The sequence below is a fragment of the Plantibacter sp. H53 genome (genome assembly GCF_001650455.1).
Lineage (GTDB): Bacteria > Actinomycetota > Actinomycetes > Actinomycetales > Microbacteriaceae > Plantibacter > Plantibacter flavus_A.
Genome location: NZ_LWCT01000024.1, coordinates 108,180 through 164,559, shown reverse-complemented (window position 1 = coordinate 164,559; position 56,380 = coordinate 108,180). Strand labels below are relative to the sequence as shown.

Annotated in this window: 55 protein-coding genes (2 of these 55 only partly in view); 30 read left to right on the top strand and 25 right to left on the bottom strand. The window is 69.1% G+C overall.

The window, feature by feature from the left end:
- The 8 genes in view from A4X17_RS12195 to A4X17_RS12160 are tightly spaced (at most 56 nt apart) and all read left to right on the top strand, a layout consistent with a single transcriptional unit that may run on beyond the window.
- On the top strand, positions 1-899 hold the 3' portion of the coding sequence (locus tag A4X17_RS12195) for an extracellular solute-binding protein (RefSeq protein WP_064295935.1). The gene continues 460 nt to the left of window position 1, outside the view; the window shows 899 of its 1,359 coding nt (coding positions 461-1,359); its start codon lies off the left edge, out of view; it ends in the stop codon at positions 897-899.
- Between the two features lie 49 nt (positions 900-948).
- The gene (locus A4X17_RS12190) at positions 949-1,893 is read left to right on the top strand and encodes a carbohydrate ABC transporter permease (protein WP_064295934.1); all 945 of its coding nucleotides are present in this window, start codon (positions 949-951) and stop codon (positions 1,891-1,893) included.
- A complete protein-coding gene (locus A4X17_RS12185; RefSeq protein WP_064295933.1) occupies positions 1,890-2,828 on the top strand; it encodes a carbohydrate ABC transporter permease in 939 nt (312 codons plus the stop codon). The genes A4X17_RS12190 and A4X17_RS12185 overlap by 4 nt, the downstream gene beginning before the upstream one ends.
- Entirely contained in the window at positions 2,825-3,715 is an 891-nt protein-coding gene (locus A4X17_RS12180; RefSeq protein ID WP_064295932.1) for an NAD(P)-dependent oxidoreductase, read from the top strand. The genes A4X17_RS12185 and A4X17_RS12180 overlap by 4 nt, the downstream gene beginning before the upstream one ends.
- A complete protein-coding gene (locus A4X17_RS12175) occupies positions 3,712-4,974 on the top strand; it encodes an enolase C-terminal domain-like protein (protein ID WP_064295931.1) in 1,263 nt (420 codons plus the stop codon). The genes A4X17_RS12180 and A4X17_RS12175 overlap by 4 nt, the downstream gene beginning before the upstream one ends.
- A gap of 56 nt (positions 4,975-5,030) precedes the next feature.
- Positions 5,031-6,332 (top strand): DUF4038 domain-containing protein, encoded by a 1,302-nt coding sequence (locus A4X17_RS12170; protein ID WP_064295930.1) that lies wholly within the window; start codon positions 5,031-5,033, stop codon positions 6,330-6,332.
- Entirely contained in the window at positions 6,329-7,162 is an 834-nt protein-coding gene (locus A4X17_RS12165) for a hypothetical protein (RefSeq protein WP_064295929.1), read from the top strand. The genes A4X17_RS12170 and A4X17_RS12165 overlap by 4 nt, the downstream gene beginning before the upstream one ends.
- Before the next feature lie 35 nt (positions 7,163-7,197).
- Positions 7,198-8,214, top strand: coding sequence for a LacI family DNA-binding transcriptional regulator (locus A4X17_RS12160; protein WP_064295998.1), 1,017 nt, complete (start codon positions 7,198-7,200; stop codon positions 8,212-8,214).
- 40 nt (positions 8,215-8,254) lie between these two features.
- On the opposite strand, the gene A4X17_RS12155 is transcribed toward A4X17_RS12160, so the two are convergent.
- The 3 genes from A4X17_RS12155 to A4X17_RS12145 all read right to left on the bottom strand — a co-directional run bounded on the left by A4X17_RS12155 (position 8,255) and on the right by A4X17_RS12145 (position 11,876).
- Complete coding sequence (locus A4X17_RS12155) at positions 8,255-9,913, bottom strand: extracellular solute-binding protein (RefSeq protein WP_064295928.1); 1,659 nt, start codon at positions 9,911-9,913, stop codon at positions 8,255-8,257.
- Between the two features lie 83 nt (positions 9,914-9,996).
- Positions 9,997-10,884: a carbohydrate ABC transporter permease gene (locus tag A4X17_RS12150; protein WP_064295927.1), complete on the bottom strand. Its 888-nt coding sequence runs from the start codon at positions 10,882-10,884 to the stop codon at positions 9,997-9,999.
- Positions 10,881-11,876 (bottom strand): sugar ABC transporter permease, encoded by a 996-nt coding sequence (locus A4X17_RS12145; RefSeq protein ID WP_231884373.1) that lies wholly within the window; start codon positions 11,874-11,876, stop codon positions 10,881-10,883. Before A4X17_RS12145 ends, A4X17_RS12150 begins: the two co-directional genes overlap by 4 nt.
- Before the next feature lie 141 nt (positions 11,877-12,017).
- On the opposite strand from A4X17_RS12145, the gene A4X17_RS12140 reads away from it, so the two are divergent.
- The 5 genes from A4X17_RS12140 to A4X17_RS12120 all read left to right on the top strand — a co-directional run bounded on the left by A4X17_RS12140 (position 12,018) and on the right by A4X17_RS12120 (position 20,410).
- Positions 12,018-13,109, top strand: a complete 1,092-nt coding sequence (locus tag A4X17_RS12140; RefSeq protein WP_064295926.1) for a substrate-binding domain-containing protein — start codon at positions 12,018-12,020, stop codon at positions 13,107-13,109.
- Between the two features lie 104 nt (positions 13,110-13,213).
- Complete coding sequence (locus tag A4X17_RS12135) at positions 13,214-14,242, top strand: hydroxyacid dehydrogenase (protein ID WP_064295925.1); 1,029 nt, start codon at positions 13,214-13,216, stop codon at positions 14,240-14,242.
- Positions 14,243-14,304: 62 nt separating this feature from the next.
- The gene (locus tag A4X17_RS12130; RefSeq protein ID WP_064295924.1) at positions 14,305-16,236 is read left to right on the top strand and encodes a heparinase II/III family protein; all 1,932 of its coding nucleotides are present in this window, start codon (positions 14,305-14,307) and stop codon (positions 16,234-16,236) included.
- A complete protein-coding gene (locus A4X17_RS12125; RefSeq protein ID WP_064295923.1) occupies positions 16,233-18,212 on the top strand; it encodes a DUF2264 domain-containing protein in 1,980 nt (659 codons plus the stop codon). Before A4X17_RS12130 ends, A4X17_RS12125 begins: the two co-directional genes overlap by 4 nt.
- Before the next feature lie 26 nt (positions 18,213-18,238).
- The gene (locus A4X17_RS12120; RefSeq protein WP_064295922.1) at positions 18,239-20,410 is read left to right on the top strand and encodes an alpha-galactosidase; all 2,172 of its coding nucleotides are present in this window, start codon (positions 18,239-18,241) and stop codon (positions 20,408-20,410) included.
- Here A4X17_RS12120 and A4X17_RS12115 read toward each other — a convergent pair.
- Positions 20,407-21,414 (bottom strand): glycoside hydrolase family 26 protein, encoded by a 1,008-nt coding sequence (locus A4X17_RS12115; protein ID WP_197479072.1) that lies wholly within the window; start codon positions 21,412-21,414, stop codon positions 20,407-20,409. The genes A4X17_RS12120 and A4X17_RS12115 overlap by 4 nt on opposite strands.
- A gap of 157 nt (positions 21,415-21,571) precedes the next feature.
- Here A4X17_RS12115 and A4X17_RS12110 point away from each other — a divergent pair, with 157 nt between their 5' ends.
- The 3 genes from A4X17_RS12110 to A4X17_RS12100 all read left to right on the top strand — a co-directional run bounded on the left by A4X17_RS12110 (position 21,572) and on the right by A4X17_RS12100 (position 23,650).
- Positions 21,572-22,489, top strand: coding sequence for a PhzF family phenazine biosynthesis protein (locus tag A4X17_RS12110; RefSeq protein ID WP_064295921.1), 918 nt, complete (start codon positions 21,572-21,574; stop codon positions 22,487-22,489).
- A gap of 90 nt (positions 22,490-22,579) precedes the next feature.
- Positions 22,580-23,020 (top strand): META domain-containing protein, encoded by a 441-nt coding sequence (locus A4X17_RS12105; RefSeq protein ID WP_082916141.1) that lies wholly within the window; start codon positions 22,580-22,582, stop codon positions 23,018-23,020.
- 54 nt (positions 23,021-23,074) lie between these two features.
- The gene (locus A4X17_RS12100; RefSeq protein ID WP_064295919.1) at positions 23,075-23,650 is read left to right on the top strand and encodes a leucine-rich repeat domain-containing protein; all 576 of its coding nucleotides are present in this window, start codon (positions 23,075-23,077) and stop codon (positions 23,648-23,650) included.
- A 156-nt stretch (positions 23,651-23,806) separates the two neighbouring features.
- On the opposite strand, the gene A4X17_RS12095 is transcribed toward A4X17_RS12100, so the two are convergent.
- The 4 genes from A4X17_RS12095 to A4X17_RS12080 form a co-directional block, all read right to left on the bottom strand.
- Positions 23,807-24,568, bottom strand: coding sequence for an ABC transporter ATP-binding protein (locus A4X17_RS12095; RefSeq protein WP_064295918.1), 762 nt, complete (start codon positions 24,566-24,568; stop codon positions 23,807-23,809).
- Positions 24,565-25,641, bottom strand: a complete 1,077-nt coding sequence (locus A4X17_RS12090; RefSeq protein WP_064295917.1) for an iron ABC transporter permease — start codon at positions 25,639-25,641, stop codon at positions 24,565-24,567. The genes A4X17_RS12095 and A4X17_RS12090 overlap by 4 nt, the downstream gene beginning before the upstream one ends.
- An 11-nt stretch (positions 25,642-25,652) precedes the next feature.
- A complete protein-coding gene (locus A4X17_RS12085; protein WP_064295916.1) occupies positions 25,653-26,696 on the bottom strand; it encodes an ABC transporter substrate-binding protein in 1,044 nt (347 codons plus the stop codon).
- A gap of 93 nt (positions 26,697-26,789) precedes the next feature.
- Positions 26,790-27,176, bottom strand: a complete 387-nt coding sequence (locus tag A4X17_RS12080; protein WP_139205416.1) for a hypothetical protein — start codon at positions 27,174-27,176, stop codon at positions 26,790-26,792.
- Positions 27,177-27,756: 580 nt separating this feature from the next.
- Between A4X17_RS12080 and A4X17_RS12075 the strand changes: the two genes are divergently transcribed.
- Positions 27,757-28,344 (top strand): recombinase family protein, encoded by a 588-nt coding sequence (locus A4X17_RS12075; protein WP_064295914.1) that lies wholly within the window; start codon positions 27,757-27,759, stop codon positions 28,342-28,344.
- Positions 28,345-29,263: 919 nt separating this feature from the next.
- On the opposite strand, the gene A4X17_RS12065 is transcribed toward A4X17_RS12075, so the two are convergent.
- Complete coding sequence (locus A4X17_RS12065; RefSeq protein WP_064295913.1) at positions 29,264-29,818, bottom strand: TetR/AcrR family transcriptional regulator; 555 nt, start codon at positions 29,816-29,818, stop codon at positions 29,264-29,266.
- A gap of 35 nt (positions 29,819-29,853) precedes the next feature.
- On the opposite strand from A4X17_RS12065, the gene A4X17_RS12060 reads away from it, so the two are divergent.
- The gene (locus tag A4X17_RS12060) at positions 29,854-31,089 is read left to right on the top strand and encodes an MFS transporter (RefSeq protein ID WP_369808460.1); all 1,236 of its coding nucleotides are present in this window, start codon (positions 29,854-29,856) and stop codon (positions 31,087-31,089) included.
- A gap of 98 nt (positions 31,090-31,187) precedes the next feature.
- Positions 31,188-31,814, top strand: coding sequence for a DUF1349 domain-containing protein (locus A4X17_RS12055; protein WP_064295911.1), 627 nt, complete (start codon positions 31,188-31,190; stop codon positions 31,812-31,814).
- Between the two features lie 170 nt (positions 31,815-31,984).
- On the opposite strand, the gene A4X17_RS12050 is transcribed toward A4X17_RS12055, so the two are convergent.
- Both A4X17_RS12050 and A4X17_RS12045 read right to left on the bottom strand, forming a co-directional pair.
- On the bottom strand, positions 31,985-32,857 hold the full coding sequence (locus A4X17_RS12050; RefSeq protein WP_064295910.1) for a hypothetical protein: 873 nt from the start codon (positions 32,855-32,857) through the stop codon (positions 31,985-31,987).
- Positions 32,854-33,420 carry a recombinase family protein gene (locus A4X17_RS12045; protein WP_064295909.1) on the bottom strand — a complete coding sequence of 189 codons (567 nt, stop codon included), beginning with the start codon at positions 33,418-33,420 and terminating at the stop codon, positions 32,854-32,856. The genes A4X17_RS12050 and A4X17_RS12045 overlap by 4 nt, the downstream gene beginning before the upstream one ends.
- Before the next feature lie 393 nt (positions 33,421-33,813).
- Between A4X17_RS12045 and trpS the strand changes: the two genes are divergently transcribed.
- Complete coding sequence (trpS, locus tag A4X17_RS12040) at positions 33,814-34,848, top strand: tryptophan--tRNA ligase (protein WP_064295908.1); 1,035 nt, start codon at positions 33,814-33,816, stop codon at positions 34,846-34,848.
- 63 nt (positions 34,849-34,911) lie between these two features.
- Here trpS and A4X17_RS19290 read toward each other — a convergent pair whose 3' ends face one another.
- The gene (locus tag A4X17_RS19290) at positions 34,912-35,244 is read right to left on the bottom strand and encodes a hypothetical protein (protein WP_157583480.1); all 333 of its coding nucleotides are present in this window, start codon (positions 35,242-35,244) and stop codon (positions 34,912-34,914) included.
- A 230-nt stretch (positions 35,245-35,474) separates the two neighbouring features.
- Positions 35,475-35,957 (bottom strand): hypothetical protein, encoded by a 483-nt coding sequence (locus A4X17_RS19285; RefSeq protein ID WP_157583478.1) that lies wholly within the window; start codon positions 35,955-35,957, stop codon positions 35,475-35,477.
- A 375-nt stretch (positions 35,958-36,332) separates the two neighbouring features.
- Here A4X17_RS19285 and A4X17_RS18960 point away from each other — a divergent pair, with 375 nt between their 5' ends.
- Both A4X17_RS18960 and A4X17_RS12030 read left to right on the top strand, forming a co-directional pair.
- A complete protein-coding gene (locus A4X17_RS18960; protein ID WP_082916138.1) occupies positions 36,333-36,692 on the top strand; it encodes a peptidoglycan-binding protein in 360 nt (119 codons plus the stop codon).
- Positions 36,693-36,749: 57 nt separating this feature from the next.
- Positions 36,750-37,250, top strand: coding sequence for a hypothetical protein (locus A4X17_RS12030; protein ID WP_064295906.1), 501 nt, complete (start codon positions 36,750-36,752; stop codon positions 37,248-37,250).
- Positions 37,251-37,503: 253 nt separating this feature from the next.
- Here the strand turns inward: A4X17_RS12030 and A4X17_RS12025 are convergent, their stop codons facing one another.
- The 5 genes from A4X17_RS12025 to A4X17_RS12005 all read right to left on the bottom strand — a co-directional run bounded on the left by A4X17_RS12025 (position 37,504) and on the right by A4X17_RS12005 (position 42,347).
- On the bottom strand, positions 37,504-38,166 hold the full coding sequence (locus A4X17_RS12025; protein ID WP_064295905.1) for a response regulator transcription factor: 663 nt from the start codon (positions 38,164-38,166) through the stop codon (positions 37,504-37,506).
- Positions 38,163-39,464, bottom strand: coding sequence for a sensor histidine kinase (locus tag A4X17_RS12020; protein WP_064295904.1), 1,302 nt, complete (start codon positions 39,462-39,464; stop codon positions 38,163-38,165). The genes A4X17_RS12025 and A4X17_RS12020 overlap by 4 nt, the downstream gene beginning before the upstream one ends.
- Before the next feature lie 68 nt (positions 39,465-39,532).
- Entirely contained in the window at positions 39,533-40,759 is a 1,227-nt protein-coding gene (locus A4X17_RS12015; protein ID WP_082916124.1) for a serine hydrolase, read from the bottom strand.
- 14 nt (positions 40,760-40,773) lie between these two features.
- The gene (locus tag A4X17_RS12010; RefSeq protein WP_064295903.1) at positions 40,774-41,598 is read right to left on the bottom strand and encodes a hypothetical protein; all 825 of its coding nucleotides are present in this window, start codon (positions 41,596-41,598) and stop codon (positions 40,774-40,776) included.
- Positions 41,598-42,347: an ABC transporter ATP-binding protein gene (locus A4X17_RS12005; RefSeq protein WP_064295902.1), complete on the bottom strand. Its 750-nt coding sequence runs from the start codon at positions 42,345-42,347 to the stop codon at positions 41,598-41,600. The genes A4X17_RS12010 and A4X17_RS12005 overlap by 1 nt, the downstream gene beginning before the upstream one ends.
- A gap of 99 nt (positions 42,348-42,446) precedes the next feature.
- Between A4X17_RS12005 and A4X17_RS12000 the strand changes: the two genes are divergently transcribed.
- Both A4X17_RS12000 and A4X17_RS11995 read left to right on the top strand, forming a co-directional pair.
- Positions 42,447-42,998, top strand: coding sequence for a hypothetical protein (locus A4X17_RS12000; RefSeq protein WP_064295901.1), 552 nt, complete (start codon positions 42,447-42,449; stop codon positions 42,996-42,998).
- An 81-nt stretch (positions 42,999-43,079) separates the two neighbouring features.
- Positions 43,080-43,793: an HAD family hydrolase gene (locus A4X17_RS11995; RefSeq protein ID WP_064295900.1), complete on the top strand. Its 714-nt coding sequence runs from the start codon at positions 43,080-43,082 to the stop codon at positions 43,791-43,793.
- A gap of 31 nt (positions 43,794-43,824) precedes the next feature.
- Here the strand turns inward: A4X17_RS11995 and A4X17_RS11990 are convergent, their stop codons facing one another.
- The 3 genes from A4X17_RS11990 to A4X17_RS11980 all read right to left on the bottom strand — a co-directional run bounded on the left by A4X17_RS11990 (position 43,825) and on the right by A4X17_RS11980 (position 46,400).
- Entirely contained in the window at positions 43,825-44,280 is a 456-nt protein-coding gene (locus A4X17_RS11990) for a BLUF domain-containing protein (RefSeq protein ID WP_231884372.1), read from the bottom strand.
- 108 nt (positions 44,281-44,388) lie between these two features.
- Complete coding sequence (locus A4X17_RS11985; RefSeq protein WP_064295898.1) at positions 44,389-45,660, bottom strand: HNH endonuclease signature motif containing protein; 1,272 nt, start codon at positions 45,658-45,660, stop codon at positions 44,389-44,391.
- A 179-nt stretch (positions 45,661-45,839) separates the two neighbouring features.
- A complete protein-coding gene (locus A4X17_RS11980; protein ID WP_082916123.1) occupies positions 45,840-46,400 on the bottom strand; it encodes a hypothetical protein in 561 nt (186 codons plus the stop codon).
- Between the two features lie 94 nt (positions 46,401-46,494).
- On the opposite strand from A4X17_RS11980, the gene A4X17_RS11975 reads away from it, so the two are divergent.
- Positions 46,495-47,814, top strand: coding sequence for an FAD-dependent oxidoreductase (locus A4X17_RS11975; RefSeq protein ID WP_064295897.1), 1,320 nt, complete (start codon positions 46,495-46,497; stop codon positions 47,812-47,814).
- Between the two features lie 179 nt (positions 47,815-47,993).
- On the opposite strand, the gene A4X17_RS11970 is transcribed toward A4X17_RS11975, so the two are convergent.
- Entirely contained in the window at positions 47,994-49,304 is a 1,311-nt protein-coding gene (locus A4X17_RS11970; protein WP_064295896.1) for an ABC transporter permease, read from the bottom strand.
- A complete protein-coding gene (locus tag A4X17_RS11965) occupies positions 49,301-50,008 on the bottom strand; it encodes an ABC transporter ATP-binding protein (RefSeq protein ID WP_056779793.1) in 708 nt (235 codons plus the stop codon). Before A4X17_RS11965 ends, A4X17_RS11970 begins: the two co-directional genes overlap by 4 nt.
- A gap of 166 nt (positions 50,009-50,174) precedes the next feature.
- Between A4X17_RS11965 and A4X17_RS11960 the strand changes: the two genes are divergently transcribed.
- From A4X17_RS11960 to A4X17_RS11950, 3 genes are all read left to right on the top strand, one after another.
- A complete protein-coding gene (locus tag A4X17_RS11960) occupies positions 50,175-51,410 on the top strand; it encodes a sensor histidine kinase (RefSeq protein WP_064295895.1) in 1,236 nt (411 codons plus the stop codon).
- Positions 51,407-52,084: a response regulator transcription factor gene (locus tag A4X17_RS11955; RefSeq protein ID WP_064295894.1), complete on the top strand. Its 678-nt coding sequence runs from the start codon at positions 51,407-51,409 to the stop codon at positions 52,082-52,084. Before A4X17_RS11960 ends, A4X17_RS11955 begins: the two co-directional genes overlap by 4 nt.
- Positions 52,085-52,148: 64 nt before the next feature.
- The gene (locus A4X17_RS11950; RefSeq protein WP_064295893.1) at positions 52,149-53,591 is read left to right on the top strand and encodes a sugar porter family MFS transporter; all 1,443 of its coding nucleotides are present in this window, start codon (positions 52,149-52,151) and stop codon (positions 53,589-53,591) included.
- Between the two features lie 7 nt (positions 53,592-53,598).
- On the opposite strand, the gene A4X17_RS11945 is transcribed toward A4X17_RS11950, so the two are convergent.
- Complete coding sequence (locus A4X17_RS11945; RefSeq protein WP_064295892.1) at positions 53,599-54,162, bottom strand: manganese efflux pump MntP family protein; 564 nt, start codon at positions 54,160-54,162, stop codon at positions 53,599-53,601.
- 241 nt (positions 54,163-54,403) lie between these two features.
- Here A4X17_RS11945 and A4X17_RS11940 point away from each other — a divergent pair, with 241 nt between their 5' ends.
- Both A4X17_RS11940 and A4X17_RS11935 read left to right on the top strand, forming a co-directional pair.
- Positions 54,404-55,159, top strand: a complete 756-nt coding sequence (locus A4X17_RS11940; protein ID WP_064295891.1) for an enhanced serine sensitivity protein SseB C-terminal domain-containing protein — start codon at positions 54,404-54,406, stop codon at positions 55,157-55,159.
- 107 nt (positions 55,160-55,266) lie between these two features.
- Positions 55,267-56,142 carry a hypothetical protein gene (locus tag A4X17_RS11935; RefSeq protein ID WP_157583472.1) on the top strand — a complete coding sequence of 292 codons (876 nt, stop codon included), beginning with the start codon at positions 55,267-55,269 and terminating at the stop codon, positions 56,140-56,142.
- A gap of 12 nt (positions 56,143-56,154) precedes the next feature.
- Here the strand turns inward: A4X17_RS11935 and A4X17_RS11930 are convergent, their stop codons facing one another.
- Positions 56,155-56,380: the 3' portion of a hypothetical protein gene (locus A4X17_RS11930; RefSeq protein WP_064295889.1), read on the bottom strand. It continues 101 nt past the right edge of the window; the window shows 226 of its 327 coding nt (coding positions 102-327); its start codon lies beyond the right edge, outside the window; its stop codon occupies positions 56,155-56,157.

The window sequence follows — 56,380 nt, the reverse complement described above, 5'->3', positions numbered from 1 at the left end:
GCCTCGTGTACAACCGCGCCCTGTTCACCGCGGCCGGACTCGACCCCGACGCACCGCCGACCACCTGGGACGAGGTCCGCACGGCCGCGCAGCAGATCACCGCGAAGACCGGCGCCGCCGGCTTCTCGGTCCTCACCACCGCCAACACGGGCGGGTGGCAGTTCACCGGGATGACCTACTCCTTCGGCGGGACCGTCGAGAACGCGGACGGCACGAAGGCCACCTTCGACGACACGCCCTCGGCCGATGCGCTCGCCCTCCTGCAGACCATGCAGTTCGAGGACGGCACCCTGCCCGCGAACACCCTGTACGACGCCGACTCGCAGGGCCAGGACTTCGCCGCGGGCAAGATCGGCATGATGATCGGTGCCAGCGACCGCTACTACGGCGTCGTGCAGAACCTCAAGCTCCCGGCCGAGGACTTCGGCATCGGTGGGATGCCGCAGGACGGCGGGTCGAACGGCACCCTCTCCGGCGGCAGTGTCCAGATCGTCAACCCGAACGCGACCGACGCCGAGCGTACCGCCGCGGTGAAGTGGATCAGCTTCCTCTATCTGCAGCGCTACTTCGACCAGGACACCGCCGTCGCCGACGCCAAAGCCTCGAACGAGGCAGGGTCCGTCACCGGCCTCCCCGGCCTCGCGGTGGTGAACGAGGACGCGTACGACACCTACTTCGACTGGATCGCCGACTACATCAACGTGCCGTCGGCGAACTTCACGCCCTACCTCGACGCCTCGGCGGAAATCCCGGTCGTCGCTGAGCCCGTCAACAACGCGCAAGAGGTCTACGGCGCGCTCGACACCGTCATCCAGACCGTGCTGACGGACCGGAACGCAGACATCGACAGCCTGCTCTCGCAGGCGAGCACCGACGTCCAGGGCCGACTGACGCGCTGACCACCCTCCGGGGTGGGCCACGCGCCCACCCCGGTCCCAGGAGGACCCCATGTTCCAGACCATCAAGCGACCGCAGCCGGGTCCGTCATCGGCCGCGCGCACGCCCGCGGCGACACGACGATGGCGACGCGCCCGTCCAGGTCTCGTCGCCCTCGGCATCGCGCTGCCGGCGATCCTCGTCTACCTGTACTTCTCGTGGGGTCCGATCCTCTCCTCGCTCGTGATGAGCGTCCAGGACATCACGCCCGGGCAGACGTCCACCTGGGTCGGGATGGAGAACTTCAGCTACGTGCTGAGCGATCCGAACCTGCCGCAGGCGACCCTCAACACCCTCCTCTACACCGGTCTCGCGATCCTCTTCGGCTTCCCGGTCCCGCTGGCCCTGGCCGTGTTCATCTCCGAGTTGCGCGGCCACCGTTGGTACTTCAGCGCCCTGGCCTACCTCCCCGTCATGGTGCCGCCGGTCGTCGCCATCCTGCTCTGGAAGTTCTTCTACGAACCGAGCGAGGACGGCGTCTTCAACGCGGTCCTCGGCGTCGTCGGCATCGGGCCGGTACCGTGGCTCACCGCTCCGACCCTCGCGATGCCGTCGATCGTCCTGGAGACCACCTGGGCCGGCGCCGGGACCGCCGTCATCATCTACATCGCCGCCCTCTCGAGCATCCCGGCCGAACTGTACGAGGCGGCCGAACTCGACGGCGCGGGCATCTGGCGTCGCGTCTGGCACGTCGCCCTGCCGCAGATGCGCGGCATCATCGGCACGATGCTGCTCCTCCAGGTGATCGGCACGATGCAGATCTTCACCGAGCCCTTCCTCTTCACCGGCGGCGGACCACTCGGTGCCACCAGGACCCTGCTGATGACCATCTACGACTACGCCTTCGTGCGCGTGGACTACGGCGCAGCGACCGCCCTGAGCGTCCTGCTCGCAGCAGTCCTCGCGGTCTTCGCCCTCGTCTACGCCCGTCTCACCCGCCGTTGGAGTGCCTCATGAGTGCGCCCGCACTAGCCCGCAGCGCCAAGCGCGCCGACCGACCCGAGCGCGACGCCGTCGGACGGTCGAACATCTCCGACACCGACCGCCGTCGACCCGTCGTCCGCGTCTCACTGCTCCTGGGACAGGTCGTCGTCCTCCTCGGCCTCGTCGTCGCGGGACTCGGTCCACTCGTGTGGCTCGCCCTCGCCGCCGTGTCGCCGACCCAGGACCTCATCCGAGAGCCGTTCGCGTTCTTCAGCAGCGGCGTCGTGCAGTGGGAGAACATCGGCATCGCCTGGGAACGCGGGCGGATCGGCCACTACCTCTGGAACACCGCGGTGCTCGCCCTCGGAGCGACCGTCGCGACCCTCGTGGTCTCCACCAGCGCCGCCTTCGTCATCACGGTGCTCCGGCCCCGATGGGGCCGCTTGTTCTCGGCAGCCATCCTCGCCACGCTGTTCGTCCCGGGCATCGTCGCGCTCGTTCCGCTGTACCTCACGGTCCGCGAGCTGCCGGTCGTCGGCATCTCCCTGCTGAACACGCCGTGGGCGGTCTGGCTGCCGGCTGCGGCCACGGCGTTCAACGTCCTGATCATCGCCCGCTTCCTCGAATCGATCCCCGCGGACCTCTACGACGCGGCTCGGATCGACGGAGCCGGCGCGCTGCGGATCCTGTGGAGCATCGTGCTGCCGCTGTCCCGTCCGATCCTGGGCGTCGTCGGACTGCTCGCCGTGGTCGCCTCGTGGAAGGACTACCTGTGGCCGCTCCTCGTGCTGCCGGACCCCGACCTCCAACCGGTGTCGGTGGCACTGCCGCGACTCGCGGCCCAGACGGAACTCAGCGTCCAGATGGCGGCACTGTTCCTGTCGCTCATCATCCCGGTGGCGCTGTTCCTGGTCTTCCAGCGACAGTTCCTCCGCGGTGCGAGCATGGCCGGCGGGGTGAAGGGATGACTCGCGTCCTGGTCACCGGCGCCGACGGCGAGATCGGCCGCGCCGTCAGCCACGCGCTGGTCCGCGCAGGCTACGAGGTCTCCGCGCTGTCGCTCGCCTTCGGCGCGGAACACCCCGCCGACCGGCTGTTCGTCGGCGACACGACCTCGGTGGCCGACGTCGCCGCCGCACTGGACGGCGTCGACGCGGTCGCCCACTTCGCCGCCATCCCGCACCCCTCGCTCGGGACGCCGTACGAGGTGTTCCGGGTGAACACCGACTCCACGTTCAACGTGCTCGAACAGGCCGGTCGACGCGGCGTGCGGCGAGCGGTCATCGCCAGCAGCATCAACGCGCTCGGGTACCCCAACAACCCGCACGGGACGTGGCCGCCGTCCTTCCCGCTGGACGAGCACACCCCCGCGGACATCGCCGACGCGTACTCGCTCTCCAAGTCGGTCGACGAGCAGACCGCCGCCTACGCCCACCGCCGCCACGGCATCGACGTGGTCGCCCTGCGCTTCCCGCTCGTGAAATGGCCGTCCGTCCTGCGCGACGTCGCCGAGGAGGTCGCGCGCGACCCCGCGGCCATGGCGCGCGAGGGCTGGGCCTACCTCACGATGGGTGACGCCACCCGCGCGGTGCTGCGCGGCCTCGAGGTGTCGACCGAGGGCGTGCTGGTCGCCGGCCTGAGCGCCGCGGACACGCTGCTCGGCGGCATGACGCAGGAGCTGGCCGATCGCTACACGCCCGGTGTCCCGATCATCCGGCCGGTGTCCGACACCGCAGCCCTGATCGACACGACGACCGCGGAGCGGGCCCTCGGCTTCCACCCGACCGAATCCCTGCACGACGGGACCGCCGTCGCGCAGCCCGACCCCGAGACCCCGGTGAGGAACCTCCGATGACCGATGCCGCCCCGACCACCTTCGCCCAGCCGTGGATCCCGCGGGACGACGTGCGCATCACCGACGTCCGCGCGGTGGTCACCGCTCCCGAGGGCATCCCGCTCGTCGTGGTGAAGGTGCTCACGAGCGACGATGGGCTGTACGGTCTCGGCTGTGCGACCTTCACCCAGCGCTGGCGCGCCGTCGTCGCCTACCTCGACCACCTCCGGCCGCTCCTCGTCGGGCGGTACCCCGGAGACATCGAGGACCTCGGGCGGTTGATCCGCTTCTCCGCGTACTGGCGCGAAGGGCCCGTCGGCAACAACGCACTCTCGGGGATCGACATGGCCCTGTGGGACATCGCCGGCAAGCGGGCCGGGATGCCCGTGTACGAGCTCCTCGGTGGCCGGGTCCGGGCTGCGGCCGATGTGTACCTGCATGCCGAGGGTGCCGACCCCGAGGCCACGGCGGCCCACGCCGAGCAACTGCGGGACGAGGGCCTCCGGCACATCCGGGTGCAGACGGGCCAGGCCGGGATCGGCCACTACGGAGCACCGCCGGCCGCCGACCCGTACACCTGGGCCAAGCACCCGCAGGGGTGGCGCGTGGAGGAGTACCTCCGGCGGACCCCGCGTCTCTTCGAACGCATGCGCGAGCTCTTGGGCGACGAGGTCGAACTCCTCCACGACGTGCACTCCCGGCTCACGCCGCGCCAGGCGATCGCCCTCACCCGGGCGCTCGAGCCGTACCGCCCGTTCTTCGTGGAGGACGTCCTGGCTCCGGAGCACTGGGATCGGCTGCCCGAGGTGGCCGCCGCGTCGCCCGTCCCCCTCGCGGTCGGCGAGCTGGCGACGTCGTTCACCGAGGCGGCCCGCCTCATCCGCACCCACGCCGTCGACTTCATCCGCTGCCACCTCTCCGACATCGGAGGCCTGAGCGCCGGTCGGCGACTCGCCACGTTCGCGGACATCGAGGGCGTCCGGACCGCCTGGCACTCCCCCGGCGATGCGTCGCCGTTCGCCGTCGCGGCCGCGGTCGCCCTCGACGTCTCGAGCCCCGCGTTCGGCGTCCAGGAGGGCCACCGGTACTCCGAGGCCTGCCACGAGGTGTTCCCGGGCATGCTCGACATCGTCGACGGTTGGCTGACGCCGAGCGGCGCCCCGGGATGGGGCATGGACCTGGACGAGCGCGAGGCCGCCAGGTATCCCGCGGGTGTCTCCGGCCACGACGCCTGGGCGGCCGGTGTGCGCGCCCCCGACGGTGGCCTCATCGCCCCCTGAACACTCACACCCGTTCTCCTCCGTCTGCCCGTCACCCTCCGAAAGCGCACCCACCCATGCCCCGTTGGTCCGTCTCCCCCTCCCGTCGCGCCCTGCTGCGCGACGGCCTGCCGTCGTTCCTCCTCGCCGACACCGTCTGGGCCGCGTTCAGTGGTCCGACGGACGAGGAGTGGTCCGACTACCTCGTCCGTCGGCGCCGTCAGGGCTTCACCGCCCTGCTCATCAGCGTGCTGCCGATCGAGCACGACCGGTCGGAGGGTGGCCGTTCGCCCTACGCCGTCGTCGACGGGCGTCTGGACCTGGCCGGGGGCGATCCCGACTACTGGCCGCGCGCGATCCGGCTCCTCGAGCAGGCGGTCGAGCACGGGTTCACGCCGATGCTGGTCCTGTTGTGGAACAACTTCGTCCCGGCGACCTGGGGAGCGGGCCTCACGCCTCAGCTGGTGCTCGATGAGCAGCAGACGCTCGACCACGTGCGCGACTCGGTCGAGCGGTTCGCACGGTTCGAACCGATCTGGATCGTGTCTGGCGACGACGACCTCGACGCCGATGAGGCCATCGCCCGCTACAGCCTCGCCGCGTCCGAGGTCCGCCGCCTGGTACCGGAGGCGCTCGTCACCTGGCACAGCACGCCGACCGCCCGCATGCCGGAAGACCTCGCGAACGGTCCGCTGCTCGACCTGCACGGCCTGCAGTCCGGACACAACGAGGACTGGGACACCCTGCCGCAGACCCTCACCCGATACGTGGACGGGCTCGCGGTCACGAGGCCGATCATCGATCTGGAACCCTGCTACGAAGGCCTCGGTCGGTTCGCCGGCCGCGCGAGGCACTCGCGGGCGGACGTCCGGCGGGCGAGCTGGACGGGTGTCGTGGCAGGCGCTGCGGCCGGACTCGGCTACGGCGCGCACGGCGTGTGGTCGTGGCACCGTCGCGGCAGCGCGTTCACGGCCGAGGCGGTCCACGGCGTCCCGTTCCCGGCCGCCGTCGCACTCGACTTCCCCGGAGCGGACGACGTCGGGTTCCTCCGACGGGTCGTCGAGGCCGAGGGGCTGTCCGAACTGCGTGAGGACGGCTCACTCCTCGACCCCGAACCCTCGGGCGCCGTGGCGGGCCGGGTGGACGAAGACCTCGTCGCCGTGTACGCGCCGTCGGCATTCGCGCTGACGTGTCGACTCGATCCTGCTTCGGTGGCGTCGGTCGCCGTCTACGACCTCGACGCGCGCCGGCAGGACGCCGCGACGTGGAGCGCGGTCGTGAGCGAGGACGGCACGGGCGGCATCCGCCTCGAGCAGCCCGAGTTCCCGGGCGACGCGTTGTTCGTGATCCGCCTCCAGGACGGGACGTCCGCAGCGTGACCTCGGCCACCGAGCCCGCGTCCGTGACGATCCGAGCCCACGGCCTCCGGGTCCGGGTCGTCGCCCTCGGCGCGCGGATCGACTCGATCCTGCTCGAGGAGCCCGGTCTGGAGCTGCTGTACCGGACGCCATGGGCAGACGCCGGAGGATCCGAGTGGGGCATGTCCTCCTCGAGCGCCCTCTGGCACCGTGATTACGCCGGTGGCTGGCACGTGCTGCTGCCGTCGGCGGGCGATCCCGATCCGCGGGCTCCCGTCGAGCAGCCGTTCCACGGCGAGGCCGCCTGGCGGACCTGGTCGCTGCGGCAGGACGGTGACACGGTGCTCGCCGAAGTGCTGCTGCGCACGGTGCCCGTCCGGGTCGTCAGGACGGTGTCCGTGACCGAGGGCCGGGTCACGGTCGACACCGTGCTACGCAACGTCGGGACGGCCGCGACCCGCCTGATGTGGGTCGAACACCCCGCGTTCGCGGGCGAGCTGTTCGACGACGCGGAGCTCCTCGTCGACGGCGGCGCGGTCGGTCTCGTGTCGGCACCGGGCTCCGCGTTCGCGGACCTGCCGGTCACGACCGGGACGGTCGAACTCCGGTCACGTTCCAGCGGCATCGGGCTGCGACTCGGTTTCGACGTCACCGTCCATCCCCGGGTGTTCGTCTGGCAGGAGCGTCGCGGCGAGCGCGGGTTCCCCTGGTGGGGTGCCGGTGACGCCGTCGGTTTGGAACCGGCATCCGAACCGTACGGCGATCCGGCCGACGGCGTCGGTTCGGTGCGCCTCGCGGTCGGCGAGGAGCGCTCGACCCGGTTCGAGCTCGACGTCGACCGCCTCGGATGAGCCTCGGGATCGCCGCCCGGTACAATCGATCCGCGATGTCTAGAAAAGCGATTTCCCTGCAGGATGTGGCCGCCATCGCCGGGGTCTCCGTCTCGACCGCATCGAAGGTGTTGCGTGGTCAGGGCAAGGCCTCGGACGCCACGCGCGAGCGCATCCTCGAGGCCGCGGCGCGACTGGACTACCAGCCGAACGCCCTCGGCCAGTTCCTCGCGCAGGGACGCAGCGCGACGATCGGTGTGCTGACGCTCAACGCCCCCGGCGCGTTCACGATGCCGGTCCTCACCGCCGCGACGACGACCCTCGGCGCCCGCGACCTCTCGGTCCTCGTGTCCGACTCCCGTCTCGACCGCTCCCTCATGGCCGCGACCGTCCGGAAGCTGCGCGCCCGCAACGTCGACGGCCTCCTCGTCATCGGCGACGGCAGCGGGACCGAGATGCGTTCGGTCACCGACGGGTTCGCGGTGCCCGTCGTCTACGCCTATGGTGCCTCGGACGATCCCGGGGATGCCTCGTTCCTGCACAACGGCCGCCTGGCCGGCGAGCTCGCGGGACGACATCTGCTGGGCCTCGGTCGCCGTCGCATCGCGCACATCGGTGCCTCGCTCGACGACCGCTCCGCCCACGACCGGGCGGAGGGACTGCACCGCGCGCTGGACGAGGCCGGGGTCGAGCTGGTCGGAGGGACGGGGCTCCACGGCGACTGGTCCCGGGCCTGGGGGCGTCAGGCGGCACAGCGACTCATCGAGGCCGGACACGACGTCGACGCGGTGTTCTGCGCGAACGACACCATCGCACTCGCCGCCATCGAGGTCTTCCGGGAGGCCGGTCGCCGGGTGCCCGAGGACATCGCCGTGGTCGGGATGGACAACCTCGCCGGCCTCATGGGTCAACGGGACCGGACCCTCACGACGATCGACCCGCTCCTCCACGACGTCGGCCGTGCTGCGGCCGGCTATCTCGCCGATGCGATCGCCGGTGGCACCTACGTCCCGGGGGTGCACTTCGTGGACGGCGAGCTCATCGAGGGCGAGTCGACCGGGTCCCCGGCCTGAGGTCGGTCCGGGCTGGTCTCGACGAGCCGCCCGGCCGCCGTCAGGACAGCTTCTCGAGCTGCTCCTGGTACTCGGCCCGCACCTTGTCGTTCGTCGACTGCTTCCACGAGGCGATCCCCGACTTCACGGCGTCGAAACTCGTGCGGCCCAGGATGTACTCGTTCATCGTCGACGACAGGTTGTTCGTCGCCGATGCGGTCTTGCCGGCGGTCTCCGAGTAGAGGCCGGTGATCGGACTCTTCTGGAGCATGGGAGCGGCTTTCTGCTGCCACTCGTGCGAGCGCCGCAACCGCTCCTCCATCGGCACGGCCGTGGCGAGGATCTGCGGTGCCGCGGCGAGTCGGTTGAGCGAGGTCGGGCCGATCTGCGCCGACCCCGCCTCGGTGAGGACGACGCGACCGTCCGCCTCCCGGGTGTGGTGCTCGCCCTCGACGCCGTACTGCAGGAAGAACCCTTCGGTGCTGCCGTAGGGGGCCGCGAGGTGGTTGAGCAGGGTCAGCAGCTCCTTCACCCGCGCCTCGTCCGCCTGCTTGATCGCCGTGAACGAGAACATCGACGAGCCCTGGTACACGATGCCGTCGCCGCCGTCCGCCGCGAACGGCAGGATCGCGTCGTAGACCACGCCCTCCGGCGCGCCGGGGTCGATGATGGCCGAGATGCCGTCCTGGTGCATGAGGACGGTGCCGTTGGCCATGTAGGTCTTCGCCTGCGAGCCGGAGATGCTCGGAGTGTCCGGGTGGTAGTACCCGGCGTCCTTCAACTCCTTGATGTACGAGAGCGTCTCGAGCCACCGGTCCGACTCCCACTTGTGGACGAGCTTCGACCCCTTCAGCTCCCACCCGTTCGGGACCCCGAACATCGCACCGATGAAGTCGTACCCCCAGTCGACGCTGTCGCCGTTGCTCTGCCCGCTGATCGCGTAGCGGTTGCGCTTGGCGTCGGTGACCGCCTTGCACAGCTCGGTGAAGTCGTCCTTCGTCTTGGGGGCGGGCTCCGCCCCGGTGAGGTCCTTGATGACGTCCGGACGCGAGATGAGCATGTTGCCGAAGGGTGGCCGGTTCACCGGGACACCGTAGATCCGGCCGTTGATCCGGCAGCCCTCCCACGACGGCGTGGGCAGGTTCGCGAGGTTCGGGTACGTCTTCACGTTGTCGCCCGAGAGGTGGTCGGAGAGGTCGGCGAACTGCGCTTTGAGCAGCTGCGGGTAGGACGGTGGCAGCTGGAACGCGAGGAATTCGACGAGGTCCGGCACGCTTCCACCGGCCATGACCGTGGCGAACTTGGGTGCGAAGGAGTCGGCGGGGACCACCTGGAGGTCGAGTTTGCACCCGAGTTGCTTCTCGGCCGCCTGGAGGTAGCTGTTCGAGGCCGGCGCCGGCGGGCTGTACGAGATGACGAAGCCCGACACCGCGCCGCTGATCGCCGTCTTCCCCGACACCGAGGTGAACAGCTCCGACTCCTTCGGCGCGGAGTAGTACACCGGCTGGACCGTCGCCGAGCCGGCGAGATCGGGGGTCGGTCCCTTCGTGATCGGCACGTAGGTGGGCAGCGGGACGAGGGCTCCGGATCCGGCGGCTCCCGAGGTCGCACCACCGGGGGTGCAGCCGGTGAGCGCGGACCCGAGGCCGAGGACCGCGAGGCCGACGCCGGCCGCGGTGAGGAAGGTGCGGCGGGACAGGCCTGGGGTGGTGTCGTTCATCGTGGTCTCCTTCGAGGTGAGGCGAGCGCCTGGGGCGCGGGTCGGATCCCGGCGACGATGCCGGGTCGGTGGGTGCGGATCGGTCAGCCCTTGACGGCGCCGGTCAGCACGCCCTTCGTGAGGTGGCGTTGCACGAGCGGGTAGGCGATCAGGATCGGGACGATGGCGATGAGCACCACGGCCATCTGCAGGGACTCGGCGGGCGGCAGCACGGAGGCGTCCGAGGCTCCCCCGACGAGCGAGGAGCCCTGCAGCACGTACGTCCGGAGGACGAGCTGCAGCGTCCACTTCGAGGTGTCGTTGATGTACAGCAGCGCGTTGAAGAACGCGTTCCAGTACCCGACCGCGTAGAAGAGAGCGACGACGGCGATCACCGCGCGGGACAGCGGGAGGACGATCGTGCCGAGGATGCGGAACTCCCCCGCACCGTCGATCTTCGCGCTGTCGATGAGCTCCTGCGGGATGCCCATCATGAAGCCGCGGACGACCACCATGTTGAAGACGCTGAACGCCCCGGGCAGGATGAGCGCCCAGACGTTGTCGAGCAGTCCGAGCTGCTTGACCATCAGGTACAACGGGATGAGGCCCGGCGTGAAGAGGAAGGTGGCGAGCACGATCATGAGCACCGGGCGCTGGAAGAACGACCGTCGGCTGAGGGCCCACGCCGCCGAGACCGTGCAGACCAGGCTGATGAGCGTGCCGACGACGGTGACGAACAGCGTCACCAGGATCGCCCTGGTCACCACCCCGCCGGCGAGGATCTGCTGGTAGGCGTCGAGCGTGAACGACTTCGGCCAGACGACGTAGCCGCCGGCGGCCGTGACGTCCTCGGCGGTCGAGACGCTGGTCGAGACCACGATGAGGAACGGGAAGAGGATGACGGCGAGGATCACGACGATCGCGAGCGCCTTGAGCGCGAGGACGACGGGCTTCGGTTTCCCTGCCCAGATCGGTCGGACGATGGTGCTCATGATTTGGAATACACTCCCTGCTCGCCGAGCATGTGCGCCGCTTTGTTGGCGACGAGGATGAGGATGAGACCGACGAGGCCCTTGATGAGTCCGGCGGCGATGCCGGTGCTCCAGTTCCCGTCGATGACGCCGTGGTAGTAGACGTAGGTGTCGAGCACTTCGGCGGCCCCCGGCCCGACGGCGTTCCGTTGCAGGATGATCTGCTCGAACCCGACGGACAGCGCCTCGCCCAGTCGCAGGATGAGCAGGAGCACGATGATGGGTCGGATGCCGGGCAAGGTGATGTGCCAGAACCGGCTCCAGGCGCCCGCGCCGTCGATGGCGGCGGCCTCGTAGAGGGAGTCGTCGATCGCCGCGAGTGCCGCGAGGAAGATGATCGTGCCCCAGCCCGCATCCTTCCAGATCACCTGTGAGGAGAGCAGCAGCTTGAACGTCGCCGGATCCGACATCACCGAGACGGTGCCGAGGTCCAGCTGCCGGAGCCAGGTGTTCAGGACACCACCGGAGCCGAGGCTCTGCTGGAAGAAGCCGACGACGATGACCCAGGACAGGAAGTGCGGCAGGTACAGCACCGACTGCACGATGGAGCGGAGCCAGGGCCAGGTCAGCGAGTGGATGAAGATGGCCAGCGCGATCGGCACGGGGAAGAACAGCACCAGTTGGATGAAGGTGATCTGGAGGGTGTTGGAGACCGCGTTCCAGAACGCCTGGTCGGTGAACAGCGCCGTGAAGTTGGCGAAGCCCACCCACGGGCTGTCCGGGATCGGGATGTACGGCTGGTAGTCCATGAACGCGATGACGTTCCCCAGCAGCGGGATGTACACGAACAACAACAGCAGCACGACCGCCGGGGTCACCATGACGAGCAACGGTGCGTCGCGACGGAACTGCATCCGGAACGGCACGCGGCGTCTCGTCGGCCGATCACCGGACCCGGCGGGGGCGATCGGTGGTCGGATGGTCTCCGGCCGATCGGTCGTCGTCGCGCTCACAGCAGCTCCCTTGCTCACGGCGGATGCCAGGTCTCGGGCCTCCGCGCCGTTCTCTCGAACGTTGGACATCATTCGCGGGGCCGCTGTGTAAAGTCAACATCATTCAATCATCCGAACAGGAATCGAACATCGGAGTTCATCATGGAGCTGTCGCAACGACACGAGCGCATCCTCGCCGAGCTGCGCATCCACGGCAGTCTCTCGGCAGCGGACTTCGCCGAACGGATGGGCATCTCGGCGATGACCGTCCGGCGCGACCTCCGCGAGCTCGGTGAACAGGGCCGGCTCCGCCGCGTGCACGGTGGCGCGGTGTCCGTCGACACGCAGCCGACGACCGGGATGCCCCACCGGCCCGGTGCCCGGCCGACCCCGGCTCCAGGGGCGGCCGACACCCTGTTCACCTTCGGGTTCGTCGTCCCAGACCCGAGCTACTACTTCCCGACGATCGTCGCCGGTGCGGTCGAGCGCGCCCAGTCGCTCGGTGGACGGATCGTCCTCGGCGTCTCCCGCTACGACCCCGACCGCGAGCGTGATCAGATCGAGCGCCTCCTCGTCGGCGGGGTGGACGGCCTGCTCGTGACGACGTCGATCCTCGACGCCCACCCGACGCTCGAGCTGCTGGAGCGGTCGCCGGTGCCGGTCGTCCTCGTCGAGCGCTCCGTCGCAGAGTCCGCGATCGGCGACGGCCTGGAGTTCGTGCGCACCGACCACGCCGCCGGGGCGGTCATGGCCCTGCGTCACCTGGCCGGACTCGGCCACGAACGCATCGGGATGGCCGCCTTCGACACCCCCACGACGCCCTCGCTGCGTCTCGGCTTCGAGCGGGCCGTGCGCCAGCTCGGACTGCGCGAGGACGCCAGCACGGCCATCATCGACGACCAGCAGGGCGTCGGCGAGCAGACGCGGCGATACCTGGAGGCGTGCGTGGCGTCCGGGACGACGGCGGTGTTCCTGCACTCGGACCACTACGCCGTCGAGTTCGCGGATGCCGCGCTCGACCTCGGCCTGTCCATCCCCGGAGACCTGTCGATCGTCGCCTACGACGACGAGGTCGCCGGCCTGGCCAGGGTGCCGCTCACGGCCGTCGCGCCGCCCAAACGCGACATCGGCAGGTTCGCGGCCACGATGTGCTTCGAACGCATCTCGGCCGCAGCCCAGACGGGGTTCGCCGCGCGCCACACGAGCCTGCGTCCGAGCCTCAGCCTCCGCGAGTCGACGGCACCGCCTCGGTGAGGCACGGGGTGTTCGTTTGCTGTTCGTTTGAACGCGAGTGCTTGACAGGCTCCGGCGTCGCGCACTGGGATTGAGCCTGCTGTCGAGACGACCAGGAGGCGACGATGCTGCAGAGCGAGAGCGCCCTCCGAGGCACGGTCGGCTTCCTCATGCCGGAGGGCACCTTCGAGCGGGTGTTCTCCGAGCTCGACCTCGCACGCCTGCGGTCCGAGTCGCGCCTCCATCTCCTGTCCGACCGCCCCCTCCGTCCGGAGCGCGTCGACGACCGCGCGCTGTTGGCCGAAGCCGAGGTGCTCGTGACCGGCTGGGGGTCCCCGGCGCTGGACGAGCCGCTCCTGCGGATGCTCCCGTCCCTGCGCGCGGTGGCCCACTCGGCCGGCAGCGTCCGCGGCATCGTCACGGACGCCCTGCTCGACCGTCACGTGTCGCTGACGTCGAGCGCAGCGGCCAACGCGGTACCGGTCGCCGAGTTCACCGTCGCGATGATCGTGCTCGCCGCCAAGCGGACGTTCTGGGCGGCGGAGACGCTGCGGTCCTCGAACGCCCCTGTCGACGCCGAGCGGGCCTGGCCGACCGTCGGCAGCCACGGCATCACCGTGGGGGTCGTGGGGGCCTCGCGCATCGGTCGGCTCGTCATCGAACGGCTCGCCTCCCTCGACGTACGGGTGCTCGTCGCCGACCCGACGCTCGACCACGAGCAGCGGCTCGCCATCGGCGTACCCTGCGTGCCCCTCGAGGAGCTGGCCGCAGGCAGTGACATCGTCACCCTCCACGCGCCGGCCCTGCCCTCGACTCGGCACCTCGTCGACCGCGGACTCCTCCGGCTGATGCGTCCCGGCACCACCGTCATCAACACCGCCCGTGGCGACCTCGTCGACCACGAGGCCCTCGCCGATCGTCTCGAATGCGGCGACCTCGTCGCGATCCTCGACGTGACCTCCCCCGAGATCCTGCCGTCGACCTCACGGCTGTGGTCGACGCCGAACACGGTCATCACGCCCCACATCGCCGGCTCGGCCGGGAACGAACTCGGCCGGCTCGCCACCAACACCGTGGACGAGGTCCTGCACCTCGTCAGGACCGGCGCCTTCCGACGACCGATCACCATCGCCGCGCTCGCGCTCCAGGCGTGAGCGGGCCACCGAACCGCACACCACTGAACCGCAGACCACCGAACCGCAGCAGAGGCCAGACCATGCCCCTCCCAGCAGCCACCAGCGCGCCGACCACCACGAGCTTCGCCGAGCAGTTCACGCCGCGGGCGCGCCGAGCCCTGCGCGTCGGGAGCTGGCGCGCAGGACCGCCGGTCGGAGACCGCACCGCCTGGGGCCGGGTCTCGGAGCGGGACCGGACGGCGTTGCTCGCCGCGGCGCGGCACTGGTGCGTCGAGGCCGACCGCAACCCGCCCACGCTGTCCCTCTGGGCGCGGTACAGCTCCGACGGCGACCGGACCCCCTACGAAACGGCGCAGCAGGCGCTCCTCGGTGCGGTCGCCTCGTCCGCGCTCGCCCTCGGCGTGACCGACGACGAGGCCTGGGTCCGCGAGCTCGGCGATCGCGTCTGGCGGCTCTGCGAGCTGACCGCGTGGTGTCTGCCCTCCCACTACGCCCTGCCGGAGTCCGGCGAGCGCCCGTTCCTTCCGCTCCCTGGCCGCGACATCCTCGACCTGTCCGACGCCTACGTGGGCGGCATGCTCGCCGCGGTGGACACGATCGCGGGTGACCGCTTGGAGCTGGCCTTCCCCGGGCTGCGCTCGCGGGTGCACGCGGAGATCCGGCGTCGCGTGCTGGACCCGTGGCGGAACGAGGTGGACTTCTGGCACGGGCTCGACGGCCCGCCGAACAACTGGGCGCCGTGGATCGTCTCGAACGTCCTCGTGTGCTCGGCGGTGGTCGAGACGGACCCGGACGAGCTGGCGTCGTCGATCGACCGCGCACTCGTCATCCTGGACCGGTTCCGAGCGGGCTACGCCGATGACGGCAGCTGCGACGAGGGGGCGACCTACTGGTGGTGGGCGGGGGCGACGCTGTTCGAGGCACTCGACCTCCTCGGCGAGGTCACCGAGGGCGCGTTCGACGGGTTCGCGGTCGCGCCGGTGGCCGCGATGGCCCGTTTCCCGATGGTGATGCAGCTCTCCGGCGAGTCACAGGTCAACTTCTCGGACGGGTCCGCGAGCCTGCCGACGAACGCCACATGGAACCTGCTCGCCCGCTTCGGCGAGCGCGTGGGCGACGACGAGGTGGCGGCCCATGCCCGCTGGATGGGGCGCTCGCATCCGCTCGGCTTCTCGGCGCAGTTGGCCCCGTTGTTCCGCCGCACACTCGCGGAGCTGCTCGATTCGGCGTGGACGACCTCGGGTGACGCGGTGCCCGGGATGCCGGCGTCCTGGTACGCGCCGGGCACGGAGGTCGCGGTGTTCCGCGAGCACGCCGGTCGCGTGGACGGCTGGGCGGTCGCCGCGAAGGGCGGTCACAACGACGTCAGTCACAACCACAACGACGCCGGCGGCGTGATCGTCTCGTTGGACGGCGCACCCGTCCTCATCGACGTCGGCGTGGGCGTGTACCACCGCGACACCTTCATGCCCGACACCCGCTACGGCATCTGGACCATGCGGAGTGCGTTCCACAACGTGCCGCTCCCCGCAGGTGTCGAACAGCCGTATGGCCGGGGGTTCGCGGCGAGTGGGACGCGGTTCTCCGACGGTGACGGACGCGCGGTCCTCGCCATGTCGCTCCTGGGCGCGTATCCGGCCGAGGCTCGGCTGACGGCGCTCGACCGCACGGTGTCGCTCGACCGCTCGGCCGGCACCGTCCTGATCGAGGACGACTGGGCGTTCTCGGAACCGATGCGGATGACGCTCACCTTCCTCACCGCCGTCGAGCCGGTCGTCGCGGGCGGTGGGATCCTGGTCGGCGACGCCCGCCTGGACACCGACCCCGCGTTCGAGGTGGCGGTGGACCGGATCGACATCGACGACCCGAAGCTCCACGAGGTCTGGGGGTCGGCCATCTTCCGCATCCGGCTCGTGCAGCGCGCCACCGCGACGAGCGGGTCACACACGCTGCGGGTGCGCCGCGCGCAACAGTACCCGGAACCGGGAGCACCGATGGAGGCCCCACGATGACGCCCGACCCGCTCCCGCCGTTCCGTCTACCGGCCGCGGACCCCGTCGCCGCACCCTTCACCGGGTGGACGCGGGCGCACTGGGAGGCCGCGGCCGACCGGTGGCTGGCGGAGGTCCGCCGGTTCGAGAGCCCGCTCGGCGGCATTCCTCGGCTGCCAGGTCGGGTCACCCGCGACGGTGTCGCCCGCGAGGGCATGGAGGCGGTCGGTCGCTCCTTCCTCCTCGCCGCACCACGGATCGCCGGCGGCGGAGACGGCGATGGTGACGGGGTCGAGGACCTCGTCGCCTGGTACAGCCGGGCACTCCTCGCCGGTACGGCCCCGGACGGTCCGGAGTCCTGGCCGCTGGGCGTGACGTGTCGGGCTCCTGGCACGGGCGTCACCAACTCGATCGTGGAGGCGGCGAACATCGCGTTCGGCCTGTACGTCAGTCGAGACCGACTGTGGGCGGGGCTCACCCGGAAGGAGCAGGTGCAGATCGCCGACTGGCTGCGCCACCATGCGCGCCTCGAGGTCTGGCACAACAACTGGCAGCTCTTCCCGGCGATGGCGGAGGCGTTTCTCCGCTCGGTCGACGAGGACGTCACCGGGCTGAACGGCACGAGGAACGTCGCCCGCGTGGAGTCGTGGCACCTGGAGCAGGGCTGGTACACCGACGGTCCGGAACACGCGATCGACTACTACAACGCGTGGGCGATCCACCCCTACCTCTGGGCCTGGTACCGCATGACCGACCGCACGGGCACGGCCGACGGCTCACGGCATCTGGAACGGCTGCACGACTTCACCGGCTCCTTCGCGCGCATGGTCGCACCCGACGGGTCGATGGTGCACGTCGGTCGCTCGCTGAGCTATCGGACGGCCGCCCTCGCCGCGCTCTGGTGCGCCGAGCTCTCGGGGGTAAACCCGTTGAGCCCCGGCGCGACGCGTCGCCTGGCCTCCGGGGTGGTCTCGGGGTTCGTCCGGCACGGCGTCGGTGTCGACGGCCCGCTGAGTCTCGGTTGGTACGGGCCGTGGGAGCCCACCGCGCAGAGCTACAGCGGCTTCGGTTCGCCGTACCTCGCGGGCATCGGGTTCCTCGGGCTCGCCATCGACCGCGACGACCCGGTGTGGACCGCTCCGGAACACCCGCAGCCGACCGACGGGCCGCCGGAGACCACCGTGCTGTCGGCGGTCGGGTGGATCCTGCGCTCGCAGCGGGACGGTGTCGTGACGCTCGCCAACCACGGCAGCGACCACTGCGAGATCCCCGTCGAGCCCGCTCGCGCCGACGCGGACGATCCGCACTACGCCAAGTTCGGGTACTCCTCGCACACCGCCCCGGGGACGGGCGCGGCGTGGGACGAGAACGTCGACGGCCATCTCGCGCTGCTCGATGAGGACGGGCGGGCGAGTCGCCGCGCCGCGATCCGCGGGATGCGGACCGTCGGCGAGGTCTCCGGCTCGGTGCACCTCCCACAGCTCGACGGCCGAGTGTGGCCGGGCTGCGCCGTCACCACGGTCAGCATCGTCCACGGCGATCAGGAGCTCCGCGCGCACCTCGTCGAGTCGACTCGCGCGTGGGCCGTCCGCGAGGGCGGTGCGGCCGTCGCCGACGACGCGGTACTGCGCACCGTGGTCGATCCCGCCGGGGCCGCGCCGCGGGCCACGGTGGTCGGTCGCGACGGGCTCGCAGCGACCATCGTCGGGCTGCACGGCTGGGACCGCGCGGAGGCCGTCGCCTACCGCGACGCCAACGCGTTCGGTCCCCACTCGGCGGTCCCGGCGCTGTGCGCCGCCAGCACTCCGGGGCACACCGTCCTGGCCGCACTCCACACCCTCCGCTTCGACGACGGCGAGACACCCGACCTCCCGGTCGCGGTGGACGCGACCGGGACCCGGCTGGTCGCACGGTGGACCGACGGAACCGTGCACGACGTCGACCTCGCCACCTTCGTCCCCTGGGACGGCCAGCTCGCACGCCCGTCCGCGGACTGACCACCGCACCCATCCGAAAGGACCCCATGTCCACCGACACCCGACAGCCCGTCGTCCACCTGCGATCGCGCGCCGTGAGCGTCGTTATCGACCTGCGCGACGGTCGCCTGCCGTCGATCGCGCACTGGGGAGCCGACCTCGGTCCGCTCGACGATCGGGAGCTCGCCGATGTCGTGCGCGGTGCGGAGCGGTTCGTCACGGAGAACGCACCCGATCGACCGACCCGCCTCGCGGTGCTTCCGGAACAGAGCGAGGCCTGGCTCGGTCGGCCGGGCATCACCGGCAGCCGGGACGGACGCGACTGGTCGCCGCTGTTCACGATGGAGCCGGCGCAGGTGACCCCGCGCACGGTGACCGTCGACGGCGAGGACGCCGAGGCGGGCCTGGCGATCCGGATCGAGTTCGAGCTGAGCGAGGCCGGTCTCCTGCGTGTCCGCGCGACGCTCCGCAACGTCGCCGACGGCGTCTACCGGCTCGACGACCTGCATCTCGCGCTCCCGATCCCGGCTCGCGCCCGGGAGGTCCTCGACCTCGCCGGCCGGTGGGGCAAGGAGCGGACGCCGCAGCGCTCGCCGCTCCGGGTCGGCGCCTGGGTGCGCGAGGACCGCCGCGGGCGGACCGGGCCGGACGCGCCGCTCGTCCTGAACGTGGGCGTCCCCGGGTTCGGCTTCGCCACGGGCGAGGTCTGGGGCGTCCACGTGGGGTGGAGCGGCAACCAGCGACACCTCGCGGAACGGCTCTCGACCGGCGACCAGGTGATCGGCGGTGGCGAGCTGCTCCTGCCGGACGAGGTCCGCCTCGGCCCCGGCGAGGCCTACACGAGCCCCTGGGTGTACGGCGCCCACGGGGACGGGCTCGACGCCCAGGCCGCGCTGTTCCACGAGCACCTGCGCGCGCAACCCGGCCATCCGGCACGGGACCGACCGCTCACGCTCAACGTGTGGGAGGCGGTGTACTTCGATCACGACGCCGAGGCTCTGATGCAGTTGGCCGAGGTCGCGTCCTCGCTCGGGATCGAGCGGTTCGTCCTCGACGACGGCTGGTTCCGTGGGCGACGACACGACCGCGCGGGGCTCGGCGACTGGTTCGTCGACGAGGAGGTGTGGCCTGACGGGCTGCAGCCGCTCGCCGACCGGGTCCGGAGCCTGGGGATGGAGTTCGGTCTGTGGTTCGAGCCGGAGATGGTGAACCTCGACTCCGATCTGGCCCGGGAGCACCCGGACTGGATCATGCAGACGGGCGGACGATTGCCGATCCCCGCCAGGAACCAGCAGGTCCTCGATCTCGGCCGACCAGAGGCCTTCGCCGCCGTCCTGGAACGGATGACCGCGATCCTGACCGAGGTCGACATCGCGTACATCAAGTGGGATCAGAACCGCGACCTCGTCGACGCCGGGTCGGCACCCGACGGTCGGGCCGGCGTGCATCGTCAGACGGCGGCCGTGTACCGGTTGATGGACGAACTCACGCGTCGGTTCCCGGAGCTGGAGATCGAGTCCTGCTCCTCCGGCGGCTCACGCGTCGACCTCGGCGTCCTCGAGCGCACGCACCGCGTGTGGGCCTCGGACTGCAGCGACCCGCTCGAGCGGCAGCAGATCAACCGCTGGACCGCCCAGCTGGTCCCCCTGGAGCGGCTCGGCGCCCACATCGCCTCCGGGCGCTCGCACACCACGGGCCGCTCGCACGAGCTGTCCTTCCGTGCGGCGACCGCGCTCTTCGGCCATCTCGGGGTCGAGTGGGACCTGCGGCAGGCGTCCCCGGCGGACCTCGCGGAGTTGGCCGACTGGTTCGCGCTCTACCGCTCGACCAGGGCCCTGCTGCACACGGGGCGGCTCGTCCGTGAGGACGTGGTCGACGACGCGCTCCAGATCACGGGGGTGGTGGCCGCGGACCGGTCGGAGGCGTTGTTCTCCCTCGCATTCCTCGGGCGTTCCGACGTCGCGAGGATCGGGCGGTTCACGCTCCGCGGCCTGGACCCGGAGCGTCGCTACCGGGTCCGGCCGCTGCGCATCGGCGAGCCCTCGGGAAGGCGCACCGTCCCCGCCTGGTTCGGTGAACCGGACGGGGTGGACGGTCCGCACGCCGGTTGGACCGGCGTGGTGATGTCCGGGGCGACCCTCCGCCACGCCGGCCTGCAGACCCCGGCGACCCCGCCCGAACGGGCGTGGATCGTCGAGGTCGCCGCGGTCGACGACTAGGGCAGCACCACCTCACCCTGGTTGAGCACCCTCGGGTGGAAGTAGGTGTTCTGGATCTCGGTGTTCGAGTTGTTGCCGCGCAGCTGCTCGGACCAGATCATGAAGTATGACCAGCGTGTCTGGGACTGCAACAGGTTCGCGTGGGGCACCTTGCCCATCTCCGCGATGGCGATCGGCTTCGTCCCGGCGATCGACTGCAGCTGCTGGTAGTCGGCGGTGCTCGGGTAGTTCTTGTACCAGACGTCGAGCGAGACGACGTCGACGTAGGAGTTCCCGGGGTAGTAGCCCGACCACCCGCCCTGCGGGTTGTCCTGGACGTTCCAGACCCAGATGAGGTTGTCGAGGCCCTGGGCGTCGAAGTAGTCGCGCATCTGCTGGAAGATCTTCGCGCCACCGTTCGCGCCTGAGCGGCCACCCCACCAGTTCCAGGTCTCGTTCATCTCGTGGAACGGACGGAACAGGACGGGGATCCCGGCGTCCTTGAGCTGCCGCAGGTACGGCACCACCTCGGCCATCCGCTGCCGCCAGGTCGTGTTGAGCGCGGTGCCTCCCGTCACGATCTGCGTGAACTGGGCGTTCGAGATCTGGGTCTTCACCCCGCCGTCGAACTCGCAGGTGGAGGGTCCGGTCGGTGAGCAGGCGTGCCAGGTGAGGGCGACGAGCGAGCCGTTCGCCCACTCCGTCTTCGCCTGGTCGATCACCCGCTGTCGGTTCGCGGCGTCCTGCCCGCGGAACATGAGGTCACCGCCCCAGAGCCCGGGATACTGCCCGGTGACGTCCTTCACCTGCTGGGTGTACTGACCCGGCAGGCTCGCCGGTTCCTTGTTGTGCTGGCCCGACACGATGTTCGTCCCGGCGATCGTCTTGAGGTACTGGATCACCGTGGCCTTGTTCTTCGCGGGGAACGCCTCGGCGTCCACCGGTTGCGCGACGGCGGAGCCGACGAGGCCGAGGACGAGCGCGGCGCCCAGTGCGATGCGCGTCCTCCGGGTGTGCGATGTCATGTCCATCTCCTTTCCGCCCTGCGTCGTCGGAGGGCGGCGACCCCAGGATCGCGGTCGAGACGGGGTGCCGTCAAGGACTTTCATAAATTACTGCTTAAACTCATCGCGATGGCGGCGGCTCCGGGCGGGGCCTGGCGAGGAGCGGTAGCATCGACGGATGTCGAACGCCGGACCGCCCGAGATCCTCCGCCTCACGGCCTTCGCCGCCGAGGCCGGCGGCGGCAATCCCGCGGGGGTCGTGCTCGACGCCTCGACGCTCACCGAGGCCGAGATGCAGGCGATCGCCACCGAGGTCGCGTACCCGGAGACCGCCTTCGTCGTCGAGCCCTGGGTCGACGGTGACGACCGGCACGTGCGGATGCGCTACTTCTCCCCCGGTGCCGAGGTGCCGTTCTGCGGTCACGCGACCATCGCGACCGCGGTCGCCCTCGCGGAACGGCGTGGCGTCGGGCGGTTCACCCTGGAGACGAACGTCGGGCCGCTCGTCGTCGAGACGGCCTCCGACGCAGACGCCGCCACGACCGACATAACCGGCGGCACCGGCACGATCACCGCGTCGTTCACGAGCGTCGAGCCCTCCGTCGACGGGCTCGACGAGGAGGTCGGCGATCGCCTGTTGTCCCTGCTCGGGCTCGAGCGTTCAGACCTCGACGAGCGGTGGCCGCTGCGTGAGTCGTTCGCCGGCAACCGGCACCCGGTCGTCGCCGTCCGCGACCAGGACGCCTTCGACGCCTTCAGCTTCGATCCGGCCGCGCTGCGCCGACTGATGGACGAGCAGGGCTGGGCCGGAACGGTGACCGTGGTGCACTGCCACGATCTCGACGACGCCGGGCGCCTGCTCGTCGAAGCCCGCAACCTCTTCCCCGTCGGCGACATCACCGAGGACCCGGCGACGGGCTCCGCCGCGGCCTCGCTCGGCGGCTATCTGCGCGCACTCGGCCTGGTCGCCCCGCCGGCCCAGGTCATCATCCGGCAGGGTCATCACGTCGGCGCACCCAGTCTGCTGACGGTCGACGTCCCCACCACGGGCGGCATCACCGTGACGGGGACCGCGCAGGCGATCGCAGCTCCTTGAGCAGCGGCCACCATAGACCGATGAACCGTGGCTCGGACTCGCGCTAGCATCGAGCCAGTCGCGGCCGGGCGGCCTCCGGAGGGGATGGACATGTTCACAGGTGGTGGATCGAAGCGGGGGCGCACCGCGGGCCTCGGCGTCATCGGTGCAGCAGTGCTCGCGCTCGCCCTCGCGGGATGCGCCTCCGGGGCCGAAAGCGGCGCCGACCCCTCGACCACTGCGTCCGCCGAGTCCGGCGACGCGGTCGGTGTCGTCGGTGTCTGGGGAGACGCCGACGCGCAGAACACCCCGTCGCTGGTGTTCGCCGAGGACGGCACGGTGACGGGGACCGACGGGTGCAACCGACTCATGGGCTCGTGGACGGCCGACGGCGACACGGTCGAGTTCGCGCCGCTGGTGTCCACGCGGAAGGCCTGCGAGGGAGTCGACACCTGGTTGTCGGGCGGAGCATCCGGCACCTGGACAGACACGGAACTCGTCGTCCTGGACGGGAGCGGCACGGAGATCGGTACGCTCGAGCGCTCGGAGTGAACCGGCCTTCCGGGCTTGCCGGGTGTTCGCCGGTGGGTGCGAGAGGATCATCGGGTGGATGAGGTCGAATCGTTGCGGGACGCGGGGCTGCGGGCTGCCGTGCGGGCGCATCTGCGCGGGTTGCCGCACGGCGCGGGCTCGGAGGGCTTGAGCGAGATCGTCGTCGATGAGGTGACGGTGCTGGACGGCATCGAGCGCTTCCACGGACTCCGACGACTCGGGCTGGAAGGCACGGATGTCGTCGATCTTCGTCCGCTCGCAGGCCTTCGAGACCTGGAGGAGCTGTGGCTGAGCGAGACGCGCGTGACCGATCTCCGCCCACTGTCGGGGCTGCAGGCACTCACGGTGCTCGAGCTCGGCGATACGCCGGTCGTCGACATCGAGCCACTCCGACCGCTCCGCCGCCTGCAGAAGCTGTGGTTGAACGGGTCGAACGTCACCGATCTCGACCCGATCCGTGCCCTCACGGGCCTGGTCACCGTCGGGGTGGCCGGCGCCCCGATCGAGGACTACCGGCCACTGGAGGCACTGGCGGAGCTGCAGACCCTGGTGGTCTCACGGTCGGCATCCGCGCGCCTCGGGGCACTGTCGCACCGTGGTGACCTGGACATCCATCTCCTCGACGAGTAACTCTCCCCTTCGGGAGACGCACGTTCCCGAGCGAGTGGTGCCGCGGCGAGGACGACCGCGGTCCAGAACATCGCGATGCGGAGACGACGGGGAGGCGCGGATTCCCCGGGTCGGTTCACGGGCGCTTGGGCCGGGCGGCGCCCAGAGCGGGCGGGATCATCGCGTGAACGTGATGACGGGGTGCCCTCGGCGGGAGTCCAGCGTCACCTCGGCCGCCACGCCGTAGACGTCCGCGATGAGCGCTGCGGTCAGCACCTCGCTCGGTGCCCCGGCAGCGACCACCTGACCGGCCCGCAGCACGACGACAGTGTCGCAGTACATCGCGGCGAGGTTGAGGTCGTGGATGGCGATGACGGTGGTGACCGGGAGCGCGCAGACGAGGTCGAGCAGTTCCAGCTGGTGTCGGATGTCGAGGTGGTTGGTCGGTTCGTCGAGGAGGAGCTCGCGTGGCTCCTGAGCGAGTGCCCGCGCGATCTGTGCCCGCTGGCGTTCGCCTCCGGACAGGGTGTGCCAGAGTCGGCCGGCCTGGTCGAGCAGGCCCACGTGTGCAAGGGCACGGTCGACGGCGGTCTCGTCGGCTGCGGTGTCACCGCCGATTCCCGAGCGGTGTGGGATGCGTCCGAGTCGCACGATGTCGCGCACCGTGATGTCGACGTCGGTGTTGGCGTGCTGCGTCACCGACGCGACCGAACGCGCGATCCGCCGTCGACCGACCGACGCCAGGTCGACACCGTCGAGCGTCACGAGTCCGGCGGTCGGCTTCACCAGGCCGTGGAGCACCCGCAGGAGCGACGACTTGCCCGATCCATTCGGACCGAGGAGGCCGACAGTCTGTCCCGGTTCGGGGTGCAGCGTCACGCCGTCGACGACGAGCGCACCACCGCGGTTCCAGGAGACGTTCTCTGCATGAAGGGTCATCCGCGCCTCCGTCTCCGGGCCAGCAGGGCGATGAAGACCGGTACCCCGACGAGCGCGGTCCCGACACCGACCGGCAGCGGCGTCGGTGAGAACGCGACGCGCGAGCCGGCATCCACCCAGACCATGAAGATCGCACCGATGATCGCCGTGGCCGGGATGAGTCGCCCGTGACGGGGCCCGACGAGCAGGCGGGCGGCGTGGGGCAGCACGAGTCCGACGAAGCCGATCGCCCCCGCGACGCTCACCAGCGTCGCCGTGATGAGCGCCGTCGCGATGAGCAGGATCGCCCGTGTCCTCGCGACGTGGATGCCGAGCGACGCCGCGACGTCCTCACCAAAGGCGAACGCGTCGAGCGCATGGGCGTACCGGAGGCACAGGACCGAGCCGGCGACCACGACGATCGCGCAGAGCGCCACGTCATCCCAACGCACGCCCTCGAGGGAGCCGAGCAGCCAGAACATCACGCCGCGCGTCTCGTCCGAGTCGGCGAACGCGAAGATGATCAGCGACGTCAGCGCGGAGAAGAGTTGCGTGCTGGCGACGCCCGCCAGCACGACCCGGTCGGTCCCGCCGCCGGAGAGACGGGAGAGCAGGAGCACGAGTCCGAAGGCGACGAGCGCGCCGATAAAGGCGCCGCCGGAGAGGCCGATCGACGCACCGCCGAGTCCGAGGATCCCGATCGCGACCGCGCCGGTCGACGCACCGGAGGAGATGCCGAGGATGAAGGGGTCGGCCAGCGGATTGCGGAGGAGGGACTGCATGATGACGCCGCAGAGCCCGAGCCCGGCACCGCAGGCTGCCGCGACGAAGGCTCGTGGCAGGCGCTCCTCCCACACGATCGCGTCCTTCGACAGCTTCACCGGGATGTCGGTGACACCGAGGTGGTTCGCGACGATGTCCCGCACGTTCACGAGCAGGATGTCCGCTGGGCCGAGCGTGATCGCCACGCCGACCGAGACGAGGAGGAGGACCACGCCGGCGAGGACGAGCAGGCCGGTGATCGTCGCGCGGCGAGCGCGTGAGACGGGTCGCCGTGCCGTGTCGCTGTGCGTCACCGGCTCGGTGCTCGTCACCGTCTCCGGGTTCAGAGCTCGTCCTCGTGCTCGACCCACCACGCCTTGATCTTCTCGAGGCCGTCGACGAAGCGGATGGACGGGTTCAGTTCGGCGCCGTGGAGAGCGATGTATCGCTGGTTGCGCACCGCGTCCATGGTCTTCGTGAGCGGGTCGGACTCCAGGAATGCGACCTTGTCGTCGAGCCGGTCGCCGGGGAACCGGTCGCGCTGCAGGTCGCCGAGCACGAGGACCTGCGGGTCGCGGTCGACGAGGTCTTCCCAGTTGGTGGCCGGCCAGTCGTCCTCGAGCTCCCCGAAGACGTTGTCGAGCCCGGTGGTCGAGGCGAGCAGCGCGGCGGATCCGAGCCCACCGCCGACGTACGGGGTCTTCGTGTCGGCGAACCAGAATGCGACCGTCGTGCCGTCGAAGTCGACGCCCCCGGTCGCCTTCGCGGCACGGCTCTGCAGCTCGGCGACGAGCGCGGCAGCACGGTCGGAGACGTCGAAGACCTCTCCCATCTCGGTGATCTCCTGGTAGAGCGCGTCGATGGTGAGCGGTGTCGTACGCGTCCCGCCGCCGTTGATGCTCGTTCCGTTGTCGCAGTCGGTGGGCGAGAGGTAGCTGGCGATGCCGGTCTCGGCGAACCGCTCGCGTGGTGCGACGCCGCCCTCGTTGTAGTGACGGCCGAACGAGGCGGTGATGAAGTCCGGGTCGGCTCCGAGGACGACCTCGTAGGTGGGCGCGTTGTCGGCCAGGCGCGGGACGTCGGCGTTGGCATCCGCGAGTGAGTCGAGGACGGGGTCCGTCCAGGAGGCGGTGCCGACGATGCGGTCCTCGAGCCCGAGGGACAGCAGGATCTCGGTCGAGTTCTGGTCGAGGGAGACGACCCGCTGAGGCGCGGCGTCGATCGTGACCTCGGTGCCGCAGTTGTCCAGCGTGAGCGGGTAGTCCGTCGCGCCCTGCTCAGCGGCTGCGGTCGATGCGGGCTCCACCGCTTCGGACGCGCCGCAGGCGGACAGTCCGACGGCGAGCGCCGCGGCGAGGACGAGGCTGATGGCGGCGCGCTGGTGCACGTCGTCTCCTTCATTCGAGGGGTGGGACCTAGGAAGGATAGCCTTACCTGAGTGACAAATACGAATTGGTCCGCTCCCACCACCGAACGCAGCTCAGCCGAAACGCAAGAATCCCCAGCTCAACGCAAAACCAGCGGTCACCCACGCGATTGGACCCCAATACGTCCACCACCACCGGATGCGTTGACGGAGGGCCAGGTCACGTCGCGCGGCCCGAACCGTCTGCAGGAAGAGTGCGGTCGGAAAGATGAACATGAGGCTCAGTCCAAGCACCAGGGTGATCCGGGACTCGTTTGTGTCATCAGCCGAAAAGAACTGCGTTGATGTCGATGCAAGCCGGTCGATCACGATTCGGAGGATGATCTGCAGCACCAGCGCGATGAGTGCTGCGGTCGCTGCGACGACCCCCACTCGCGTTCCACTTGAAGTGGGTTCGCCTCTGTACGGATCGTTTGCACGTCCGAGCGACGGATCGGACATGCGTTCCTCCTGAGCCACAGCGCCGAGGCTGTTGAGCCGACTTCTTCGTATTGTCCCCCTCACCCGAGCGACCTGATGAGCATGAGCGTTGCCAAGGTGGCGGCAAGAAGTCCAAGCCATCGCCAGAGAGCTGCATCTCCGTCGGGAGAAGTCTGCTGCCTCCGGATGGTCCTCCGCAGGCACGGTCCTGCGTACCGGTCGAACGCCCTGGGGGAAGATCTTCAGACCCGCACCTGCGATTAGCACGATGACCGCTCCGATCATCATCCCAACATTCATAACCCCGCCATTCCCACCAGGGTGAGACTTGCACGATCGAGCAGGCGAGACCAATCCGAACCGATGCGGAGGTGGCGGGCTCCGTGCCGATTCGCCACGCCGACTCCATGCTCAACGGCCGAAAAGCCACTCTGCCTCAGGAAGCTACAGGTTTACGAGACATTTGGTGCGTCGGTGGTCTCACCGAACTTGAGCTTGGAACTCCGCCGATCTCGCAGCCAGTCGCACGTCTCAAAAACTCGTCTCACAATGCGGCGTGTCTCACTCCTGCCCACGCGGGTTTCTGAGACATGCTGGAGCGATGAGGCAGATCGGGTACACCAGAGTGAGCACCGCCGGCCAGGACGCGCAGCTGCAGCTCGACGCGCTCGTCGACGCCGGCGTCCAGAAACGCGACGTGTTCACTGACGTGACCTCCGGCAGTAAGACGGCAATCGACCGCCCCGGCATGGCCAAGTTGCTCGAGTATGCCGAGGCTGGCGACACCGTGATTGTGTGGCGCATCGACCGACTCGGGCGATCGCTCATCGACGTCCTCAACACGGTCGAGCTCCTGCGCGGCCGCGGGATCCACGTGCGATCACTCTCGGATGGGATCGACCCGGCGACGTCGACTGGCCGGCTGATGCTTCACATGCTCGCCACGCTGGCCGAGTACGAACGCGAGCTCATCGTCGAACGCGTCAACGCCGGCATCGCCGCAGCACGGGAATCCGGCACTCGCTTCGGGCGCCCACCCGTGAATCCTGACACCATCGCCGAGAAGCTGGCCATCGTCGCCGACGCCCGCGATCGCGGCCGCACCGCAGCAGAAGCCGCCGCACTCGTCGGCTGGAGCAGAGCAACTCTTTACCGTCACCAGACCGGCACCTCCACGCGAACACCCTGACGTTCCGGGGCAGGTCGCACGCGGCGACCAGAAACGGTCGGTGGTCAGTTTCGCTGTGCTGACGTTTCGGGTGAAGGTTTCGGTCGACCTCGACACCGCCTCGGCACCCGTCGCTCCCGTGCGCCGAAAACGATCAATTCTAGGTGACTGCCGTACCCTATAGACGCAAGCTCGTTGGACGATCAGAGGCGACCACTAACCTCGACGAGTGACTCTTGCTCCAGATAGTGCGCAGGTTCGAACCGTTCTCGTCGGTGGTCTTTCTCACGGCGAGCTTCTGGCTCGATTCACCGAGACGGGCGTTCTGCTGAACGCACACGCCGAGACACTCCTCGCCGAAGCACTGGGCCAGGGCGCCTCCGAGGCGGAGGCGGTATCGATTGTCGAGCGCTCGGTGCGGGAGCTTGGCCTACCAGAGGCGGGACGCTACCCGAGAGCTACGACCACGCAAAGAGTGCGGGGCTGCGCCTCTGCCCTTCCGTCACCGCGGCCCACATGCGACTTGTGACTGCGGACCAGGCGTCTGCTCCCGACAGTGTGCTGAGTTCCGGTCGCGCTCCGTCAGGGTCGCTCACCGTCGCCGCGCCCCGCCTCAGGGAGGACGACGACTTCCCAGCCGGCCTCTACCTCAGGGTGATCGACGGCCAATTATGGCTGCGGGGATACACTTGTGACGACCAGCACGTGTGGTCGGCCGACGACAGGTTTGTGTTTCGGACGGGCGACTAAGGCGCTGACTTGACGGCCACGGACCACGTCGGCGCCGAGTTCGAGATGGCGAATCGCGAAAACGGTGACCGATGCAAAAGCCCATTTCGGGCGGTAATGATTGTGGGCGTTGTGTTGTACCTTTCTTCGTCTCGCTGAGCGTTGGTGAGTGGTCAAACATCCGTCGCGGTGTTGAGGGACATCTCCGCGCTCACGGCAGTGCGAGCGCGAGGGCGGTGATGGCGCGGTGCACGACGGTTCGGTCGAGTTCTCTGGGCTCCAGCGGGCGGTGGATGAGGCGGCCCTCCACGAATGCGTCGATCGCCCGGGCCGCATCTGCTGAGAAATGCCGCGACAAGCTCGCCCGGCTGAGGGCGAGCCACCCGGCCATCAGTCGGTGGGCTCGATCATTGTGGTTTGAGAATGCGTACAGCTCGTAGATCGCTCCGAGCTCGCCTTCGGACGCGAATGAGTCTCCGCAGAGGAGCTCGGTCACTGCATCGCACGCGGCGGATTGATCTTCTGCCGCATTGAGCGCTGCTGCATAACGTGCCGACATCGTGGTCATGAGCCCCTCGAATGCCGAGCAGACCACGTCTTCCAGGGTCTTGAAGTAGTAGGTCACCGATCCGAGCGGAACGGCTGCGGCCTCGGCGATCTTGCGGTGGGTCGTGCGGTGTACGCCGTGCGCGATGATCACGCCGAGCGCGGCCTCTGCAATCCGCTCTCGGCGGCCCGTATCGTTCGGCACACGTTCGCTTCCCATTCGCACCTCCGGTCGTGAAACCAGTATGACCAAACATGTGTACGTTTGTACACATGGATCGGAAAAATGTGACGGAAGAGGCATTGCGACGTCGGTTGGCTCTGTGCGCCCTCTTCTTCGTGCCGGGGGTGAGTATCTCGTCATGGGTGACGAGGACGCCCGACATCCGGGACCTGCTCGGAGCCTCGACGGCGGAGGTCGGGCTGGTCCTGTTGGGGCTGTCGGTGGGTTCCATGGTCGGAATTCTGAGCGCTGGTCCGCTTGTCATGCGCTTCAGCACGCGCCCGATCATGGTGCTCGGAACCGCTCTGATCGTTTTGAGCATGCCCACCATTGGCCTCGGCGCATCATTGAGCCAGAGCGGCGTCGTCACCGCGGGCCTGCTCCTCTTCGGCCTCGGCATGGGCGGGCTCGAAGTCGCCCTCAACGTCGAAGGTGCCGACGTGGAACAGGTTCTGGACAAACCCGTTCTTCCGGCATTGCACGGCTCATTCAGCCTCGGCACGTTCGTCGGCGCCGTCGCCGGGATCGTCTTCACGGCCACCGAGTTCCCCGTCCTGACCCACCTCCTCATCGTCAGCGGCATCGACCTGCTGATCCTCGTCGTCGCCATCCGCCAGATCTCCTCCGGCGTAGGCGCGGCAGACCGCGCGGGCGGGGCCTCGAGTGCGTCTCCCGGCGGTCGGCTGGGTGCGCTGGTGCGTGACGGGCGTCTGTTGATCATCGGCGCGGTGGTGCTGGCGATGGCCTTGGCAGAAGGTACCGCGAACGATTGGCTGCCCCTGGTCATGGTCGATGGACACGGTTTCGACCCTGCCCTCGGGTCCGCGATCTACGCAGTGTTCGCCGCGTCCATGACCGTCGGACGATTCAGCGGCGGCTGGTTCATCGCACGCTACGGCCGTGCCGCTGTGCTCTGCGCGAGTGCGATCGCCGGTGCTGCCGGGCTCGCCGTCGTGATCTTCGTCGACAACCAGGTCGCCGCTGGCGCCGCCGTCGTCCTCTGGGGACTCGGCGCTTCGCTCGGATTCCCCGTCGCGCTCAGCGCAGCGGGAGCCTCCGGTCCTCACAGCTCCGCTCGTGTCTCGTTCGTTGCAACACTCGGGTACGTCGCGTTCCTCGTCGGCCCCCCTGTGCTCGGGTTCCTCGGCGAGCACTATGGCCTGCGCAGAGCCCTCATCGTGCCCCTCGCACTGGTCGTAGCCGCAGCATTCCTCGCACCCCACATCACGCGGCGTCGCGAACGACTCCTCAGCTCGAGTACTCGATGATGGGGCGCGGACGTCCGATTTCATGGTGCTCCAAGGGGCGGGGTGAGCGCACCGCTCCAAAACCGTGCACGTTCACGGTTTGTTGCTAGCCTGCTCGCATGACGCTTTCCATCCCGAGCATTGAGACCCCGTTCCGACCGTTCCCTGAAGACCGCTGGTCGGTGGATCCTGCTTCGGGCAGCATCAGTGTGTCCAGCATTCCGGGCACCGACATCTTCACCGACCCAGGCGGCGACGAGGGCGGCCAGGTCACGTCATCGACGCTGCACAACGCCGCAACGCTGCTGACCGATGCTCCCGCAGGCGACTTCCAGCTCAGCGCGCGGGTCCGCGTCCGCTTCGCGGGCACGTTCGACGCCGGGGTGTTGTTCCTGCGCTACGACCGTGAGACGTGGGCGAAGCTGTGCTTCGAGTTCTCGCCCCGCGGGGAAGGCATGATCGTCAGCGTCGTCAACAATCGCGTGTCCGACGACGCCAACGCCTTCACCGTCGACGGCGATCACGCGCACCTGCGCGTCTCTCGGAAGGGGACGGTCTTCGCCTTCCACGCCTCCCTGGACGGCGAACGATGGATGCTGATCCGCGCGTTCGCCCTCCCGAACGGCCACAAGCCGCTCGAGATCGGATTCGAGGCCCAGTCACCCCAGAGCGACGGCTGCGACGTCGTGTTCAACGAACCACGCCTCCTGGCGCACACGATCTCCGACTTCCGCGACGAGTCGTGACCCACCATTCTTCTCGCTGCTGATCACCAGATCTCATCGTCGGCAGAGTGACTGGCAAGTAACAGCCTGAACCGATGGACCGGCAGCCGGTCCGACCGACACAAAAAAGGGGCGGTTTCAGGCCGCACCGCCTGTGGATAACTTGTCCAGAAGAGTAACGATAACCCATGTTAGGTCGCACTGCTCGTCGGTCCGCCGAGTGCCATCGTCGCGTTTCCACCACGGACGGAGGCAAGTCGAAGCGCCGCGACGTGGAACTGGAAGGCCGCGTCGATCGCGTGAACGATGACTGCCGGGTCTGCCGTGATCAGGGCTCGGTTTGAGGTTTCGTCATGGAAGTCCACGGCTGAGAGCATCATGGTTCGGGAAGCCGAAGGGTGGGTCAGGCCGCTGATCATCTGCCAGGTTCCGCGGGCCACCGTGCTCCTGATGCCTATCTCATCTGAGGCCTGCGCGACGATCGGGCCGAAACCTGGCAGTCCCGGCAGCACCACGGATTCTTCGACACCTGCCGTGGCCGCGAGGCTCCGAAGGTGCGCTTTGCGTTCGCGGACCTTCTTCGTGTTCTCGCGCCGGTGGCGCTGATGCCGAGACACAAGATCCTTCGCATCGTCGGGCAGGGAGCCGGTGTTGACAGTCGCGAGCTGGTCGTCGTGGATGACATCGTCCATCCGAGCTTGGAGCGACCTGCTCAGACGTTCAACTCGATCGTCGGGTTGGAGCAGCCAGGTCGCCAGTGCCGCGGCTTCGCTCGAGGTGCGCAGAACAGCGAACTGCCCGATCATCGGCAGCCTGAGCCCGCCGTCCACATGAGGATCCTGCAGCACGAGGCGAGCGGTTCGCAGAGCGTCGAGCGAGACCGACAAGCAGTGTCCAACGAGGTGGCTTGTCTGGAGGTAGCCCATGAGGGCATCGTCGGCGGCTAGCTCGGACCCCGGTAGCGCGAGATCGAAGTACTTTCCTTCGAGGTGCTGCTCGAGCTCCTCGATCAGCTGCAGCCGCTCGACCAAGGATCTCACTACGGCCTCGGACTGCTGCTTCACGTCGATACCTTCGCGATTGCACGGGAAACCGACGATGCTCCGACGCCGAGCACCTTGGCGATGTGAGCGACGCTGCGCCCCTCTGATCGCATGCGGAGCGCTTCTGCGGTGCGCTCCTCGGTCATGACGGAGGGCCGGCCACCAACTCGGCCTTGAGCGCGAGCGTTCGCCAACCCTCGACGAGTGTTGTCTCGGATGGTGTCGACCCGGAGTTGAGCGAAGACCGCGACGATACCGAACAGTGCACGTCCCATCGGAGTCGTGGTGTCGATCTCCGGTTCCGTGAGGCTGCGAATGTTCACGCCTCGATCGTGGAGCTCGGCGATCGTCTGTATCGCCATGACCTCGGAACCAGCGATGCGGTCCAGCGCACGAATCATGAGCGTGTCGCCGGGACGGAGGTAGTCGAGGCAGCCGAGCCACTGGGGGCGCTCTGACACACGACTCGACTCACCGCGGTCGACGAAGACCCGCGATGCACCTGCAGCGAGCAACTCTCGCTCCTGAGACTCCGGGTTCTGCTCGCGAGTGGAGACGCGGGCGTACCCGATCACGTTGGCCATAGGAGAAACCTACGGCCACCCACCGATAACGGTCGGTAGGCAGTTTCGGAGCATGGAGGTTTCGGGTGACAGTTTCGGTTGACGTCGACACGGCGTGTCGCCCGACTCGGCCCAACGCGCCCATGCTGCCCCGAAAACGATCAATTCCGGCACGACAGCCAGAGTCAAGAGACGGCCGTGCCGGAAACGCCGTCCGTTTCATAACCCGATTACGGCACAGATAGTTTCGGACGGGAGTTTCGGGAGGCCGCTAGTCTGAGTGCATGCGTCTCACCGTTTCGTCGTGGTGGTGGCTGTTTCCGCAGCCGTAACGCATTCACGCGCGGGCTGCACGGCAGCCCGCGAAAAATCGCGGCACCTTTGTCCGTGCAGCTCCTCAACTTAGGAGCAGACATGGACTCATTCACCGCCACCGCAGAACGAATGCCGGAGCTGCGCGCTCGGATCGCGGAGTGCCCCGAACAGTTCCGGGTTTTGACCGGAGAGCGCCCCACGGGCCTGTTACATCTCGGCCACTACGTCGGCACGATTCGAGAGCGTGTCCGACTTCAATCGCTCGGGGTCGAGACGTTCGTCATCCTGGCCGATTACCAGGTCATCACCGACCGAGATGTCGCCGGGAACATTCGCGAGAACGTCTACGAGGCCGTTCTCGACTACCTCGCCGCAGGCCTCGATCCACGATCGACGACGATCTTCGCCCACTCGGCCGTGCCGGCTCTCAACCAGCTCTTGCTCCCGTTCCTGAGCCTCGTGACGGAAGCGGAGCTGCACCGCAACCCGACCGTGAAGGCGGAGCTGGCGGCATCCGGTCGAGCGTTGAGCGGGCTACTGCTCACGTATCCCGTGCACCAAGCCGCCGACATTCTGTTCTGCAAGGGCAATCTGGTCCCCGTCGGAAAAGACAACCTGCCGCACGTCGAAGTCACCCGCACGATCGCACGCCGATTCAACGAACGCTACGGGCAGGTCTTCCCAGAGCCCGCAGCGCTCATCACCGAAACGCCGGAGCTTCCTGGGCTCGACGGCCGCAAGATGTCCAAGAGCTACGGCAATGCGATCGCCCTGAGCATGACCGCCGATGAAACCGCCGCCGTTATCCGACGAGCACGTACCGACTCAGAGCGCACCATCACTTACGACCCCGAGAACCGCCCCGAGGTATCTGGGCTGCTTGCAACCGCGGCGATCATCCTGGGGCGCGCCCCGATCGAGCTCGCTGACGAGATCGGAGATGCCGGGTCCGGCGCGCTTAAGAACCTCACCATCGAGGCCGTGAACGAGTTCTTGGCCGAGCACCGCGTGCGACGAGCAGCGCTGACCATCGATGACGCGGCAACGGTCCTACGCGCAGGAATCGAGCGAGCGCAGAGCATCGCCACCGACACGCTCGATGAAGTGAGAGCCGCGATGGGCATGCTCTATTAGGTCCGAGCGGTTGTAGGTTGCCGCAATCGACCGAAACTGATCTGTTTCGGACCCGCCCAGTGCTCAGGCCGAGACGAGGAAGCTCAGCGCGCCGAGAAGGGCCGCGGGCGCACCGAAGACCACCGTGAACACGTCAAGCAACAGCACGCCGTTTCCGTGCTTCCGTTCCTGATCCTTCAACGCAGCAGGAGTCTCGTCCCGGTGCATCCAGATCGTCATAGCCATCCTCCACACACCGAGGATGACCGCGAGCAAGGCGTATATGAACACCAAGAGGCGACGGCCCCCTCCGTCTCCGGCCCAGGGCAGGAAGCCGAGCCCGATCAGAAGGAGAACAGCGAGGATAGCGCTGACAGCTTTAAGCCCGGAGCGTTTGTTCTGAGATGAGTGAGGCACACCGTAAACATATGGCCCAACGCCCTACCGGTGCGAAAACGATCGATTTAGGCCCTGCCCTTTGGATTGTTGGAGTATTCCGCCAGCTTTTGCACCAGGCGTGAACCGGACGACGTGCGTGCTTCCGTTGGGACACCCCAACTACTTCCGGGAGGACTCGTCCGTTCGGTGTGCGCAGCCCTCGGATAGTCCGGCTGAGGTCTGCGCGTAACTCACCCCACCGTTTGGAATCAGCAGCGAGGAAGAATGGTCTTGACGTTCGGCCCCGTGTACACGTAACGATCCGCGACATACTTCGCTCCGCCTCCGGCGGTGTACAGCCTCAGCCAGGTGTTATCGCCATCAACGACGGAACCACCTGTCCAGCACTCGAACTCATATACCTTGCCGCTGGAGAGCGCGTAACCCGCGTAAGGCCACCCCGCACCAGGACCGTTCCGAACGTTCAGACTCGCGACCGTGGTGTACACCTGCGCACACTTCGACCTGCCATCGCTGTAGAACAGCTGGCCGCCCAGCCCATCATGCGGGAACTGGCGGCAGAGCTGCACATTGCTCGAAAGCTTCGTCCCGGCAGCACTTGCAGGACTTGCCACCATTGTCAACGATATTGCGGCACCGACCGTCACAACAGCCAACAACTTCTTCACTAGAGACTTCATCGTCTTTCTCCCCTTGACCCGATCGCATCTATGGCAGTGAATGGCAACCACGGCATCCTCGCCGCAACCTCATCAAAACCCACAAGTGTGCATCAGATCAAGACCGCGGACGAATGTGCCTCCCGATATCGATGCTGACTACGGGCTCGTCGAGGACCGCAACACGCCGGCGGGGTTCTGATTGTGAGTCTCCACGCACGGGCCCAGTCGACGACCCACACGGTATCGATTCATCGGTAGCGCCCTCGACTCAGAGGCACTTCTCTTGACTGGCGGAGCCTGGCCACGGCATGCTGACAGAGGGGGATTTGCCAGTGCTAAGTACGTCCACGGACCGCTTTCACCGGCTTCGCGAACGCTCGGCTGTGGGCCCCGCTTATCGATATACCGAGCGAACCTTCGGGGAACGGAGAGCAAATAGTGAAGATGCGTAAATTCCTGGTCGGGGTCGTGCTAACTGGTGCGACGCTGATTGGCGGAGCGGCCGCGCCCGCACAAGCTGCCGGGAGATGTGTTGACTACCAATACTCATCCGGTGGCTACTCGACGTGCGTTGGGCACATTCAGTCGATCCTCCGCCAGTACAACCAGGTCACGGCGGTTGACAACAACTTCGGTCCCGCGACGCTGACCGCGGTCAAGCAGTTCCAGCGCGGCAATGGACTCACCGCCGACGGAGTCGTGGGGGCGAACACATGGCGCAAACTCTGTGCGTTCGGCAAGAGCGCCACCTACCCTCCCTACGCTGCTGCAGCTCGTGCAGCAGCGAACGCAGCTGGGTGCTAGCTCGGTCATCGAATGCGCCGAAACATCCCCATAGACATAACAGACACAGGAGCCACAGTGAACAACTTCCAACGCGCACGTCGAACACTCGCAGCGTCGACTATCGCCGCACTCGGCCTCGCCGGACTTCTCGTTGGCGGCAGTCCAGCCACTGCTGCGGAACGCACCGTCCCGAGCACCTCGGAGAAGAGCCCGCTCGCATTCACTGAGGCAACATCGAGCTCCGGTGATTCCGCTCGCGCAGCGGCTGCACAGCCGTACTTCCGCATCTTCTATGGCCAGAACTGCTATTCGGGCGGCACCGGCTCACGGGCATATTTCGGCACCAACGCCGGCGAAGCCTGGATCAACGACCGATACAACGAAGGCGGCGCTGGCAACGGCCAGTACATCCGCAAGAACGCCGCGTCCGTATACGTCGCAAATGGGCGGTTCTTGCTGTCCACCGACGGTGGGTATTCCTACCGGACCTTCCCGTCGCAGTCCGGTGGCACATGCTTCAACCTCGACAGCGCCACCTTCCGGAACCAGAACACCAACTGGATCATGAAGCGATAGTCAGACACCGCTAGAGACGCAGCCGGGGGCCAATCGAGCGCGCCTTGATCGGCCCCCGGTGTCAGTTCGCTCGTCTCCGACAAGACGACGACGAGTCATGTGTCCTCGCTTTCACCGAGCCCGTGCGCGAGGCGCAGATCATCTGGATCAGGAAAGACAAATCGCGAGGAGAGCAACAAGGCGGGCTATACCGATCCGCAGGCATGCTGAGCTGATAATATTAATTATGTCTTCACGGCTCGCCACCCACAGCTCACCGCGGGTCGACGAGACCCGCGCGGATCCCCCACAACACGGCCTGCAGGCGGTCGCGCGCACCGGTCTTCTGCAGCAGGCCGGCGAGGTGGTACTTCACCGTGGTGGGTTCGACGAAGAGGCGGTCGGCGATCTCCGCGTTGGAGAGTCCCTGCGCCAGGAGGTCGAGCACCTCGAACTCGCGGTCGGTGAGCGGCGACTCCGCCGGTGCCATCGCGGCCGCGGGCGTCTCCCGTCGGCGCTCTGAGAACTCCCGGAGGATGCGACGGGTGAGTCGTTGGTCGAGCGTCCCTTCCCCCGCCGCGACGGAGCGGATCGCGGCGAGCAGCGTCGCCTCATCGGCGCCCTTGAGCAGGAAGCCTGCTGCGCCGGCCTCGAGGGCGGCGAACACGTCCGCGTCGACGTCGAAGGTCGTGAGGATGAGGACGTCGGCGTCGAGCTCCGGGTCCGCCGTGATCGTGCGGGTCGCCGTGATCCCGTCCATGCCCGGCATCCGGATGTCCATGCAGATCAGGTCCGGACGCAGCTCCTTCGCCAACCGCACCGCGTCGGCACCGTCGATCGCCTCACCGACGACCTCGATGTCGGGTTCGGCGCCGAGGATCACCGAGAGGCCGGCGCGGACGACCGCCTGGTCGTCGGCGATGAGGAGGCGGATCATGAATCACTCCGATGCTGGTCGGGACGGTGCTCGTCAGGACGGTGCTCGTCAGGACCCTGCTGGTCGGGTCGGTGCTCGTCGGGGATGGTGAGACGGTTCCGCCACCCGCCCTCGTCCGTCGGTGCCGCGGTCAATCGCGCCCCGATGAGTTCGGCGCGCTCGCGCATGCCCCAGAGGCCATAGCCATCTCGTGACGGCGACGCAGGCCGCTGCGACGACGCGGCGTTCGTCACGGTGAGCTCGATCGCATCCGCCTCGAACCGCACCGCCACACGACAGACGGCTCCGGGCGCATGCCGGGCGGCGTTCGCCAGCGACTCCTGGACGGTCCGGTACGCGGCCGTCTCCGCGAGCGGACCCAGCACACGAGGCTCACCGGTCACGGTGTACGCGACGTGCTGCCCCCGCGAACGCGCCGCTTCGACGAGTTCCGGGATCGCCGCGATCGTCGGAGTGGTCGCCGGCCCGAGCGTCGATCCGTCTCCGCCGCCCCGGGCATCGGCGTCGTCGCTGCGCAGCAGGCCGACCGTCCGCCGCAGGTCCACGAGCGTCGTCCGTGCGTCCGACTGCACCGTCTGGAGCATCGCCCGAGCACGTTCCGGGTCACGCTCGACCAGCGCGCTGGCCGCCTGGGCACTGACGATGATCCCCGACAGGTGGTGCCCGGCGATGTCATGCAGTTCCCGGGCGAGGGCGGTGCGCTCGGCGCGGAGGTCGTTCTGCACACTGATCCGTCGCTCGTTCTCGGCCATGCGCGCCTGGTCCTCGATCGCCGACAGCAGGCGCTCGCGCCCCCGAGCGTACTCGGCGACACCGGCCGGGAGCACGTACTGCAGCACGATGCGCGCGACGGCCGCGAACACGAGGATGAGCGGCTCCTCGGACGACCCGAAGGCCATCGCGATGCCGCCGACGACCGTCGTGGCCGCCGCGCCCGTCACCAGTGCGGCCACCACCGTTCGACGGTCCTCGCGACGAGCGAGCGCGTAGGTGGCGAGGATCACCCCGAACGAGCCGAGACCGAGCTCACCGCCGGTGCTGCCGAGGATCACGAGGTCGAGCGCGACCACGACCCCGAACACGAAGACCGGGTACCGGCTCCGCAGCAGCAGCGCGACGGCTTGGAGCACGACCAGGGCCACATGCACCCACGGCGGGATCCGACCCGGCACGGCGTGCAGCTCGTCGACCCACGGGACGACCCCGAGATACCCCACCGCACCGGCGAGGACCAGGACCGGCGGGAGCGCCGAGCGCAGACGGGCCGCGAGCGGGGCGGGCCGTGCGGGAGAGGTCATGGGTCGAGTCAACCACGCCGAGCGCCGACCCCGGTGGGGGCCGGCGCTCGGCGTCCGGTGAGCAGCGGTCATCGCTCGCAGAGGGTGGCGTCGAGGGCGTCGACGACGATCCGGTACTGCTCCATCAACCGCTCGTTGTCGTCGGGCGAGACGACCGCCCACGGCAGCGAGGTGACGGCGATGGTGACGGCCGTGCCGTCAGGACCGACCGCGTTGCGCGTCTGGGTTCCGGGGATGTCGCCGCCATGGCCCCAGGCCACACCACCGCAGCTCAGCGGGTAGCTCTGCAGGCCGAGCCCGTAGCCCGCTCCCGGCCACAGCTCGTCGCCAGCCGGAACCGTGGTCTGCATCTCGGCGAGACTCTCCTCGTTCAGGAGCTCACCGTCGAGCAGGGCCTGCATGAAGACGTTCAGCTCGTGCGGCGTGGACACCATGGCACCGGCGGACCAGGCGAACGAGGTGTCGAGGGCCGTGATGTCGAGGAGGTCGCCGACGGTCTTCGCGTGGTACCCGTGCGGGTGCTCACCGCGCAGCTCGCGTTCGCCCGGCGCCGGGAAGTAGGTGTGCTCGAGGTCGAGCGGCTTGACGATGCGCTCGTCGATCTGTTGGGGCAGTGCACGGTCGGTGACGGCCTCGACGAGCAGTCCCAGCACGAGGTAGTTCGTGTTGCTGTACTCCCAGCGCTCCCCCGGCGCGAACACGGCCGGCTTGGCGAGGGCGATGTCGAGCATGTCGCGGGGTGAGGTGTAGCGCTCCTGTGCCGCGAACGCGTCGGCGGCGATCTGGTCGGCGTACTCGGGGAGCCCCGCCGTGTGCTGCAGCAGCTGACGGACCGAGATGCGGGTGCCGTCGATGCCGTCGCCGGTGATGAGTCCGGGGAGGTAGGTGTCGATCGGGGCGTCCAGCGCGACCTTCCCCTCCTGGACGAGCTGCAGGACGACGGTCGAGACGAACATCTTCGTGTTGCTCGCGATCCGCACCTCGCCGTCGATCGGGGCCGACTCGTCGGTCGCGAGGTCGCCGATACCGGCCGCGACGTCGATCGCATCACCGTCCGGTCCGATCACCGAGGCGAGCGCCGCGGGGTAGCTGGCGTCGACGAGCGACTGCATCCGGTCCTGCAGTGGGCCCGATTCGGAGCCGGTGCCGGCGGTCTGCTCCGTGGCGCTGGAGCAGGCGCTGAGGGAGACGGTTCCGGCGAGCAGCGCGGCGGCGGCCGAGACGGCGATGAGCGTGCGGTGACGGGTCTGGTGCTGCGTCTTGGTCTGAGTGTGGGTCTGGGTCTGGTCGTTCATGTGGGTGATTCCTTTCAGATGTCGCGGCGCGAGAGCGCAGCGGATGCGGCCACCGTGAGGGCGGCGGTGAGGGCCACGAGGGCGAGGATGGCGACGAACGGCCCGAGCCCGTCCGTTCCGCCGTGGATGACGCCCTGTGCGAGGGCGACGGGCAGGAACTGGGTCCAGACCGGCGGAGTACCGCCGCCGACCAACTGGATCGACGAGACGACGATCGGTTCGAGGATGAGGATCGCGATCATCGTCAGCACGCCGGCGAGCTGGGTGCGGACGATGAGTCCGACCGCGAGGCCGATGACCGACAGTGCGGTGACGGCGAGGACACCGAGCCCGAACCGTGCTGCGAGGTCCGGGAGACCGAGGACGAAGGGCGTTCCAGTCGCCGCCAGGGTGATCACGAGCGTGACCAGACTGACGAGGGCGAGTACGACACCGAGGGCGACGCCGGCGAGCACGACCGCGCCCGCCTTGGCTGCGACGATGCGGAACCGCTTCGGCGAGGCGAGGACAGCACCGACGATGCCGCCGTAGCGGTCGTCACTCGTGCCGGCGAGCACGCCGAGCAACGTGATCGCCAGGAGTGCGACGCCGATGGAGCCGCTGCCCATCGACGCTCCGAGTGGGTTGAGCGCGTCGAGTTGGACGGCGCGGGAGGCGAGGTCCAGGACGGGGAAGTCGCTCCCGAGGGCATCGAGGCCAGGACCGATGTCGCCGTCGGCGAGGGCGGGCATGAGGGTGACGAAGGCGAGTTGCGTGACGATGAGTCCCACGACGGCGACCGCCGCGGTGACCTTCGTCGCGGTCGTGGTGACGAGCCCGATGAGTTCTGCGCGGAACATCAGCGCACCTGCCCGTTCTCGGTGAGCTGGGCGGTCCCGGTGACCTGGAGGTAGTACGCCTCGAGGCCACCGCCCGATGCGGCGAGGATGTCGACCATCGACGACTGGGCCAGCACGCGACCGTCGGTGATGACGACCACGTCGTCCGCGATGTCCTGGACATCGGACAGAAGGTGGGACGACAGCAGCACCGTCCCACCCGCGTCGGCGAACGCACGCAGCCGGCGTCGTAGCCACTGCATGCCGGCCGGGTCCAGACCGTTCGACGGCTCGTCGAGGATGAGCACGGCAGGCTCGCCGAGGAGGGCTGCGGCGATCGCGATCCGCTGACGCATGCCGAGCGAATACCCGGCCGCAGGGCGGTCGGCGTCGCGAGTCATCCCCACCTCGGTGAGGACCGCGTCGATCCGGGCCGCGTCGACCCCGATCCGTGCGGCGGCGATGCGGAGGTGCTGCCGCCCGGTGCGGGCCGGGTGGAGTCCGCCGGCGTCGAGGACGGCGCCGATGGAACGAGCGGGGTGCTCGAGCTGGCGGTACGGGCGGCCGAGGATGAGACCGTCGCCCGCGTCCGGCCGGACCAGACCGAGGAGCAGACGGATGGTGGTGGTCTTCCCGGCACCGTTGGGGCCGAGGAGTCCGACGACCCGGCCGGGGTCGACGGTGAAGGACACGTCGTCGACGCGCGGGCGACCGTGGAAGGTCTTCCGGAGCCCGCGGGCCTCGATGGGATGAGAGGTTGGTACGTTCATGTCTTCAGCCTCGTAGCGGGCGACCCAGGGCGCCCCAGCCCGCCGCACAGTCCCCGACTGGCCGAACGGACAGTCGTCGGAGACCTCTAGGCTGCAGGCATGGACACGACTGCTCGGCTGCACGATCGACGTCGCCGTCTCGCGCCGCGCGCGACCCTCGTGGCCACGGCGGTCGTCGTCGCCGGTCTGCTCGCAGGCTGCGCGTCGTCGCCCTCGCCGGACCGGACGACGGCGGCATCCGCATCCGCATCGGACGCCGCGACCCGCTCGGGCACCGGGGAGATCCGGCACGAGCTCGGCCCCCTCACCGAGCGCTTCCCACAACTCGCCAGCGCGCTCTCGGCGACCTGGATGTCGGGGACCATGGGCGACGCGCGGGTTCCGGGCCCGAGCACGTACTGGATCGATGCGGTCGTCGTCCTGGACGAGGCCGGATACGCGGAACTGCGGGCGCTCGCACCCGATGAGGGGGGCTCGGACGTGGGCGCGGAGCTTCCGGACCTCGACCCCGGACTCGACGACGCACTGCCGCCGGGACCGTTCGTGCGCTCGCCTGCTCTCGACGACGCCTTCTCGCAGGACGGCCGAGTGACGAAGGTGTTCCTCGACGATGCGACCAGCTCGGTGGTCTTCTCGAGTCGGTTCCAGTAGCGGGCGGCACGGCGGGCTCGCACGTTCTGTGGCGAATCACCACCGCTTCACAATCGCGGGCTCGCGGGTTTGACTGGTCGCATGTCCGAACCAGCTGACACCACCGTCCCCGAGAACTCCGACGACCGCATCGCGGTGCTCTTCGACATCGACGGGACGCTCGTCGACTCGAACTACCTGCACGTCGACGCGTGGGATCGTGCGTTCGCCGATGCCGGCAGACCGGTCGACGCGTGGCGCATCCACCGCTCGATCGGCAAGGACGGTGGCGAGCTGCTCGAATCGCTGCTGGACGGTTCCGACGAGGTCGACCAGTACGGCGAGCGGGCGAAGGAGCTGCACAGCGAGTACTACCTCCAGAACACCTCCCGGCTGCGGGTGATCGGCGGTGCGCGCGAGCTGCTCGGCGAGTTGGCGGAGCGCGGGATCGCAGTCGTGCTGGCGACCTCGGCTCCGGAGAACGAGCTCGAGATCCTGCGGGAGCTGCTCGACGTCGACGACGCGATCTTCGCCGCGACCTCGTCCGGTGACGTGGAGACCGCCAAGCCGGAGCCCGACATCGTCGAGGTCGCGCTCGATCGTGCGGGCGTGCCGGCGTCCCGGGCGGTCATGGTCGGCGATGCCGTCTGGGACATCGAGGCGGCTGCGCGGGCCGGCGTGGAGTGCATCGGGGTGCGCAGCGGTGGCTTCGGTGAGCAGGAGCTCCGTGACGCTGGTGCGGTCGCGGTCTACGGCGACGTCGCGGAGCTGCTCGCGAACCTCGACGACAGCCCGATCGGCAACCTCGCAGGCTGACTGCGGGTGTGAGCGCGGGCTTGAGCGCGGCTCAGCTCCGCGTGGCGCGGCTGCGGAACCAGCGGGCGAGTTCCTGCAGCGCGCGCATGGTGGCGGTCGGGTCGTCGCGGTCGAGGTCGTCGAAAGTGTCCCGGTAGCCGTCGAGCTCGGCCTCCGAATCGGTGCCGGTGGCGGTGTCGGCGCGTTCGAAGCCCATCGTCCAGGCGGCGAACTGGCGTTCGCGGATGGGCTCCTCGAACATCACGCGGATGCCGGTGTGGCGGGGATCGGCGGCGAGGGTGTCCATGAGCCCGCGGACGGCGAGCTCCGGTCCTTCGAGGACCTGCAGGAACCTGCCGTCGCGGTGGACGAGCATGCCGGTGAGCTGTGCGCGGGCGTTGTTCTCGCGGCAGGTGGCGAGCAGGGCGGTGAGGTCGTCGTCGCTGAACGGCTGTGTCGCCGTGCTCGCGTATACGAGTGACAGCATCTGGTCTTCGTCGGTGCCCACCTTTGGAGCCTACCCGGCGGGGTGCGGAGGTGGTCCCGGAAGCAGCTCCCCGTCCACGGAGCGTGCGCAACCCGGCTGCCCTTCGACAGGCTCAGGGACCGACGGGGGTCAGAACGGTGCGGGGTCCGGTTCGGTCCGGTGATGCTTCCCGTCGGGTGTCGTCCATTCAAGGACCCCGCCGGGTCTGTGGTCGAGGTTCCACCCCGGCAGGTGCTTCATCCGATGGTGATGTCGACACAGGCACGCGAGGTTCCCCACATCCGTCGTGCCACCGTCCTCCCACGCGATCGAATGATCGAGGTCGCACGCTCGGGCCCGTCGCCCGCAGCCCGGTGCCCGACAAGTGCCGTCCCGGAGGCGCACTGCCCGTTGGAGATCGGCCGGAACCCGGTACTGATTCCGCCCGACAGAGAGGACCGCGCCGGTTTCCGGCTGGACGAGGATCCGGGTGAAGCTGGGTGCGTTCACCGCGATGCGTGCCGCGGTCTCCGGGTCGATGGGACCATACCCGTCGAGCGTGGCCGGGGCATCGCTCACGCCGGCCATACTGAGCGCCGGGACCGTGATCTGCACGGTCGGTGTGATGTGCTCCTGCACCTCGATGGGGTGCGGGAGCGCCGGGCTCGTCATAACGTCTTCCGGGGTCACGCCGGTGAGCGCGAGCGCCGCCAAGGCGTCCGCCTGCAGCTGGGCGCACGTGCGGGTGTCACCGGCCTTGCGCGATTCCGCAGCTGCCGTCTCGACCCGCTCGATGATGCCTTGCGCGATCGGTGCCGTGGTGAACAGGTGCACCCAAGCCATGCCGTCTGCCGCGGGTTCGAACTCGATCCGACGGTCCGCCTCGGACCGCCGGGCGCGGGCGGTGATCGACTCGGGGTGGAGCCGCTCGCGCAGGACGCGGGCGCGCCTGCGGAGGTTCGCGTTGGTGGACTCTTCCGCGACCGGCAGGACTTCCGCGAGGAACACCGCCCGCCCTGCGGTCGGGACGTCACTGAGCTGGTCGATGATCGTCTGCGCATGCCGCGCCGAAATGCGACCGGCTTCGAGGGATTCGAGTACAGCGGGTGCTTCGTTCACGAGCCGCTCGGCGTCGTTGGTCGCCCGCTGCACCGTCTGCTCGGGCGTGCGCGTCGCCATCGCGAGGGCTGCGCAGGTCGACCGACGGGAGAGGGCCTGGCGTTCCGCCGGCGGGAAGATCGCCGGAACCGTGACGTCGGCGAAAGCGTCGGCGTAGGCGGCAGAGCGGGCGAGGAGCCGAGCCTCCTCGGCGTCCAGAGCAGCACGCCGACGCTGGATCTCCGCGTAGTGGTCCGAGAACTCCGCGAGGCGCGCGGCATATTCGTCGCTCGCGCGGATCGCGGTGAGGGTGGTCTCGGTCATGGGACAAGTCCACCACGGACCACTGACATTCCAGATGCCGAGTCGAGCCGGTTGTCGAAGTCTCCTCGTGTGCCCTTCGACAAGCTCAGGGACCGGCGAGGGTTGCTCGCGGACCGGGGGTGCTCAGGGAACGGTCTGGGTCGCCGAGCGTGCCGAAGGGCGACATGCTCCCAGTCCGCTCACCGGCCCATGAGCGCCTTCACGACCGCGACCGCGGCAGGCCCGTCGAGCGACGGATGACCCGCCCACTGCCCGCCGGTGACGGACACCTCGGTGTCCGGCAGCACCACCGTGGTGACGATCACCGCGGCGACTCCGGTCTCGACCGTCGCGCTGTACGCGATCCCGCCGGCAGCCTCGATGGTCGCATCCGGGATCGGCGTGAGCCCGGCGGCGGCGAGCTCATCGACCGACAGCGCCTCGCTCGGCTCGGGCGAGACGACGACCTCCACCGATCGGATGTCCGCCGCGTCGATCGTCCCCTCCGGCGCCTCCCAGCCGCAGAGGGTCCCGTACTCGTCCGCCCCGTTGTCCTCCCGCGCCACGAGTCCCTCGATGTACGGCGCGACGGCCGCCTCCACCGCCGCGCAGTCGACCTGCAGGGGCGATCCGTCTCCCGAGCCCCCGTTCGACGGCTCCGCCGGCACCGTCGCAGCGGGCGATGCACTGCCGGCGGAGTCACCACCGGGCCCACTCCCACCAGAGCACGCCGACAGCGCGAGCACGATCGTTCCGGACACGAGAAGCGGCACTCCTACCCGCTGCAACACACGCATGATGTCGACGATATGGGTTCCGGAGTAGTGTCCGGAAGAGACCGACGGGAGCAGCGCGATGAAACCGACGACCCGCACCGACAGCGATCACGGCGACCACACCCCCGACCGCGACTGCGTCATCGCGGGTGGCGGCCCGGCCGGCATGGTGCTCGGCTACCTCCTCGCCCGGACGGGCCTCCGCGTGACCGTGCTCGAGAAACACGCCGACTTCTTCCGAGACTTCCGCGGCGACACGATCCACCCGTCGACCGTCACGTTGCTCGGCGAGCTCGGCTTGCGCGAGCGGTTCCTGCGGCTACCCCTCAACCGGTTGCAGACGATGGACGCCGTGATCGACGGCCTGCGGATGACGATGGTCGACTTCCGCACCCTGCCGGCGCCCGACCGCTTCCTCGTCCTCGCGCCGCAGTGGGACTTCCTGAACTTCCTCGCCGAGGAGGCCGCCGCACTGCCGAACTTCGAGCTCCGTCTCCGCACCGAGGCGACCGGCCTCATCGTGGAGCAGGGCCGGGTCCGCGGCCTGCACGCGACCACGAGGGCCGCCGACGACCCGGCGACCGACACCGACCTGGCGGCCGGCACCTCCACCGACGTCGAGATCCGAGCCACCCTCACGGTCGCGGCTGACGGACGCACCTCGGCACTCCGTGACGCGGCCGGACTCATCCCCGACGAGAGCGGCGTCCCGATCGACGTCCTGTGGTTCAGCCTGCCGAAGCCCGCCGACCCGCCGCCGCCGACCCTCGCCTACCTCTCGCCGCGCGGCATGATCCTCACGATCGACCGGGGTGACCGGTACCAGTCCGGCATGGTCATCCGGAAGGGCGGCGCGGGGCAGCTCAGAGCCGAGGGCCTGTCGGCGCTCCGCGGCCGGATCGTCGATGCCGCGCCGGTCCTGCGTCCGGTGGTCGACACCCTGACCGGCTGGGACCAGGTCAAGCTCCTCTCGGTCCAGCTCAACCGCCTCGACCGCTGGTACCGCCCGGGCTTCATCGCCATCGGCGACGCAGCGCACGCGATGTCACCGATGTTCGGTGTCGGGGTCAACTACGCGATCCAGGATGCGGTCGCCCTGTCCAATGCGATCGCCGGCCACCTCGCCGCTGGGGACGCGCCGTCCGAGGTCCTCGCTGCCGTCCAACGTCGACGCGAGCAGCCGGTCAGGATCATGCAGCGCATCCAGCGGGCAGGGCACCGGGTGATCTCCCGCACGACCACGGGCGACCGCATCGCACCGCGGTGGGTGATCCGCCTCATGCGACTCGCCGGCCCGGTCGTCCGGCCGCTCGCGGCGAGGTTCATCGGCATCGGGCTCCGAGCCGAGCACGTCACCACCCCACGGCGCGAAGCGGAGAAGCGCGAGCGCGAAGCGTAAGAGAGCAGGCGCCGAGCCTCAACCTCCGACGACAGGGCGGTCGCTGGTCGTAACGTGGACGCTGCAGACGTGACCTGAGCGTCTGCGCCGGTGCTGCTCCTCAACCTGGCGCCGGCGCGGCTGTGGGGCGCCGCTTCCGCCACGCCCCACAGCCGTCACCACGGACCTTCCGCCGCATCTCACTCGTAGCGGAGCGACTCCACCGGATCGGCCTTGGCGGCCCGGGCGGCGGGCAGGGTCCCGGCGAGGAACGCGATCACCATGACGACCAGGACGATGATCCCGAGCGACGCCGGGTCGAACGCGATGAGGTCGAGGCCCGGCAGGTCGGCGAGGAGCGATCCGGACAGCGCGGCACTGATGCCGGTGCCGGCCAGCACCGCGATACCGACGCCGATCGCACTGCCGAGGAAACCGATGAACGCGGCCTCGAGGCTGAACAACCCGAAGACCTTCCCGCTGCCCATCCCCATGGCCTTCATCAGCCCGATCTCGCGGGTGCGCTCCTGCACGGACATGAGCAGGGTGTTCACGATCCCGAAGCTGGCCGCGAGGAGGGCGATGATCGCGAAGGCGTTGAGGACGAGGACGATCCCGTCGATCACCGTCTTGATGGTGCCGAGCTGGTCCGCGACGGTCGTGCCGGTGTAGCCCGCGTCGGCGAGTCGGTCCTTCAACGCCGTGATCTGCTCGTCGGTGGCGTCCGCGCTGAACCGGATGGAAGCCTGTGCGTACCGCTCGACCTGGTCGGACGGGACGCCGATGTTCTGCGTCTCGTAGAGGAGGTCGGTGAGCGCGGCGTTCGGCACGATCGAGGCGCCCGTGGGCGAGGCGAGGCTCTCCTCGGCGACTCCGACGACCGTCGCGTCCACGGTGTGCTGCGTGCGCTGCGCATCCGTGATGGCGACCGTGACCGTCTGCCCGACCGCGTCGGCGTCGCTTCCGAAGCCGAGCGGTTCCACATAGGAGGTGGGGAGCACGAGCTGGAGCGTGTCGGTGTCGTCGTCGGGCTGTGCACCGTCCAGCAGTGTGACGCTCTGCCCGGAGATGAGGCCGCCGACACCGACGACGTACTTCGTGCCGCCGCCCGACTCGATGTAGTCGGTCGAGATCGACTTCACGGCCTGCACGTCGAGGACGCCGTCGATCCCCCCGAGCTCGTCGAGATCGGTCGGCGTGAGGGCGACGACGGTCGATCCCGGCGCACCGGCACCGGTGGCGGCGACCGCGTCCGGGTCGTACTCCTTCGGCCCGCTCGTGGCCCCACCCAGCCCGCCGCCGGTGTCGGCCGTCTTGGTGACGGTCATCGTGTCGGACGCGCCGACGCTCGACACCGTGTCGTCGATGTAGGCGTTGATGCCGGTGCCGAGCCCGTTCGTGAGGGTGAGGGTGAACGCTCCGACGAAGATCGCCAGGATGGTCAGGATGGTCCGGGTCTTGGACCGGAACGTGTTCGCGACGGCGGTCCCGATGAGGTCGACGGTTCTCATGCGGCCACCGCCTCGTCCTCGACGAGCAGTCCGTCTCGGATGAGGATCCGCCGATCACAGCGCGCCGCCAGCTCCTCGTCGTGCGTGACGACGATGAGGGTGATGCCGCTCTCCCGGTTGAGGGAGAACAGGATGTCCTCCACGACGGCGCCGGTCGCCGTGTCGAGGTTGCCGGTCGGCTCGTCGGCGAAGATGATCCGCGGGTTGTTGACGAGCGCGCGGGCGATCACCGTCCGCTGCTTCTGCCCGCCCGAGAGGTTCACCGCGCGGTTGCGCGCCTTGTCCTCGAGCTGGAGCTGCGCGAGTGCGGCGAGCGCCCGGCGACGTCGGTCACCGCGGCGGACGCCGGCGATCTTCATGGGGAGCAGGACGTTCTCGAGCACCGTCGCGTTGGCGGTGAGGAAGAACTGCTGGAACACGAACCCGAAGGTCTTGTTCCTGGTCGTGTTGAGGCGGCGACCGCGGAGGGTGCTCGTGTCGACCCCTTCGAGCTCGACGGTGCCGGAACTCGGTGCGTCGAGGAGCGCGAGCACGTGCATGAGCGTGGACTTGCCGGAGCCGCTCTTCCCGACGATCGCGACGCTCTCGCCGGCGTGGATGTCGAAGCTCACCCCCTTCAGCGCGTCGAACCGGTTCTGACCGCGACCGTAGGAACGCCGGACGTCCCGGACCGAGATGATCGGCGGCGCTGTGGTGTTCTGCATGGTGTCTCCTCGTCTGGGGCCGGGTGCTCCGGCACCAGTCCAGACTCGCGGCGACGCCCGTCCGACGCGTCCCCCTCCGGCGGACACCCGTGTACCGCGTCCGTGGTACCGCGGAATGCCACGTGCGGAGGAGTCGCCGGGCGCCGGTTCCCGGCAGACTGGGCCCATGACCTCCGTGACGCAGGATCACCGGGTGCGCGATCCGCATCCGAGACCCCCGGCGTGGGTGGGCGATGTGGTGGCCGCGGTCCTCATCATCGCCTCGGCGTTCATCCCGTTCCCCAACGCGGAGTTCCGTCCGGGCAGCCCGCTCGTCGTCGCCCTGGTCGTCGCGCCGGCGCTCCTGCTCCCGCTCCGTCGACGCTGGCCCATCCCGGTGCTCGCGGCCGTCGTCGCCTGTTACGGTGCGGCGGCGATCACGGGGACCCTCGCTCCCGGTGTCGTGATCGCGGCCGCCATCGCGATGTTCGGGGTGGCGGTGCGCTCCGCGCGGCGGACGACCCTCATCACCGCCGTCGCGACGATGGTCGCCGTCGCCCTCCTCAGCCTGCTCGCATCGATCGGGAGCTTCGATCCGCGGACGGTGCAGTTCGCGGTGCTGATCGCGTTCGCCGCCGCGGCCGGAGACGGGACGCGGTCCCGCCGCGCGTACATCCTCGCGATCACCGAACGCGCGGAGCGGGCCGAACAGACCCGCGAGGCCGAGGCGAGGCGTCGGGTGACCGAGGAGCGGCTCCGGATCGCGCGGGACCTCCACGACACCGTCGCCCATCAGATCTCGGTGATCAGCCTGAACGCCGGGGTGGCGTCGAGCTCCCTGGAGTCGCGGCCGGAGAAGGCGAAGGAGGCGCTCGTCTCGATCCGCCGGGCGTCGCGGACGGTGCTCGGCGAGATCGGTGATCTGCTCGAGGTGCTGCGCAGCGACAGCGACGAGGCCGTCGTGGGCTCCCGGGGAACGCTGCCGCAGCCGGGACTCGACCGACTCGACGCATTGATCGCCGAGTTCGCCGCCGCAGGCCTCGACATCACGACACGGATCGACCCCGACGCACCGAAGCTGTCGACCGCCACCGACATGGTCGCGTACCGCGTCATCCAGGAGGGGCTGACGAACGCACTGAAGCACGGTCCTGAGCGTCGTGCGCACGTGCTCGTGGAGAGCGAGAACGGGAGGATCGTCGTCAGTGTGAGCAACCCGACAGCCCCCGGCACCACGCGTGAGCAGGCCGACGCGGCGCCGACCACCGGACACGGACTCCTCGGCATCCGTGAGCGCGTCGCCGCCGTCCGCGGGTCCGTCGACGTCGGCGCGACTCCGGGCGGCTGGCGGCTGTCCGCGAGCCTCCCGACCGGCGAGCCGACTCACGCACACCCGACGCACCCCGAGGAGTCCCCCACATGACCACCGTGCTCGTCGTCGACGACCAGTCGCTCATCCGCCAGGCCGTCGCCGACATCCTCTCGTCCGAGGCCGACCTCGAGGTCGTGGGCGAAGCCGTCGACGGCGCGCAGGCGGTGTCGCTCGCCCGCCGGTTGCGACCGGACGTCGTGCTCATGGACATCCGCATGCCCGTGCTGGACGGCATCGGTGCGACCTCGGCGATCTGCGCCGACCCCGACCTCGTGGACACCCGAGTCCTCATCCTCACCACGTTCGAGGAGGACGAGAACCTCATCGCCACCCTGCGAGCAGGCGCGAGCGGCTTCATCGGTAAGGGCTCGGAGCCCGAGGAGATCGTCCGCGCCGTGCGCGCGGTGCACGCCGGCGAAGCACTCCTGTCCCCCGCGGCGACCCGGAGTCTCATCACGAAGTACGTCGTCGCTGCGGGGGAACCGACGAGCCCACGCGCGGTCCCCACCGAGCTGGCGCTGCTCACCGAGCGGGAACTCGAGGTGCTGCTCCTCGTGGCCCGCGGACGGTCGAACCAGCAGATCGCCGACGACCTCGTCATCTCACCGCACACCTCGAAGACCCACGTGAACCGCATCATGACCAAGGTCGCCGCTCATGACCGCGCCCAGCTCGTCATCCTCGCGTACGAGAGCGGCCTGCTGCGGCCGGGTGCCGACGACTGAACCGGTACTGTCGTCCTGTCCACGACGCCGTCCGGCTCGCGGGCCCAGCAGACGAGGAAGTGCGATGGCCGGATCCCCCACAGCCCGACAGACGGCGAGCGCGCTGCCTGCCCTCACGCCCGGGCCGCACCGCCGCCACCTCGGCCTGATCTCGATCGTCGCCTGTTTCGGCGGGTTGCTCTTCGGCTACGACACCGGCGTGATCAACGGGGCGCTGCGTCCGATGACCGCCGAGCTCGGGCTCACCCCGTTCACGGAGGGCGTCGTCACGAGCTCGCTCGTCTTCGCGGCCGCCGTCGGAGCGCTGCTCGGCGGCCGGGTGTCGGACGCGTGGGGTCGGCGGCGGAGCATCATCGTGCTGGCGGTGCTCTTCTTCGTCGGAACGCTCGTGGTCGTCTGCTCGCCGAACGTCGAGTTGCTCGTCGCCGGTCGCGTGCTCCTCGGACTGGCCGTCGGCGGTGCCTCCGCCGTCGTCCCGGTCTACCTGGCGGAGCTCGCTCCGTACGAGATCCGAGGGTCGATCACCGGCCGGAACGAGGTCGCGATCGTCCTCGGACAGTTGTCGGCGTTCGTGATCAACGCCGTCATCGGCACCGTGTTCAGCGAGCACCCGAGCGTGTGGCGCATCATGTTCGCCGTCTGCGCCCTGCCCGCGGTCGCCCTGTTCGTCGGCATGCTGCGGATGCCCGAGTCGCCGCGCTGGCTCGTCGACCACGGTCGCCGCGAGGACGCGCTGGACGTCCTGCGGACCGTCCGATCCGACGACCGCGCCGTCGCCGAACTCGCGGAGGTGGAGGCGTCCATCACCGCGCAGCGCGACGAACACCGGATCGGGCTCGGGGCCGTCCTCCGCAACCCGTGGCTCGTGCGCATCCTGCTCGTCGGTGTCGGCGTCGGGATCGCCCAGCAGCTCACGGGGATCAACTCGATCATGTACTACGGGCAGACCGTGCTCGTGGAGTCGGGTTTCGACGAGAGCGCCGCGCTCATCGCCAACATCGCGCCCGGGATCATCGCCGTCGTCGGGGGCTTCATCGCCCTCACCTACATGGACCGTCTCGACCGACGGAAGACGTTCGTCATCGGCTTCTCGCTCACGACCGCGTGCCATCTGCTCATCGGCTTCTCCTCGATGGCGCTCGAGCCGGGCGACCCGATGCGTCCGTGGGTCATCCTGTTCCTGGTGGTCGTGTTCGTTGGCTCCATGCAGACGTTCCTCAACGTGGCGGTCTGGGTGTACCTCGCCGAGGTCTTCCCGCTCCGGATGCGCGGCCTCGGCATGGGCGTCTCTATCTTCATGCTCTGGGTCGCCAACGGGTTCCTGGCGCTGTATTTCCCGTCGCTCGTCGACGGCCTCGGCATCACCGGGACCTTCTTCGTCTTCGCGGGTGTCGGCGCGCTCGCGCTCCTGTTCGTCGCCACCCAGGTGCCCGAGACGCGTGGGCGGAGCCTCGAGGCGCTCGGAGAGGACGTGTCGACCGGCGCGATCTTCACCCGGAAGCGGTGACCTCTGACTAACCCGCGAGGTGGTCGATGAGGATCTTGGTGCCGATGAGGATCAGGATGACACCACCGGCGATCTCCGCCGGCTTGCCGAAGCGCTGACCGACGCGACGGCCGATGAAGACGCCCAGGAAGGCGAGCACGAATGTCGTCAGTCCGATGAGGACGACGGCTTCGAGGATCGACCCGGGCAGGAACGCGAGCGTGATGCCGATGGCGAGCGCGTCGATACTCGTGGCGAGCGCGAGGATGAGGAGCCGGCGGACGTCGATGCGGTCGGAGTCGACCTCGGTGTCCTCGTGGCTTGAGAACGCCTCCCAGAGCATCTTGCCGCCGACGAGGGCGAGCAGGCCGAAGGCGACCCAGTGGTCGACCTCCGTGATGTACCGCGCGAACTGCGTGCCGAGGAACCAGCCGATGAGCGGCATGACCGCTTGGAAGAGTCCGAAGGTCCCGGCGATCACGAGGGCGTGACGCACGTTGAACCGTCGCATGTGCAGGCCCTTGGTGAGGGCGACGGCGAAGGCGTCGGCGGAGACGCCGAGCGCGATGAGGAGCAGCGGCCAGAACGTCATGTCGCGGGGTCTTCCTGTGATGCGTCCTGGACGCGGAGACGCGTTCGGGCGCCGTGCCGCGAGGACCCGTCAACGTTGCCAGCGCGGCGTGGCGGCGGCAAGCCGAGACGCCCGATTGCCAGCGTTTCGCCTCGCCTAACCGGATCGTTCGGGTCGCCTCCGCTCGAGGATCGGCCCGGCGAACTGTGGAGGCAGCTGCGCGGAGACGCACCCTCCCACGCGGCCGGGATACGCTGCTGGCATGCCTGCCGCCGACGACGCATCAGACGCTATCGAGATCGAAGCCCTCCTCGCCGCAGCCGCGAACGACCGCTCGAACGCCCCTGCGTTCCTGACGGCGCTCCTCGAGAGCACCGTGATCGTGGCGGGGACCGTGACCGACGACGGCATGGCGACCCTGGCGGACCTCCTCGACTCGGACGGCAGCTCGGTGCAGCCGTTCTACACCTCGAAGGCGCGCTTCCAGGAGACACTCCAGGTCGTCCCGTCGTTCGAACAGCACCTGCTCGCCCTCCCCTGCCGCGTCCTGTGGCAGATGACCCGAGGCGCGAGGCTGGTCCTGAACCCGCATTCCACGCACGGCAAGGAGTTCCTCCCCGGCGAGATCGCCCAGCTGCTCGACGGCGAGGCGGTGCTCACACCGCGCGTCGTCGAGCGCGAGACCGAGGTCATGGTGGGACAGCCGGCTCGCATCCCACCGGGGATGACCGAGACGCTGACCGCGGTCCTCGCCGAGCACAGCGAGGTCGACGAAGCTGTGCTGGGCTGGAAGGTCACCCCGCAGGAGGGCGGGACGTTCGACGAGTGCTATCTCCTCGTCATCGTCGGCGCCCCGACCGCCCGTGAGACGATCAGCAGTCCGCTCGCACGGGCCCTCGCGACGTACTCGGCCAGCGTGCCGATCGACGTCATGTACGTGGCGCCTGGTGCGAAGCATCTCCTGAGTGGTGTCCCGCCGTTCCACCGCCGCAAGCGAGGGCTGTTCCGGCGACGATGAGCAGTGGGCTGAGTCGAACGGTGCCCGCGATCGCGCGTGGCGCACGCGTCCTCACGATCGCCGCGCTACTGGGCGTCCTCACAGCGTGTAGCGCGCCACGGTCGGGGGTGCCCACCGAGACCCCGTCCGGATCCACCCCGACGTCGTCGGCCGCGCTCCCACCCCCGCCGACGTCCGCCTTCCCGGGGCTCGCCTGCGACGCGCTGGTCCCCGACGCGGAGGTCGCATCCTTCCTGGGCGCCGCAGCCGCGCCGCGACCGCTCGCCATCGACGACGCCCCGGTCTTGCAGGAGGGCGGCAGCATTTGCGCCTGGGTCGACGAAGCGGCCGGCACCTCACTGACCGTCCGAATCGTCGGAGACGGCGTCGACCACTGGGCCACCTTCAACCACTGGTACGAGCACACCGACTGGAGCGACAGCGTCGGCGAGATCAACGGGACGATGTGCTCGGACGGCGCCTGCTCCGTCCACGCGCTCGACGGAGAGCGGTTCATCGAGGTCGATTCGGCAGGGCTCGACGACCCGGCCGGAACCCGCACGGAGGAGCTCGCCCGGGCGGTGCTCGCGGCAGCCCCGGTCCCGGCTCCCGCCGAGTCCCCGTCGTCGTCGGCACCCACCTCGCGCTCCTGCGCCACGGCGCTGCCGGTGGACACCGCGGCGGCACACCTCGGCGCAGCCGCCACCGGCGCGAGCTACGTGAGCACCGCGACACCGAGCTACCACCTCGTGCAGGACTCGCTCCAGCGGGTCGGCGGACTCGACTGCCGACTGCTGTCCGCGGACTCCCACGAGCTGGTCCGGTTCACGGTGCTCCCCGGAGGCGCCTGGGTGCTCCGCGAGGACAGTCCGGTCAGCGCCGTGGACTCGGCTGGGAACGAGCACTCGACGCAGGCTCGACATGGCGACGACTGGGTGCGGCTGCAGTCCCCCGGGGCGAGCGAAGAGACCACGCGGGCCCTCCTGGCCGAACTGCTCAGCTGAGGTCGACGTGCGCTAGAACACCGGCCGGTCCGCGATGGACACGAGGACCGCGGCGATCACCGCGACGACGGTGAGCGCGATGGCGACGACCCACTGCACACGAGGCACGGCACGGCGGATCACGAGGACCAGATGGACCAGCAACGCCAGCACCGCCAGGGCGGCGATGACGGTGCCGACCAACGCCGGTTCGAACACGGCGATCTGCTTCGTCGCCAGACCGTCGGCGCCCGGCGCC

Coding starts and splice junctions, on each gene's coding strand:
- A4X17_RS12185 (WP_064295933.1), top strand. CDS start 1,890: ATGAGTGCGCCCGCACTAGCCCGCAGCGCCAAGCGCGCCGACCGACCC.
- A4X17_RS12150 (WP_064295927.1), bottom strand. CDS start 10,884: ATGAGCACCATCGTCCGACCGATCTGGGCAGGGAAACCGAAGCCCGTC.
- A4X17_RS12055 (WP_064295911.1), top strand. CDS start 31,188: ATGACGCTTTCCATCCCGAGCATTGAGACCCCGTTCCGACCGTTCCCT.
- A4X17_RS12020 (WP_064295904.1), bottom strand. CDS start 39,464: ATGACCTCTCCCGCACGGCCCGCCCCGCTCGCGGCCCGTCTGCGCTCG.
- A4X17_RS11985 (WP_064295898.1), bottom strand. CDS start 45,660: ATGACCGAGACCACCCTCACCGCGATCCGCGCGAGCGACGAATATGCC.
- A4X17_RS11945 (WP_064295892.1), bottom strand. CDS start 54,162: ATGACGTTCTGGCCGCTGCTCCTCATCGCGCTCGGCGTCTCCGCCGAC.
- A4X17_RS12060 (WP_369808460.1), top strand. CDS start 29,854: ATGTGTACGTTTGTACACATGGATCGGAAAAATGTGACGGAAGAGGCA.
- A4X17_RS12170 (WP_064295930.1), top strand. CDS start 5,031: ATGCCCCGTTGGTCCGTCTCCCCCTCCCGTCGCGCCCTGCTGCGCGAC.
- A4X17_RS12155 (WP_064295928.1), bottom strand. CDS start 9,913: ATGAACGACACCACCCCAGGCCTGTCCCGCCGCACCTTCCTCACCGCG.
- A4X17_RS11955 (WP_064295894.1), top strand. CDS start 51,407: ATGACCACCGTGCTCGTCGTCGACGACCAGTCGCTCATCCGCCAGGCC.
- A4X17_RS12005 (WP_064295902.1), bottom strand. CDS start 42,347: ATGAACGTACCAACCTCTCATCCCATCGAGGCCCGCGGGCTCCGGAAG.
- A4X17_RS12110 (WP_064295921.1), top strand. CDS start 21,572: ATGTCGAACGCCGGACCGCCCGAGATCCTCCGCCTCACGGCCTTCGCC.
- A4X17_RS12000 (WP_064295901.1), top strand. CDS start 42,447: ATGGACACGACTGCTCGGCTGCACGATCGACGTCGCCGTCTCGCGCCG.
- A4X17_RS12080 (WP_139205416.1), bottom strand. CDS start 27,176: ATGTCCGATCCGTCGCTCGGACGTGCAAACGATCCGTACAGAGGCGAA.
- A4X17_RS12025 (WP_064295905.1), bottom strand. CDS start 38,166: ATGATCCGCCTCCTCATCGCCGACGACCAGGCGGTCGTCCGCGCCGGC.
- A4X17_RS12115 (WP_197479072.1), bottom strand. CDS start 21,414: ATGACATCGCACACCCGGAGGACGCGCATCGCACTGGGCGCCGCGCTC.
- A4X17_RS12130 (WP_064295924.1), top strand. CDS start 14,305: ATGCCCCTCCCAGCAGCCACCAGCGCGCCGACCACCACGAGCTTCGCC.
- A4X17_RS12010 (WP_064295903.1), bottom strand. CDS start 41,598: ATGTTCCGCGCAGAACTCATCGGGCTCGTCACCACGACCGCGACGAAG.
- A4X17_RS12045 (WP_064295909.1), bottom strand. CDS start 33,420: ATGGCCAACGTGATCGGGTACGCCCGCGTCTCCACTCGCGAGCAGAAC.
- A4X17_RS12160 (WP_064295998.1), top strand. CDS start 7,198: ATGTCTAGAAAAGCGATTTCCCTGCAGGATGTGGCCGCCATCGCCGGG.
- A4X17_RS12095 (WP_064295918.1), bottom strand. CDS start 24,568: ATGACCCTTCATGCAGAGAACGTCTCCTGGAACCGCGGTGGTGCGCTC.
- A4X17_RS11975 (WP_064295897.1), top strand. CDS start 46,495: ATGAAACCGACGACCCGCACCGACAGCGATCACGGCGACCACACCCCC.
- A4X17_RS11995 (WP_064295900.1), top strand. CDS start 43,080: ATGTCCGAACCAGCTGACACCACCGTCCCCGAGAACTCCGACGACCGC.
- A4X17_RS12015 (WP_082916124.1), bottom strand. CDS start 40,759: ATGAACGACCAGACCCAGACCCACACTCAGACCAAGACGCAGCACCAG.
- A4X17_RS12120 (WP_064295922.1), top strand. CDS start 18,239: ATGTCCACCGACACCCGACAGCCCGTCGTCCACCTGCGATCGCGCGCC.
- A4X17_RS12075 (WP_064295914.1), top strand. CDS start 27,757: ATGAGGCAGATCGGGTACACCAGAGTGAGCACCGCCGGCCAGGACGCG.
- A4X17_RS11965 (WP_056779793.1), bottom strand. CDS start 50,008: ATGCAGAACACCACAGCGCCGCCGATCATCTCGGTCCGGGACGTCCGG.
- A4X17_RS18960 (WP_082916138.1), top strand. CDS start 36,333: ATGCGTAAATTCCTGGTCGGGGTCGTGCTAACTGGTGCGACGCTGATT.
- A4X17_RS12180 (WP_064295932.1), top strand. CDS start 2,825: ATGACTCGCGTCCTGGTCACCGGCGCCGACGGCGAGATCGGCCGCGCC.
- A4X17_RS12135 (WP_064295925.1), top strand. CDS start 13,214: ATGCTGCAGAGCGAGAGCGCCCTCCGAGGCACGGTCGGCTTCCTCATG.
- A4X17_RS12175 (WP_064295931.1), top strand. CDS start 3,712: ATGACCGATGCCGCCCCGACCACCTTCGCCCAGCCGTGGATCCCGCGG.
- A4X17_RS12105 (WP_082916141.1), top strand. CDS start 22,580: ATGTTCACAGGTGGTGGATCGAAGCGGGGGCGCACCGCGGGCCTCGGC.
- A4X17_RS12065 (WP_064295913.1), bottom strand. CDS start 29,818: ATGGGAAGCGAACGTGTGCCGAACGATACGGGCCGCCGAGAGCGGATT.
- A4X17_RS11940 (WP_064295891.1), top strand. CDS start 54,404: ATGCCTGCCGCCGACGACGCATCAGACGCTATCGAGATCGAAGCCCTC.
- A4X17_RS12140 (WP_064295926.1), top strand. CDS start 12,018: ATGGAGCTGTCGCAACGACACGAGCGCATCCTCGCCGAGCTGCGCATC.
- A4X17_RS11970 (WP_064295896.1), bottom strand. CDS start 49,304: ATGAGAACCGTCGACCTCATCGGGACCGCCGTCGCGAACACGTTCCGG.
- A4X17_RS11960 (WP_064295895.1), top strand. CDS start 50,175: ATGACCTCCGTGACGCAGGATCACCGGGTGCGCGATCCGCATCCGAGA.
- trpS (WP_064295908.1), top strand. CDS start 33,814: ATGGACTCATTCACCGCCACCGCAGAACGAATGCCGGAGCTGCGCGCT.
- A4X17_RS11950 (WP_064295893.1), top strand. CDS start 52,149: ATGGCCGGATCCCCCACAGCCCGACAGACGGCGAGCGCGCTGCCTGCC.
- A4X17_RS12190 (WP_064295934.1), top strand. CDS start 949: ATGTTCCAGACCATCAAGCGACCGCAGCCGGGTCCGTCATCGGCCGCG.
- A4X17_RS12125 (WP_064295923.1), top strand. CDS start 16,233: ATGACGCCCGACCCGCTCCCGCCGTTCCGTCTACCGGCCGCGGACCCC.